Raw genomic sequence first — 55,146 nt, 5'->3', positions numbered from 1 at the left:
CGCGGGCGGTGGAGATCGCCCGCAACTACGGCGTGCCCCTGGTGGTGCGCTCCAGCTGGAGCGAGGCCCCCGGCACCCGACTGACCAGCGGCGCCCCGCGCCTGATCGGCAGTGGCGGCCTGGAACTGGGCAAGCCGGTGGACGGTGCGGAGCTTGACGATCACCAGGCCGTTCTGGCCCTCACCCGCGTTCCCGATCACCCCGGCGTGGCAGCCCTGCTGTTCGAGGCCCTCTCCAAGGCCGGCCTGAACGTCGACCTGATCGTCCAGTCCACCCACCGGGGCGCCACCAACGACATCGCCTTCACCGTGGCCGAGGATCAGCGGGAGGCGGCAACGGCCGTGTGCCAGGCGCTGCTGGCCGATCTCGGGGCCGAGCCATCCGCCCTGACCAGCCAGGGCGGGCTCGCCAAGCTCAGCATCTCCGGGGCTGGAATCCTGGGCCGCCCCGGCGTCGCCGCACGCCTGTTCGACACCCTGGCCCGCTACGGCATCAACCTGCGCCTGATCGCCACCAGCGAGGTGAAAGTGAGCTGTGTGGTGGAGGGCAGCCAGGGGGCCAGGGCCCTGCGGGCCGCCGCCGAGGTGTTCGAGCTGCAGGACCCCCAGCTGCGCCAGAACCCGGTGGCCTGCGACCGGGGGGATCCGGCCGTCCGTGGCGTCGCCCTCGACCAGAACCAGGCCCAGGTGGCCGTGCGCCACGTGCCCGATCGGCCCGGCAGCGCCGCCGCGGTTTGCCGGGCCCTGGCCGATGCCGGCATCAGTCTCGACACGATCGTGCAGTCGGAGCGAACCCACGGCAGCGACGGCGGACCAACCGGAGGCGGCCTGAGCCGCGACATGAGCTTCACCCTGCGCCGCGACGACCTCGGTCGGGCCCGGCGGGCCCTGCAACCCCTGCTGATCCAGTGGCCCGAGGCCGCCTTCGAGGAGGGGATCGCCATCGCCCGGGTCAGCGCGGTGGGGGCCGGCATGCCCTGCACGCCGGGCACCGCCGCCCGCATGTTCCGCGCCCTGGCCGAGGCCGGGGTCAACATCGAGATGATCGCCACCAGTGAAATCCGCACCAGCTGCGTGGTGGGCGAAGCCGACGGCGTCCGGGCACTGCAGGCGGTGCATGCCTGCTTCGGCCTGGGGGCTGCCTGCGTCGGGGCCGCCGGCTAGGTGCACTGGCTGCGTCACCGCCGCTCGCTTGCCCTGGCCGCCGGCCTCGACGCGCTTGGCGTGAGTCTGCTGGCCGTCTGGATAGACAAGGCGCGCAACGGCCAGATCGAGCGCCAGCTGGGACTCCTGGTGCTGATCATGGCGATCTACTGGAGCCTGGGCTGGTTGTTCGGCTCGTACACCCTGCTGAAGCAGGCCCGGCTCCGCTGGGTTCAGCTGGTGGTACGGGTGGGATTGACCAGCCTGGCCACGGTGGTGGCGGGGGCGGTGCTGGGCTGGCTGCTGCGGGCCAGCCCCCAGATCACCTTGTTGCACCGGGGTAGCCTCATCCCCCTGTTCGCCTTGGCGGCCACCTGGAGCGTCGCCGTCCGGCTGGGGATCCGGCGGCTGGCGCGGGCCTCCGGCAACGAGCGATGGCTGGTGCTGGCCCACGCCGAAGAATCGGACAGGATCCTGCTCGAATGGCGGCGCCTTGGTGAGAACGCCCCGCCGACGATCCAGAGCCTGCAGGACGCAGAACCGATGGAGGCAGCCCTGATCGGCCAGGGCGACTCCCCGGGCGGTGTCGCCCTGAGCCCGGGGGTGCTGGGACAACCGGACGTGCAGGGCGGCGTGGAGGCGGTCGTGGCCAATGGTTGGGCGATCACCACCCTGGCCCAGCTGGCCGAGCAGGAGCTGCAGCGCATCCCGCCCCATTGGGTCGGAGACCAGTGGATGCTGTTCTCGGGCCGGATCGAGGGAAGCCGGTTTGGCTTCGAGCAGCAGCTCAAGCGCTACGCCGATGTGCTCATCAGTCTGCTGCTGCTGGTGCTCACGGCGCCGCTGCTGGCACTGGCTGCACTGTTGATCAAGCTCGGCGATCAAGGGCCGATCCTCTACCGCCAGTGCCGAACCGGCCGGCTGGGCCAACCTTTCGATGTGATCAAACTCCGCACGATGGTGGCTGACGCTGAACCGGAGCGGGCCGTTTGGTCGGAGCCCAATGATCAGCGGATCACGGCCATGGGGGGGTGGCTGCGGCGAACCCGCCTTGATGAACTGCCCCAGCTGATCAACGTGCTGCGCGGCGAAATGAGCCTGATCGGGCCGCGGCCGGAGAGGCCGGAACTGGAGGGGGAACTGGTGCGGCGCATCCCCAACTACCGGTTGCGGCACTGGGCAATGCCGGGTCTGAGCGGCTGGGCCCAGGTGAACATGCCCTACACCTCCACGGTGGAAGATGCCGAACTCAAGCTCAGCTACGACCTCTTTTACCTGCGCAACAGCAGCATCTGGCTCGACCTGTTGATCCTGTTCAAGACGATCAAGATCGTGCTGAAAGCGGCCGGCCGGTAAGCGCCAGCTTCAATGGTTGCCTACCAGCTTCTGACGCAGTTTCTTGATGCGATCACGCAGGTTGCCTGCCTCCTCGAATTCGAGGTTCTGGGCTGCTGCCTTCATCTTGTCTTCGAGCTGGAGGATCAGCTCCGGCAGCGCATCGAGCGACACCTCCTGGAGGAAGGCGCGATCATCGACCACCTCCAGGGGATCGTCGTTGAGGCGACGGGTGAACTCCAGGGCCGAGAGGATCGAATTGCCGGCCCGCTTGCCGGCCGGGGAGGGGGTGATGCCGTGTTTCTCGTTGTAAGCGTGCTGAATGACCCGCCGCCGATCCGTTTCGGAGATCGCCCGGGCCATCGAATCGGTGAGGTTGTCAGCGTAGAGCAGGGCCCTGCCACTCACGTGGCGCGCCGCCCGGCCGATCGTCTGGATCAAGGAACGCTCGGCCCGCAGGAAGCCTTCCTTGTCGGCATCGAGAATCGCCACCAGGGATACCTCAGGCAGGTCAAGCCCTTCCCGCAGGAGGTTCACCCCCACCAAGGCATCGAAGACGCCATTGCGCAGGTCCTGGATGATCTCGATCCGCTCGATCGAGTGGATCTCCGAATGGAGATAACGCACCCGCAGCCCATTCTCGGCCAGGTAGTCGGTGAGATCCTCGGCCATCCGTTTGGTGAGGGTCGTGATCAAACTGCGCTCCCCCTTGTCCGCCCGCAGCCGGATTTCTCCGAGCAGATCGTCGACCTGGCCCTCGCTGGGGCGCACCTCCACCACCGGATCGAGCACGCCGGTGGGGCGGATCACCTGTTCGGCCACCTGGCTGCCGCTCTGCTCCAGCTCCCAGCTCCCCGGGGTGGCCGAGACGAAGATCGTCTGGCGGGCCTTGCTCCAGAACTCCTCGGCCTTGAGCGGCCGGTTGTCGGCGGCGCTGGGCAGCCGGAACCCATGGTCGATCAGCACCTGCTTGCGGGCCCGGTCGCCGTTGTACATGGCATGCAGCTGGGAGCAGGTGACATGGCTCTCATCCACCACCAGCAGCCAGTCGTCGGGGAAGTAGTCGATCAGGCACTCCGGGGGGGTGCCCCCAGGCCGGCCGGCCAGGTGGCGGGCGTAGTTCTCGACCCCGTTGCAGTAACCCACCTCCTTGAGCATCTCCAGGTCGTAGGCGGTGCGCTGCTCCAGCCGCTGGGCCTCCAGCAACTTGCCCTGGCTGTGGAGCTCATCGAGCCGCTGCCGCAGCTCGTCCCGGATGGCGGCGATGGCCACCTCCAGCCGATCCTTGGGGGTGACGAAGTGCTTGGCGGGGTAGATGTTCACCGTTTCCAGGCTCTGGAGGATCTCGCCGGTGGTGGGATCCACATAGCGGATCGCCTCCACCTCGTCGCCGAACAGTTCGATCCTCACCAGGCGGTCTTCGTAGGCCGGGCCGATTTCGAGCACGTCGCCCTTGACCCGGAAGCGGCCACGGCCAGGCTCGATGTCATTGCGGGAATACTGGTTGTTGACCAGTTCCCGCAGGGAGGTGCGCAGGTTGAGTGTTTCCCCCACCGAGAACTTGACGGCCGCCTTGAGATACTCGGAAGGGATCCCCAGGCCGTAGATGCAGCTGATCGAGGCCACCACGATCACATCCCGGCGCTCAAACAGGGAGCGGGTGGCCGAGTGCCGGAGCATGTCGATCTCTTCGTTGATCGAGGCGGTCTTGGCGATGTAGGTATCCGAGACCGGCACGTAGGCCTCGGGCTGGTAGTAGTCGTAATAGGAGATGAAATATTCGACGGCGTTGTTCGGGAAGAACTCGCGCAGCTCGTTGCAGAGCTGGGCCGCCAGGGTCTTGTTGTGGGCCAGCACCAGGGCGGGGCGGCCGGTGCGCTCGATCACATTGGCGATCGAGAAGGTCTTGCCGGTGCCGGTGGCCCCCAACAGGGTCTGGAATCGCTCCCCCGCCTCAACCCCTTGGGTAAGGGCGGTGATGGCGGAGGGTTGGTCACCCTTGGGCTCATAGGGCGCCTGAAGCTCAAATCGGGCCATGCCCCTGGGGGATCAGGCGGAGCCTGGAGAAGGGGAAGCTTCAAGTCTAAGAAGCGCTCAGGCCACGGCGCCGCCCACCAGGGCCGCCGCCCGGGTGAAGCCCACGTCAAGACCCAGCAACCGCAGGATCACGGCGCTCAGAACGCTGTACACCAGGGCACCGAGGATGGCGCTGACCAGGCCGTTCTTGAGCCGAAACCCCTGGATCAACCAGGCCGCCAGGGCAAAGAGAATAATGGTGATCAGCCAGTTGAACAGCAGCGACACCGGGCTGATCAAGCCGCCCAATGAGGTGACGGCCCAGACCGGCCCCAGCAGCAGCCTCAGGGGCCAGACCAGGAGAGTGCCCAGCAGACCGATCACCACGGCCGAGAGCAGGGCCGTGGTGAAGTTCGCCATCTCCACCCCGAGGGGCAGGGCAGCCACGATGAGCAGCACCACCGCCCGGATCGGCCACTGCAGCAACCAGACAAGTGCGCCCATGGGTTAGCCAAGGTCATCGTGGAAAGCGTAGGGAGGGAAGTCCAAACCGGCCACCCTCCGCTTCACACCTCCACGGACTGTTACGACCGCCGTCCCGATCGGCCCTCAGCATGGGCGACAGGGGACACCAGGGCCTCTCGCAGACTGCGCACCACGGCCACCATCGCCAGTTCGTCGTCCAGGCGGTTCACCGCGGAACCGACGCCAACGCCACTGGCGCCGGCGGCGATCGCCATCGGAACAGTGATTGTGGAGAGGCCGGAGGCGCAGAGCACAGGCAGCGGAGCATCGACGGACTGGAGGGCCCGGCTGATCGCATGGGCCGCAGCCAGGGTGGGGGCGGCTTTCTCGATCAACCCCAGGGCACCGGCGCTGAACGGACGGGCACTGGTGCCACCCTCGGTCTGGATCAGGTCGGCGCCGGCGGCGACTAAATCGATGGCCAGGTGCTCCTGCTGATCCAGGGGCAGGATGTGGGGCACGGTGACCGAGAGCACCACCTCAGGCAGGAGCTGGCGGGTCTGGAGGGTCAGGGAGAGCACCTCCTCGGCGCCGAACAGGCGGCCCAGGGGGTAAAAGGCATCGAAGTTGCCGATCTCCACGATGGTGGCCCCGGCGGCCACGGCGGCCGGAAACAGCTCGGGATCCACAGCCGACGCGCAGATCGGCAAGCCTGAGACCCTGGCCGCCAGGCGCACCAGTTCGGGTTCGCAGGCGACATCGATCAGGTCGGCTCCCCCACCGGCGGCGGCCCTGCTGATCCGCTCCACCGCGACAGGATCAACGTTGGTGAGCCCGGCGATCACCTTCAACATTCGCCGTGACACCAGCGCCGCGTGAAGGTCGGCGGGCAGGCTGGAAAGACGCGACATCGGCAGCGGAGGCAAGTGGCCGTGATTCTCCCACCCGGAAGTGCCCCGGAGCTCTCCCCTTCCCGCAGCCGGGGTCCAGCCTGGGGGCCGCTGCACATGAGGCTGCATCAGGAGTTGCTGCAGCGGCCCACCCTGCTGCCAAGGGGCGCGCGGCTGCTGCTGGCCGTCTCCGGCGGCCAGGATTCGATGGCCCTGACGCGTTTGCTGCTCGATCTGCGGCGACTGCACATTTGGGAGTTACAGCTCTGGCACGGCAACCATGGCTGGCGGCCTGAAGCCGCCGCCCAGGCCGAGCACCTGAGCACCTGGGCCGCACAGCAGGGCCTCGCGATCCAAGTCGAGCGGGCCGACCCGCCCCCCAGCGGCGAAGCAGCGGGCCGAACCTGGCGCTATTCACGCCTCCAGCACTGGGCCAGCCAGCTGGGGTGCCACCACGTGGTCACCGGCCACACCGCCAGCGATCGGGCCGAAACGGTGCTGCTGAACCTCGCCCGTGGTGCCCATCTGAGGGGGCTGAGCAGCCTGCGCCGCCTCCGCGCCCTCGGCCCAGGCCACACGCTGGTGAGGCCGCTGCTGGGCCTGAGCCGTGCCGAAACGGCAGCGTTCTGCGCCGAATGGGACCTGCCGGTGTGGATGGATTCCAGCAACGACCAGTTGCGTTATGGCCGCAACCGCATCCGCCACCAGGTGGTTCCCGTGCTGGAGGAGCTCCATCCCGGCGCCAGCCGCCGGATCAGCGCCCTGGCCGAACGCCTCGAGCAGGATCCCCTCGAAGAGCTGCTGGGTCTCGCCCTGGCCCTGCTGATCGACCCAGCGGCACCGAGGCGGCTCAGCCGGGAGGCCCTCGGCACCTGCTCCGCGGCCTGTCACGCCCTGCTGGTGCGCCATTGGCTGGAGCGGGAAACGGGCCGGAGGCTGGCCGCAAAGCCGGTGGAGGCGCTCAGCCGGCGCTTGCGCGACTCCCCGCAGCCTGGCAGCCTCGATCTGGGTGGGGGGTGGCGGTTGACCTGGGACAAGCAAGCCCTGCTGCTGGAGCCCGACGACCATCTCCCTCCAGGCCCACTGATCCCAGCACCTGACGGAGGAGATCCCAACGATGCCTGAGCCCGTCGATCCTGAAGCGTTTGACCAGGCCTACAGGGCTGTGGAGCTCTCCTACAGCGAGGGCCGTTTCGATGAGGCCCTGCGGGAAGCCGAGGCCCTCCTGGAGCAGCAGGCCCCGGGGGGCGGCGATCCAAGGACCGAACGGCTGAAGCTGATCCTTGGCCACATCCATCTGCACGGCCTGGGCCAGCCCGGCCGGGCCGTCGCCCTCTACCAGGACGTTCTCGACACCGGTACCACCGCCACCTACATCGAGCTGGCCGAGCAGGGCCTGGCCCTGTGCCAAGACGCTTTCGCCCAGGAGGCAGCCGCTGAGCGGGCCGTCGTGGCCGAGCAAGCCGCCGCTCCAGCCATGCCCTGGCTGCTGGAGTCGGTCGCCGGTCCCGCTGGGCAGGCTGCGGATCTTTCGATCGAAGCGGTCAGGGTCGAGGAGTTGGTGGCGTTCGCGACTCCAGCCGGTTCCGTCGTTCCAATGCCCGTGAAAAACCCCTCGACCGTCGGCCCCGTCGAGGAGGCTGAACTGGCCAAGGGGCTGTTGCGCGTGGTGCTGGGCTGAGGTTCAGCCAGCGGCCGTGGAGCGGCGACGGCGCACCCGGTTGGCCGGCATCTCCGGCTCCTCCGGCACGGCGGCGACGGCCGCTGCGACCGGCGCGGTCACCGCCGCCGTGGCCACGGCCATGGCCCCCTGGGGCGCCTGGGTGGCCGGAGCGGCCTCGGGGCGCGGTCCAACATTGCGGATCACTTCACGGCTGGTTTCCCGGCCAGCCTGACGGCCACCGCGAGCGGCCGGACGGGTGTCGGGCTCGGCATCGGCTCGACCCTTGTAGGCCGGCGTGCCGGCCGGGGCCGGTTGCACCAGGCAGATGATCAGGGGCTCGACCTGCAATTCGCGCCGCAGCCGCCGTTGCAGCCCCACCTCGATTTCGCGCTGGACCCCCACCCAGTCCACGTCCGGGGCTGTGCCACCGGTGTTGCGGCAGAGCTGGCTCCAGCGGTTCTCAAGCACCCAGCCGATTTCACGCTCAGCCCAGATCGAGAGCTTGCGGGCATCGGCGGTGGTGACCACGCCGCGCAAGTTGACCCTGGGCGGGGCCCCCATGACGCCATCGGTGCTGATCACGGTCAGCAGGGTGATAACGCCGTCTTCGGCCAGTTGCTGGCGTTCCTTGAGCACCCGGGCATCGACGATGCCGTTGCGGGAGGCATCTAGCAGCTCGATGCCAGCCTTGACCGGATCCCCCTTGTGGATCGAATCGGGGGTGAGCTCCACCACATCACCGTTGTCAATGATCAGGATGTGGTCGGCCGGCACGCCCATCGACTGGGCTGTCTTGGAGTGGGCCACCAACATGCGGTGCTCACCATGCACCGGAACGAAGTACTTGGGCCGGGTCAGGGCCAGCATCAACTTGTGGTCTTCCTGGGAGCCGTGGCCTGACACGTGGATCCCTTCCCCCTTGCCGTAGACCACCTTGGCCCCGAGCATCATCAACCGATCAATCGTGTTGACCACGGAGATCGTGTTGCCCGGAATCGGGCTGGCCGAGAAGATGATCGTGTCGCTGGATTTCACCTGAACCTGGGGATGCTCGGAGCGGGAAATCCGGCTGAGAGCCGCCAGCTCTTCGCCCTGGCTGCCGGTCATCAGCAACAGGGTCTCACGGTCTGGCAGGTCGCGGATCTGCTTGATCGGCACGAACAGGTCATCCGGACAGCGGATGTAACCGAGCTCCCGCGCCTTGGCGATCACGTTGAGCATGGAACGGCCCAGCAGACCCACCTTGCGGCCGTGCTTGAGCGCCAGCTCCAGGATCATCGAGACCCGATGCACCGAACTGGCAAACGTGGTGACGATGACGCGGCCTTCGGCGCTGGCGAAGTGACGGTCGAGGTTGGGGAACACCGCCCGCTCTGGTGGTGTGGACCCGGGAAGCTCGGCATTGGTGGAATCACTGAACAGGCAGAGCACCCCTTGCTCGCCGTAGTGGGCCATCCGCTGGATGTCGAAGACCTCGCCGTCGACGGGGGTGTGGTCGAACTTGAAATCACCGGTGAACACCACAACCCCGACCGGGGTGGTGATCGCCAAGCTGAAGCTGTCGGCGATCGAGTGGGTGTTGCGGATGAATTCTACCTTGAAGTGCTGCCCCACCTTGACCACATCGCGGGGGCCCACGGTCTGGATCACGGTGCGGTCGGTGACCGCCGCTTCCTCCATCTTTCCCTGCAGCATCGACATGGCCAGGCGGGGGCCGTAAATCACCGGAATGCTGAAATTCTTGAGGTGGTGGGGAATGCCACCGATGTGATCTTCGTGGCCGTGGGTCACGATCATGCCCCGGATGCGCTTCTGGTTCTCGCGCAAATAGCTGGTGTCTGGCAAGACCACATTCACGCCGTGCATGCCATCGCTGGGGAACGCGAGGCCCGCGTCGACGAGCATCAGATCATCGCCGTACTCGAACACGCAGGTGTTCTTGCCGATCTCATGGAGGCCACCCAGGGGGATCACCCGCAGGGTGGGCTTGGTGCCGTTGGTGCTTGTGCTCATGGGTTGTCTCATCCGGGGTGACCCGGGAAGGGGAAAACTGGGTGGGGCTGGTCTGGGATCTCCGCGCCAGGCTGCGCCGGAGGTGAGCCTTGGCGTCAGGTAGGACGCAGGGCAGCCAGGGCTGTGGTCAGGCGGTCGCGCACGTCGCTGTCGGCAGAAACCAGGGGAAGGCGGGGGGCACCCACGGGCCAGCCCTCGATCTCCAGGGCTGCTTTGATGGGAATTGGATTGGTGGTGGCGAACAGGGCGCGGCAGAGGGGCAGCAACCGGTCATGCAGGGCCAGGGCACCGGCGTGGTCGCCGCCGAAGAAGGCCTTGATCATCTGCTGGATCTGGCGGCCAACCAGGTGGCTGGCCACGCTGACCACGCCAACCGCCCCGACCGCGAGCATCGGCAGGGTGAGGGCGTCATCCCCGCTGTAGATGGCCAGGCGGGGGCCGCAAAGCTGGCGCAGCCGGCTGACCTCATCGGTGCTGCCGCTGGCCGCCTTGAAACTCACCACGTTGGGCAAATCCATCAGGCGGGCCGTGGTTTCCGCCGTGAGGCTGCAACTGGTGCGGCCGGGAATGTTGTAGAGCATCACGGGCATCCCAGGAGCCGCTGTGGCAATGGCGCGGAAATGGGCTTCCAGCCCCTCCTGGGGAGGCTTGTTGTAATAAGGCACAACTACCAGTGCTCCATCGGCCCCCTGGTCCTGGGCCTGGCCAATCGCCTCCACCGCTTCGGCGGTGCAGTTGCTGCCGGTGCCGGCGATCACCCTGGCCCGCTCCCCGACCGCGGCTTTCACGGTGGCGAGCAACTCATGCTGTTCCTGCCAGCTCAGGGTGGGGGATTCACCGGTGGTGCCGCACACCACCAGGCCATCGGACCCGTGGCCCACCAGGTGAGCCGCCAGCCGGGCAGCCTGCGGAAAATCCACCGATCCGTCGGAAGCGAAGGGGGTGACCATGGCGGTGATCACCCGCCCGAACGGGGTGGGACTGGCACTGATCCCGCTCAAGCGACACCTCCCAGCACTGCTGAGGCCATGGCCGTGGCCGGCAACCCGCTGGGATCGAGGAGCCCTTCGGCGATCTGGATGGCGTTGAGGGCCGCCCCCTTGCGGATCTGATCGCCGCAGAGCCAGAGCTCCAGGGCCCGCGGGTCGCTGATGTCCTGGCGGATGCGGCCGATCGCCACGGGGTCGCGGCCGGTCACGTCGGTGGGCATCGGGAAGCGGTTGGTGGCGAAGTCCTCGATCAGCTCGACCCCGGCCGCCGCGGCCAGCACCGCCCGGGCCTCCTCGACCGGAAAGGGTTCCCTGAAAGCGATGTTCACCGCTTCGGAGTGGGCCCGCAGCACCGGCACCCGCACACAGGTGGCCGTGAGCCGCAAATCGGGCAATCCGAGGATTTTGCGGGTTTCATTCACCATCTTGAGCTCCTCCTCGCAATAGCCATTTGGCATCAGGGGGGAGTTGTGCAGAAACAGATTGAAGGCCAGGGAATGGGGCAGCACCGTGCTGATCGGAACCCCGCCATCGAGCACGGTGCGGCTGAGTTGGCGCAACTCCTCCATCGCCCGGGCCCCGGCCCCACTGACCGACTGATACGTGCTCACCACCACACGCTCGATCGGACGGCGGGCCTGCAGGGGGGCCAGCGCCAGGGTGAGCAGGATCGTGGTGCAATTTGGGTTGGCGATGATGCCCTGGTGGGCGAAGGCGGCCTGGGGATTCACCTCCGGCACCACCAGGGGAACGGCCGGATCGAGGCGGAAGGCACTGGAGTTGTCGATCACCACCGCCCCTGCCGCGACCGCCACGGGAGCCCACTGCTTCGAAATGGAGCCGCCAGCGGATGCCAGGACCAGATCCACATCGGCCAGGGCTTCGGCCGTCACCGCCTGCACCTTGTACGCCTCGCCCTGCCAGGCGATGGACTGACCGGCGGAGCGTGGCGAGGCCAGCAGCCGTAGCTTCCCGACCGGGAACCGGCGCTCGGCCAGCAGGCCCAGCAGTTCTTGGCCGACGGCACCGGTGGCGCCAAGAATGGCGACGGTCAGGGGCCTCAGGGGCAGAAACGTGGAGGGTGCGGCGGGGGACAAGGGCAGGGAAGGGCGAGGGATGGAGAACACTGGAGAGGGGCTGAACTCCTGAACCAATCTCCGTAAGGAGGCGACGATGAACTGTTGACCGAGCGATCGAAGAAAACGCTCCTTTGATCTGGAGCAGCTTCACAACGAGGAAATGTCCAATCCTCGGGTGAATCGCATCACACCGAAGGCTTGACGACAATCAAAAACTGATGGGCCGGGTCTATGGAGCAGGATCGATCGAAGGGGTGAAGAAAAATTTGCTAAAGATTTCAATGGTCCGGTCGGAGAAAAGCCACCGGGCTCTGATGTGATTTAGAAGCGTGCAGGCCCCGCAGGACCACGACCTTCCTTTGTTCTTAAACAATCATACGCCCAGTCAGGCCCTGGGCGCCTCCACCACCGTGGCTGGGCAGGGTGAGCCGGAGGCGGCATGGGTTTCTAGGATCGGCGGCTGCCCTGCAACACCGGTCCGGCCGGTCCGCCCATGAGCTCCGCCCTGAAGGTCAAGACCAGTCCCCGTCCCGGCAGCCGGCTGGCTCTGGAGGTGGAGATCCCCGGCGGTCGGTCCCAGGCCAGCTACGAAGCCGCCGTGACCAAGCTGAGCCGCAGTGTGCGCCTGCCGGGCTTTCGCCAGGGCAAGGTGCCCCGTCCGGTCCTCCTTCAGCAGATCGGCCCCTTGCGGATCCGGGCCACCGCCCTGGAGGATCTCGTCGACAGTGTGTGGCGCGACGCGCTGAAGCAGGAACAGATCGCCGCCCTCAGCAATCCGGAGCTAAGCGAAGGATTCGACGTCTTGCTGGCGCGGTTCAGCCCCGGGGAGGAACTCACCTTGACCCTCGAGTTGGACATCCAGCCCACCCCAAGCCTCAAAACAACGAAAGGACTGGTGGCTGAAGCGGAACCGATCCACTACGACCCCGACCGGGTGGACGAACTGATTGAACAGTCCCGCAGGCAGTTGGCGGCCATGGTCCCCGTGGAGAATCGCCCTGCCGCCAGCGGCGATCAGGCGCTGGTGAGCTTTACCGGCTCCTACCAGGACAGCGGTGAACCGATCGTCGGTGGCAGCGCCGACGATCTGGAGGTGGAACTTGAAGAGGGGCGGATGATCCCTGGCTTCATCGAAGGAATCCTCGGGATGGGCCTTGGGGAGACCCGCACGATCCCCTGTCAGTTCCCCGACGACTACCCCCAGGAGGATGCGCGCGGCAGGGAAGCCAGTTTCGTGCTCACCCTCAAGGACCTCAAGGCCCGCGAACTGCCCGAGCTGGATGACGCCTTCGCCCAGCAGGCCAGCGAGCTCCCGACCCTCGCCGAGATGCGGGCCGACCTGGAGCAGCGCCTGCGCGACGACACCGAGCGCCGCGCCCGCAACGGTCGCCACGATGCCCTGCTGACCGCCCTGGTCCAGGAGCTGGAGGTGGAGCTGCCCGAAACCCTGATTCAGCAGGAGATCCGTGCCCTGGTCGAGCAGACCGCCAGCCAGGTGGCCCAACAGGGGATGGACATCAAGAGCCTGTTCACCCCGGAGCTGGTCCGCAGCCTGATGGACAGCTCTCGGCCGGAGGCGGAGCAGCGGCTCAAGCGCGGTCTCGCCCTCCAGGCCCTGGCCACCAAGGAGCAGATCACGGTGGAGGAAGGGGAGATCGAGGCGAAGCTGAAGGAGGTGGGCAGCGGCCAGAGCAAGGGCGAAAGCATCGATCCGGCCCGCTTGCGCGGGGCTGTGGCGGAGGATCTGCTTCGAAACAAGTTGCTGGCCTGGCTTGAAGAGAACAGCACCGTCACCGAGAAGGCGCCAGCGGAGGGGACGGAGCCGGCCATAGATTGAAGCCACCCCCGGTTCCTCCGTGCCCGCCGCGTGATCGACGCCCTTCGTCCCCATCCGATCCAAAACCGCTGGCAGGGCAGCCGTCCTGCCGCCATCCGCGACAGCGCTCCCCGGGCCGCCCCTGGTCTGGTGCCCACGGTGGTCGAGCAGTCGGGGCGGGGGGATCGGGCCTTTGACATCTACTCCCGGCTGCTGCGGGAGCGGATCATCTTTCTGGGCACCGGCATCGACGACGCCGTGGCCGATTCCTTGGTGGCCCAGTTGCTCTTCCTGGAAGCCGAAGACCCGGAGAAGGACATTCAGATCTACATCAACTCCCCCGGTGGCTCAGTGACCTCGGGGCTGGCCATCTACGACACGATGCAGCAGGTGGCCCCGGACGTGGTCACCATATGCTATGGCCTGGCGGCCAGTATGGGGGCCTTCCTGCTCTCCGGAGGCACCAAGGGCAAGCGCCTGGCCCTGCCGAGTGCGCGGATCATGATCCACCAGCCGCTGGGTGGCGCCCAGGGCCAGGCTGTGGACATTGAGATCCAGGCCCGGGAGATCCTCTACCTCAAAGACACCCTGAACGGGTTGATGGCGGAACACACAGGCCAGCCGCTGGCCAGGATTGCCGAGGACACCGACCGCGATTACTTTTTGTCTCCACCGGAAGCCGTGGCCTACGGGCTGATCGATCGGGTGTTTGAAGACTCCACACCCCTCTGATGGCCAAGTTCGACGCCCATCTGAAGTGCTCGTTCTGCGGCAAGTCCCAGGAACAGGTGCGGAAGCTGATCGCCGGACCCGGCGTCTACATCTGCGACGAGTGCATCGATCTCTGCAACGAGATCCTCGAAGAGGAGCTCGTTGAGGTGCCCGGCGGCGGCCGCCCCCCGGCTGAGGCGGGACGTAAAGTGGCACCGAAGAAAAGCGGCAAGGCGGCCCCCACCCTCGCCACGATCCCCAAACCGCACCAGATCAAGGCCTTTCTCGACCAGCAGGTGGTGGGCCAGGAAGAGGCCAAGAAGGTTCTCGCCGTCGCCGTTTACAACCATTACAAGCGGCTGGCCTGGCATGGAGATGGCCATGGCGAAACCGATCGCACCGCCACTCGGCTGCACAAGTCGAACATTCTGCTGATCGGCCCCACCGGCTGCGGCAAGACCCTGCTCGCCCAGACCCTGGCCGAACTGCTTGATGTGCCTTTTGCCGTGGCCGACGCCACCACCCTCACCGAGGCGGGCTATGTGGGGGAGGACGTGGAGAACATCCTGCTGCGGCTGCTGCAGAAGGCCGACCTCGACGTGGAGCAGGCCCAGCGGGGCATCATTTACATCGACGAAATCGACAAGATCGCCCGCAAGAGCGAGAACCCCTCGATCACCCGCGATGTGTCGGGCGAAGGGGTGCAGCAAGCCCTGCTCAAGATGCTGGAGGGCACCGTGGCCAACGTGCCCCCCCAGGGCGGGCGCAAGCATCCCTATCAGGACTGCATCCAGATCGACACCAGCCAGATCCTGTTCATCTGCGGGGGGGCTTTCGTCGGCCTCGATGGCGTGGTGCAGCGGCGCCTGGGCCGTAACGCGATCGGCTTCCTGCCCAACGACGGCCGCAGCCGCAGCCGCAACCACAAGGAGCATCAAGCCGCCCATATCCTGCGCCATCTCGAACCGGAGGATCTGGTGCGCTACGGCCTGATTCCTGAATTCATCGGCCGTCTGCCGGTCAGCGCCCTGCTGGAACCGCTCGATGCCCGGGCCCTCAAGGCCATCCTCACCGAGCCGCGGGATGCCCTCGTCAAGCAGTTCCAGACGCTGCTCAGCATGGACAGCGTTCAGCTGGAGTTCGAGCCGGAAGCCATCGAGGCGATCGCCCAGGAGGCCCATCGGCGCCGCACCGGTGCCCGGGCCCTGCGCGGCATCGTCGAGGAACTGATGCTCGATCTGATGTATGACCTGCCCACCAGCACCGCCGTGACCACCTTCAGAGTCACCAGGGAGCTGGTGGAGCTGCGCAGCAAGGCCAAGGTGCTGCCCTACCCCGGCGTGATCCAGCAACAGGAGTCGGCCTGAGGCCGGAAGAACGCCGCCATGGCAACCGCTGATCACCTGCAGGTGCCCCGCCAGCACGGCCTCTTCGATCACCACGGCATCGATCTGGGCGACGGAACGGTGGCCCACTACCTCGAAGGCCGCCAGATCCTGCGCAGTCCGCTTGACGCCTTCAGCCGCGGTGAGCCCGTGTCGGTGGTGCCCTACGACCCGGCCAGCATCTCGCCGCCCGGGGTGACGCTGCGGCGGGCGATGGGCCGGCTCGGCGAGCAGCGCTACAACCTCGTGTTCAACAACTGCGAGCACTTCGCGATCTGGTGCAAGACCGGTCACCACCGCAGCACCCAGGTGGAGGACTGGCTCCGCACCGGCAGCCTTGGGGCCCTGGCCGTCGGCCAGTTCGTCCCGGCGGCCCTGCTGGTGGCCGTTCGGTTGCTGCTGCGCCAGGGTTTGACCCTCGACCATGGCCGTGACCTGGCCCTGCGCAGCCTGGAGCAGCTCGACGGGCTGCGGCTGCGCCTGCAGCAACGGCTTGAGCAGGAACTGGAGCAGGCGGAGCAATGGTGGGCCGGAGATAAGGGCCCCGACCAGTTGGGCAAGCTGCGGCTCCAGGCCCAGAGCCTGGCCGATCAGCTCGCCACGGTGGAAGAGCTGGAGGGGAGGCTGGAGCGGCTGCTCAGCGAGGGGAAGCCGGCGGCGGGCGACCCGTCCCCATGACCGAGGCTCCGGCCTACCAGGCTCTGCACCTCAAGTACCGCCCCCAACGGTTCGACCAGCTGGTGGGGCAGGAGGCGATCGCCGCCACCTTGAGCAATGCCCTGCTCCAGGCCCGCATCGCCCCCGCCTATCTGTTCAGCGGCCCGCGGGGGACGGGCAAGACATCGAGCGCGCGCATCATGGCCCGTTCGCTGAATTGCGTCGGCAGCGATGGGCCCACCCCCCATCCCTGCGGCGTCTGCGAGCTGTGCACCTCGATCGCGGCCGGCAACGCCCTTGATGTGATCGAGATCGACGCCGCCTCCAACACCGGCGTCGACAACATCCGCGAGCTGATCGAACGGTCCCGCTTCGCGCCGGTGCAGGCGCGCTGGAAGGTTTACGTGATCGACGAGTGCCACATGCTCTCGACCGCCGCCTTCAACGCCCTGCTCAAGACCCTGGAGGAACCGCCGCCACGGGTGGTGTTCGTGCTGGCCACCACCGATCCGCAGCGGGTGCTGCCCACAATCCTGTCGCGGTGCCAGCGCTTCGACTTTCGTCGCATTCCCCAGGCCGCCATCGAAGACCATCTGCGCACCATCGCCGAGCAGGAGCGGATCGGCATCAGCCCGGAGGCCCTGCAGGTGGTGGCGCAGCGGGCCCAGGGCGGGCTTCGGGACGCGGAGAGCCTGCTCGATCAACTCAGCCTGCTGCCGGCACCGATCGAAGCGGCGGCGATCTGGGACCTGCTGGGAGCCGTGCCGGAGCAGGAGCTGCTCCACCTCGCCGCCGCCCTCGCCGCCGCCGAACCCGTCGGGGTGATCGAAGCCTGCCGAGAACTGCTGGAACGGGGGCGGGAACCCTCGGCGGTGCTTCAGGGGCTGGCCTCCTTGTTGCGCGACCTGGTGCTCGCCGCAGCCGCCCCCGGGCGGCTCGAGCTCAGCGGCCTCTCGCCCCAGTTCCGCCCCCAACTTCCGGAGCTGGCCGAACGGCTCGGCAGCGGACGGCTGCTGCGCTGGCAAAACCAGCTGCGCGGCAGCGAACAGCAGTTGCGTCAGAGCATCCAGCCGCGGCTCTGGCTGGAGGTGCTCCTGCTCGGGCTGCTGGAGGAACCAGCCCCCAGGGCCCGGCAGGCTCCGATCCCGGAAGGGCTGACTCCCGTTGATGCGGCGGCCAACGCCGTGATGGGCCCCGTGGCGCTGTCACCGCCATCCCCCTTGGGTGCCCCGGTCGCCCGGACCCCGGCCGCACCGCCCCCTGCCCCCACCCCTGCAGCGAGCGGCGAGGCAGGCGACCACGAGCCAGCCATCCAGAACCTGGCGGAGCTGTGGCAGCAAATCCTCTCCAGCCTCACCCTGCCCTCCACCCGCATGCTGCTGTCCCAGCAAGCCTCGCTGGTGCGGCTGGACGACCAACGGGCCGTGGTGCGGGTCAGCGGAAACTGGATGCCGATGGTGCAGAGCCGGCTGCCCCTGCTGGAGCAGGCCCTCCAGAATGCCCTGGGACGTCCGCGTCAACTGGTGCTGGAATGCCAGCAGTCCAGCCCACCTGTCAGCACACCAACCAGCCCGCCCGCCCGCCAGCAGAACACCGCCGTTCCACCCACCCAGCCTGCCGCTCGACCCGGACCGGTTCGGATCGAAGCCAGCCCCCCACCTCCACAGACTTGCCCACCGCCCCCCTTGCCGCGGGAGCCCCTGGCCGAGAGGGCCCAACGGTTAGCAGAGTTCTTCAACGGGGAGGTCGTCGATCTGGAGGAACCGCCGGTGGATCAACCGGCGTCCGGCGGCTAGGTCGCCTGGGTGGAGAGATCGGAATCCGCTGGCAGACCGTCGTCGTCGTGGTCCTGATGGTCTTCGGGGTGGCCGCCGAGGTGGAGCGTCTTGGCCCAGACCAACCGCTTCGGCAACACCACCATTCGAACCGCCACCAAGGGAATTACCACGAGCCAGTGGGCGAAGTAGACCATCGCAAGCAGGACGGTGAAGGGGTTCGGCTTCGGCAGGGGAGGCCCCTGCGATGGCCGGCGGCAACCGATCACCAGGGCCCCGGCGGTGAGCCCCATCGCCACGAGGGACAGGGGCCAGATCGCCGGCTGGGTTCCGCTCAGCAACGCCGCGAACAGATCGATGGCCGAGATCAGCGGCAAGGCGTACTGAAGGAAGAAGAACACCCCGAGATCGAGCCGCTGGCGACGGGAGAGGCGCGAGGACAGCAAGCCGGGCCCGTAATCGAAGAAACGCTGCAGACCCCCCTCGGCCCAGCGCTGCCGTTGCTTCCACAGGGATGGCAGGGTGAGCACGGCTTCCTCCTCCACCGGCGGATCCCAGAGAACCCCCACCGCATGGCCCGCCAGGAGGAGGCGGAAGCTGAGGTCCAGGTCGTCGGTCACGGTGGCCTCGTTGAAACCACCACAGGCTTCGAGAACATCACGGCGCAAGAGCTGTCCATTCCCCCGCAGCTCGCCGATGCCGCCTGCCCGAAGGCGCCCCTCCTGGATGCCGGCATCCAGGGCCATTTCCATCGCCTGGGCCCGGGTGAGCAGGTTGCGATCCGTGTTCACCACGGCCTTGCGCAATTGAACCGCGGACCAACCGCCGGATTCCGCATAGGCCACGAGATGCTCCAGCAGATCGGCCTGCAGCCCGGCGTCGGCGTCGAGCACCAGCATCCAGCGGCCCTGGAGTCGCTCCAGAACGGCGTTCAGCGCACCGGACTTGCCGCCACCCGCCTCCCTGCCGCGCCTGATCACGGTCAAGTGGGGCGTGCGGCCCTCAAGATCAGCCAGCAACTCGGGGGTGCGGTCCTCGCTGCCATCGTCAACCACCCACAAGCGGAGCTGATCAGCGGGATAGCTCAGCTGGCCGACACGCTCGACCAGACGGCCGATCACGGCCTCCTCGTCGCGGGCGGCCACCACCACATCCACCGAGGGGCAGGGGCAACCCCCTCCAGGCTTCTCGAAATCCAGGCCAGGCCAGGGGGCGGATGGATCCTGGTTTGCAGTCGGCCCGCTCAAGAGCTTGAGGAACACGGTGCGCACCACATAGGTGGCGATGAGCAGGCTGAGGCTGATCGCCGGCAGGAGGTTCCGGGGAGGCTCGAGCCAGTGGGGCGCCACGCCGGCCCAGCCGCAGAGGAAGACAAACGCCGCCGCCTTGCCGCGCCGACGACCTGGGCCCGTGTCGGCTTGGGTCACACCAGCCACAACGCGCCCGGCCGGTTCACGGCAACCCCCGCACAACACCTGCTTCCAGCCTCCTTCCCCTCAAGACACCTCCCTCAAGTCAGTTCATCCCAGGGCCTGGGGCGTGGATGGATGGCTGGACGGATGCCCAGGACATCGTCATCGCCAACGGACTCTAAAGGGGCCCTCCAAGGGAATGTATGGGCTGCAGATCCGTACCGGGGTAGTAGTGCCCGAGGATCCTGCCGAGGCTCCAACCACGGGCTGCCAGGTCGATCGCTCCGGCCTGGGAGAGGCCGGCCCCGTGGCCAAAGCCCCCACCGACGATTCGCCAGGCTCCGGGGCGATCGGGCACCAGCAGGAAGAGGGTGCTGGGAAGCTGTCGAAAGGTGCGCCGGATCGCGTCGAGCCGAAGCACCCGCTCGCCGCCACTGCCCTCGACCGCCAGGGCCAGAACCCGTCCACTCGGTCCCCGCTCCAGCACCTTGAGACCAACGGGAGTGCCCACACCCGCTCCGGTGCGGGCGAGATCCTCGCGGATCTGCTCAGCCGTAAGCAAGCGCTGCCAGCGAAAACGGGGGTGGTCCGCCCCGTAGGCCGCGCCTCCCTGGTTCAGGAGTTGCGGCAGGATCGCGGCCGGCAAGGGGACGGTGAAACGCTGGGCAAAGGCGGCGGGTCCATCCGGCCTGGCCTGGAGATAGGGCAGGGCGGAACCACTCCAGACCTCTTCGAACCCCGCCGAGACCCCCCCGTTCGTCGCGTGATACACCGCGTGAATCGGCATGCCCTTCCAGCTGAGCACCTGGCCCGTGGTGGCCTGGATCGCCCGTGCCACGGCTCCGCCCGCCAGGCGGGGGTCCCCATAGACCTGGCACTGGGTATCGGCACAGAGGTGGTAGCCATCGATCGCGAAGCGATGGCGGTTGCGCAAGGCCCAGGTGCGCGCCAGCACGGCCTGGGCGGCCAGGGCCGCCGGAGGGGAGGCGGCGCCGATCTCATGGGGCACCACCCCGAGCAGGTAACGCTCCAGGGGCACCTGCTCGATCAGGCTCCAGCCGCCGTAGGCGTCCGGCTGCAGGCGAAACGGCCCCGGGAACACCCCGCCCTGCCAGCGCAAGCCCCCCGGGGCCGTGATCAGCATGGGGCCCTCCAGCAGCGTCGCGGTCCTCGATCCCCCACCGGCCGCCGCCGGGGCCTCCAGCGCGAGGCCGCTGGTCACCAGCCGCTCGTCCGTGCGGGCCTGGAAGCCCTGCGGGGCTTTCGAACTGGCGACAGCCCACACTTCCCAGTCCTTGGGATAGCCGATCTGGGCCTCGACCCCCAGCGCCCGCCAGGCCATGGCCGCCTGCTCGGCGCTTTCGAAGCTGGCGAACGGCCCCAGCACGCTCCTTCCCAACAGCAACGGCTTCGCCAGGGGAACCTCTCGCCAGCGCAGCCGCAGGCTGGTGCCGCTGCGCCGCTGTCCCGCCGCATCCACCAGGCTCAGGGAACCCGTCGCGGCCTGCAGAACAAGTGGAGCAGCCTGGTCAGCCCCTCCCGCCGTGGGCCCCAGCCGTGAGGCCAGAGCGACCCAGAGCACCGGATCCTTGGCGTTGAGCGGGGGGGGCGGTTGGGTGGGCCAGTGGATGGCCGCGGGAGCGGACACGGCCCGGCAGCCCGGCGCGATCAACAGCGAAACGCTGAGTGCGAGCAGCGCCGGAGCGAGGCGACCGGCCGTTCGGGGGCGGGGCATGGGCAGGCGATGCATCAGCGCGAAGGGTGGAAACGGGGAGGGAAAGAGTGACAAGACAGGCCGGGTGGTTGGCGGAAGGCACGTCCACGTCGTACTTTGATTGTTTGCGTCCGAGTGGACGAGATGCCGAAGCTCAAAACCCGCCGAGCTGCCGCAAAGCGTTTCAAGCTGAGTGGCAGTGGCAAGTTCATGCGGCGTCGCGCCTTCCTCAACCACCTGCTCGATCACAAGAGCCCGAAGCGCAAGCGCTACCTCGGCACGATGGCGGTTGTTGATGAGCGCGATGTTGAGAACGTCAGGGGGATGCTTCCCTACGCCCACTGAGCCTGCCCACTGAGCAGCCCCAGGCCATACCCACCTCCCCCAGATCTGATCCATGTCTCGCGTCAAGAGGGGCAACGTTGCCCGCAAACGCCGCATCAAGATTCTCCGACTGGCCCGCGGCTTCCAGGGCAGCGGCAGCAAGTTGTTCCGCACCGCCAACCAGCGGGTCATGAAGGCCCTGTGCAACGCCTACAGGGATCGCCGTCGTCGCAAGCGCGATTTCCGCCGGCTCTGGATTGCCCGAATCAACGCCGCGGCCCGCCTCAATGGCCTGAGCTACAGCCGCCTGATCGGCGGGCTCAAAAAAGCGGACATCCAGCTCAATCGCAAGATGCTGGCCCAGTTGGCCGTCACCGATCCGGTCAGCTTCAGCAGCGTGGTTGGCGCCGCCCATCCCTGAACCCAACTTCTAACGGGGAGGCCCGATGGACATTCTCCTGCCCCAGGCCTACTTGATCGGACTGATCGTGCTGCTGGGTGGCGCCGCCGTGGTCATCGGCTTTCAGTTGGTCCGGGTGCGGCGGGATGAAGCCGCCCTCTCCCGGCTGGAAGGCCAGGGCAAGGGGGGCAGCCAACAGGATCCAGCCACCCTCTATGAACTGGCCTCGGTGCAGCTGCGCAAGCGGCTCTACCCCCAGGCGGTGGAGTCCCTGCAGCTCGCCCTGAAGCGCTCGACCGGGGAACCCCAGGAAGCCCAGGCCCTGATGCAGAACGCCCTGGGCTTTTCCCTTGCCGCCCAGAACAACTACGCCACGGCGATTCGGCACTACAAGGCCGCTCTCCAGGCCAAACCGGACTATCCCGTTGCCCTTAACAACCTCGGCTACGCCTTGGAGCGCCAGAGCAAACCCGACGAGGCCCGTGAGGCCTATCAGCAGGCCCTCAGCCTCGACCCTGGCAACAAGACAAGCCTGAAGCGGCTCAAGCTTCTCGAACGCCGCAACCCAAAGGATCCTGAGGATCGGCCCACCAGTGGCAAGGGCATTAAGCGAGAGCCCACCAAGAAGGCGGCCTGAGCCGCCAGCCTTCCTCTACAGGGCGCGATTACCAGAGGCCGCGAATCGGCGCCGGTTCCTTGGCACTCGGCTGAGCCTTGGTCTCGGCCATCGGAGCCAGCACCAGCCGTCCGCCGAGGTTGGTCAGCCGGGGCGCGTTCCAGCCGCTCAGGGACAACCCCTGCAGCCCCAGAAAGTCGCCGCCCGGCTCGAGGCCGGTGCTGAGGTCGGCGATCAGGGGAAGGAGTTCGAACTGGTCGGATTTGGCATTGAGATTGCCCTGCACCGGGGTGGTCACCGCTCCGATCGTCATCTCGCCACGCAGATCAACGACCTGACCGATCGCCTGGAGTGCCTCGAGACGCAGCTCCACCGGTACTGGCGTTCTGGAGCCGAAGGCCTGATACGTGCCGGTCCACCGCCGCGGCAGCTGGTCGGCCAGCAGCTGGGCACGGGCATTGGGATCGAAGGTCTCCACCGGACCGAAATCCGTCTGGAACGATTCAACCGTGGCGGGATTGGGCATTCGGAACGGCACCATGCCCCCGAGGGGAACCGGTGTGGCTGCCAACAGCAGAGGAAGCGCGAAGGGCACGGCTGGGTCCATCCTTTGGGCCAGGGTAAGCCGCTCTGGAGTCGTAAGCTGCACATCCAATGCCTGGAAAGCGCCGTGGCCGCAGCTGAACCGGCAGACGGGGAGGCGATGGTGATCGGTGGACGGCGCTTCGGCAGCCGGCTGATGACCGGCACCGGCAAGTATCCCGATCTGGCCACCATGTGCGCCAGCCTCGCGGCGAGTCGCTGCGAGATCGTCACCGTGGCGGTGCGGCGGGTGCAGGCAGCCGCAGCGGGCCATGGGGGGTTGATCGAAGCGATCGACTGGAGCGCGATCTGGATGCTGCCCAACACCGCTGGTTGCGCCACCGCCGAAGAGGCGATCCGGGTGGCACGGCTGGGCCGGGAGCTTGCCAAGCTGGCCGGCCAGGAGGACAACACCTTCGTGAAGCTGGAGGTGATCCCGGACAGCCGCCATCTGCTGCCCGATCCCTTCGGCACCCTCGAGGCGGCCGAGCAACTGGTGGCCGAAGGCTTCACCGTTTTGCCCTACATCAATGCCGATCCGCTGCTGGCCAAACGACTGGAGGAGGCGGGGTGCGCCACGGTGATGCCACTGGGATCGCCGATCGGCTCCGGCCAGGGCATCCGCAACGCCGCCAACATCGCCCTGATCATCGAGAACGCCCGGGTCCCCGTGGTGGTGGATGCCGGCATCGGCGTGCCCAGCGAAGCCGCCCAGGCCATGGAGATGGGGGCCGATGCCCTGCTGATCAACAGCGCCATCGCCCTGGCCGGTGATCCCGTCGCCATGGCACACGCCATGGCCCTGGCCACCGAGGCGGGGCGGATCGCCTGGCGGGCCGGTCGCTTGCCGGTCCGCCAGGAGGCCAGCGCCAGCTCACCCCGCCAGGGACGGGTGGGTCAGGTCATCCCCAGGCCTTCGTGAACTTCCTGCTCGGCCTGCCAGAGATCGCGGTTTCGGCCGATAGCGTAGCGAGCTTTCGTTGTTGCTTCAGCCATGTCGGTCACCCGGGAAGACGGCGGCAGGTTGAATGCTTTTGCCAAGGAACCTCCGATCCGGGTGGTCGAATCCGGCGGTTCCATGGGCCGGACCACCCTGCTGCTGCTGCTCGGCGGGGCGGCCCTGGTGCTCGGCATGGTGGCGGTGGCGGTACGGATCAGCTGAAGGGCCTGGAGCAGGCTGGAGGCGCAGGATGCCTGTAGTAGCTTGCCTAAAGGGAGCATCCGCTCGTTCGGCAGGAGTTCAGACGTGAAGGTTCTCGTTCTCGGCGGCGACGGCTTCTGCGGTTGGCCGTGCGCGGTGAATCTGGCTGATGGTGGCCATGAGGTGGTGATCGTCGACAACTTCAGTCGCCGCAAGATCGACATCGATCTGGGCGTGGAATCCCTCACGCCCATCGCCAACCTGCCTGACAGGCTGCGGGCCTGGCAGGAAACAGGCGGCAACCAGATCCGTTTCGTCCATCTCGACATCGCCCAGCAGTACGAGCGTCTGCTGGAACTGCTTCGCCTTGAGCAGCCGGGGGCGGTGGTGCATTTTGCAGAGCAACGGGCGGCTCCCTACTCGATGAAAAGCAGCGCCACCAAGCGCTACACCGTCGACAACAACGTCAACGGCACCCACAACCTGCTCTGCGCCATCGTCGAGAGCGGCCTCGACATCCACATCGTTCACCTCGGCACGATGGGGGTCTATGGCTATGGCTCCCACCGCGGCGCCACCATACCCGAGGGATACCTCACCGTGGAGGTCCCCCAGGCCGATGGCACCCGCTTTCGCGAGAAGATCCTCCACCCCACCGATCCCGGGAGCGTCTACCACATGACCAAGACGCTCGACCAATTGCTTTTCTTTTATTACAACAAGAACGACAGCATTCGCGTCACCGACCTTCACCAGGGGATCGTCTGGGGCACCAACACGGCGCTCACCGATCGCGATCCCCGGCTGGTGAACCGGTTCGATTACGACGGCGATTACGGTACGGTGCTCAACCGCTTTCTGATGCAGGCCGCGATCGGCTATCCGCTCACTGTGCATGGAACCGGCGGCCAGACCCGTGCCTTCATCCACATCCGCGATTCGGTGAAGTGCGTTGAGCTGGCCGTCGCCAATCCCCCCAGCCCCGGTGAGAAGGTCCGCATCTACAACCAGATGACCGAAAGCCACAAAGTGAAGGACCTGGCCGAGAAGGTGGCCGCTGTCACCGGAGCGAAGGTGAGCCATCTGCCCAACCCCCGCAAGGAAGCGATCGAGAACGATCTGATCGTCGACAACCGCTGCCTGATCGAACTGGGGCTCAAGCCCACCACCCTCGAGGATGGATTGCTGGCCGAAGTGGTGGATGTGGCCCGCCGCTGGGCCGACCGCTGCGATCGCGCCCGCATCCCCTGCATCTCTGCATGGACATCCTCCCAGGCGCTGGCCGTCAAGGCGACGGCCTGAAACACGGCTCGTCTCCCAGCTCACTCCCCCTGGACATGCGGCCCCCCTTGAAGATCGTTTTTTTCACGGAAACCTTCCTGCCCAAGGTCGACGGGATCGTGACCCGCCTCACCAAGACGGTGCAGCACCTGGTGGCCGCCGGCGATGAGGTGCTGGTGTTCTGCCCGGAAGGGGCCCCCCAGATCTTCATGGGGGCCCGGGTGATCGGTGTGCCAGCAGTTCCCTTGCCGCTCTACCCCGAGCTGAAGTTGGCCCTGCCGCGGCCCTCCGTGGCCGAAGCCCTGGAGGCCTTTGCCCCTGACCTGGTCCATGTGGTGAATCCAGCGGTGCTCGGCCTGGGCGGAATCTGGCTGGCCAAATCCCGTCAGATTCCCCTGGTGGCCAGTTACCACACCCACTTGCCGAAGTACCTGGAGCACTACGGCATGGGCATGCTTGAGCCCCTGCTCTGGGAACTGCTCAAAGCCGCCCACAACCAGGCCGATCTGAATCTCTGCACCTCCAGCGCCATGGTGGAGGAACTCAGCCAGCGGGGCATCCAGCACACCGCCCTGTGGCAGCGCGGTGTGGACACCGAACTCTTCCGTCCCGAACTGCGCCAGCCGGCGATGCGCCGCCGGTTGATGGGGGGTCGAGATGGCCGCGAACGTCTGCTGCTTTACGTCGGCAGGCTCTCAGCCGAGAAACAGATTGAGCGGATCCGCCCAGTGCTTGAGGCCATGCCCCAGGCCCACCTTGCCCTGGTGGGAGACGGTCCCCATCGGCAGCAGCTGGAGCAGGTCTTCGCAGGGAGTGCCACCACCTTCGTGGGCTACCTGGCCGGCGAAGAGCTGGCCAGCGCCTTTGCCAGTGCTGATGCCTTCCTGTTCCCCTCCAGCACCGAAACCCTGGGTCTGGTGCTGCTGGAGGCGATGGCGGCGGGCTGCCCGGTGGTGGGAGCCAACCGTGGCGGCATCCCTGACATCGTCACCGACGGGGTGAACGGTTGTCTGTACGACCCCGACGAACCCACCAGCCTGACGGCGGCGACCGAACGGCTGCTGGCCAGCCCGCAGCGGCTTGAGCAGTTAAGTCAGGCCGCCCGCCAGGAAGCTGAGCGCTGGGGCTGGGCCAGTGCCACCGAGCAACTGCGTTCCTTCTACAGCCAGGTGGCCAGGCCCAGACTTCAATTGGTCGGCTGAGCGCCTTTGAACCAGGTCGTCATCAGGGCCTTGACCATCGGGGCGGCCACCGTGCCGCCATATCCGCCACTGTTTTCCCCGAAGGCGATGATCACCAGATTGGGCTTGGCTGCCGGGGCGTAGCCGCCGAACCAGGCGTGGTCCTGACGGGGAGGATCCTCGGCCGTTCCGGTTTTGCCGGCCACCGGCGGCAAGCCGGGAATGTTCAGCAATGTGGCGGTGCCCTGGGTGACGACCTCCCGCAGGCCCTGGCGCAGGACCGTCAGGGTGGACGGCTTCAGGCCCAGCCACTGACGGGAGACGGGCCCGTCCACCAGGTGGGGCGTCACCAGCCAGCCCCCATTGGCAATCGCCGCGTAGAGCCGCGCCATCTGCAACGGCGTCACGGCGACGGCGCCCTGGCCGATCGCCGAAGTGATCGTGTCGACGGAGGTCCAGTCTTCCTTGAGGGTGCGCCGTTTCCAGGCCGGATCCCCCAGCAGGCCAGGACTCTCTTCCTCGTTGAGTTCGATGCCCGTGGCGCTGCCGAAGCCGAACCGGCGCGCCGACTTGAACAGCTCCGTCGCCCCGACCTTCAGACCGAGCCGATAGAAGAAGCTGTTGCTGCTCACGGCCAGGGCCTTGGGAAAGCCGATGCTGCCGAAACTGCCATGGTCGGCGTAGCACTGACCGTCGTAGCAGAAGGAGCTGGAGGTCGGAATCGTGGAACCGGGCTCGTAGCGGCCCGACTCCAGGCCGGCCAGGGTGCTGATCACCTTGAAGGTGCTGGCCGGTGGAAAGGCCTGCAGCGCCCTGTCGAGCATCGGCGCCTCAGGACGGCTGAGCTCGTTCCACTGGGCCGTGGTTGGGCCAGCCGAAAACACATTGGGATCGAAGTTGGGACGGCTGGCCATGGCGAGGATGGCGCCGGTCTGGGGGTCCATCGCCACGATCGCCCCCTTGCGCACCCCATCGAGGGCCCGCTCCGCGGCGCGCTGCAGATCGAGGTCCAGGGTGAGGCGCAGATCCTTGCCGGCCCGGGCCTTCTTGTCCCCCAGGACCCGCTGCACCTCTCCCGCCGCATTCACCTCCAGCTGCTGGCCGCCCCATTCGCCGCGCAGATGGTTCTCGAACACGCGCTCGAGGCCGCTGCGGCCGATGCGGTCCTGGACCCGATAGCCAACGATCTCGAGGCGCTTGTATTCCTCCTCATTGATACTTGTGGTGTAGCCGAGCACATGGGCCGCCAGGCGGCCAAGCGGATAGGCGCGCAGATAATCCACGTCCACATCGACGCCGTCGAAGGCCGCCGCCTGTTCCTTGAACCGAAGCACCTGAATGCTGCTGAGCGGACCGGACAGGGCGATGCGGTAGCCGTCGCCCTGTCCGCCGCTTCGCCGTTTTTCATCCAGCCGGCTGACCGGAACGCCCAGCACCTCGGCAAGCCGACCGCGCATCTGCTGCCAGCGCTGGTCCGTCACCACCAGGGGGCGGAGGTAGAGGTTGTAGGTGAGGCGGTTGGTGGCCAGCACCTCACCATGGCGATCCAGTAGCCGGCCCCGCATTGGGTGGCGGGGAACCAGGCGAACCCGGTTCTGATCCGCCAGCACCCTGTTCTCCGTGCCGTGCACCAGCTGAAGCCAGGCCAGCCGCGCGCCCATCGCGGCGGCCACCAGCAGGACAAGACCCAGCAACCAGGCAGGCTGGTGGCGCATGCCAGCCTGACGGGGCTGACCGGGCAGCAGACCGATCCCCATCGTGATCAGGCCTCGAGCCGTCGCTCCAGCTGGGCCAGGCGTTCGGCGATCCGAATCAGCACGCCATGGAGGGCTTCCCGCTCGGCTGCAGCATCCTCCCCGCCACCCGTGGCCGCCACCGCCTCGCTGCGTGGGATGTCGCGCACCTCCACCTTCATCACCGGATTGCCCAGGCCGGGCTGGATCTGATCCAGGCTTTCCCGCATCGCCCGGGCTGCAGGGTCCCCCTCCTGCCTGAGCTGGCCCAGGGGGTCATCCGAGTCGGTGAACGCTTCGACCACCTGGCGGGGACCGCCACGGCGGGCCCGCTCAACCACGGCCATCCCGACCGGAAGGATGTCCTGCATCAAGGAGAGCCTGAGGGCGTCGAGGGGATCAGCGGCCATGGCAGAAGAAACAGAGCGCGGCGAGGTGGGTCACCTCCCACCGGCAGGGTGCCCAGTCTGCCTGGCACCAGCCTCCGCCGTCTCAGAAGGTGCGCTGCACTCCGGGCTCGATGATGCCCGGGCGGCAGAACTGGCGGGACCCCAGCCACGCCCCCGCCAGCACCGCCAACACCAGCAGGGTGGTGAGGGGGAGAAGCGCCTGGCGCGTGACGTCGAGACTGAGCCATTCGCCCCAGCCGCGCAACCAGCGCTCCCGATCGAACCGCCGCCGCTCCTTCTGCTCGCTCTTGAGCCGTCGCCCCAGGGCCTTTTCCACCCAGCGCTCGAAGGAGCGCTTCTTGGTGACGGCCATCTTGCGCTCCACCTCGAGCAGGTGGCCCGAGCTCAGATCGGGGTTGAAGGTGCTGATCAGCTCCAGGCTCTTGAGGAACATCTCCACGGCCCCATCCTTGATTTGACGTTCCTGGTCCGATAGCTCGTCCCACAGCAGCTCGGGGTAGAAGCGGGTGCGGTTGGCCTGGATCTGCTCCTCCTGGAGCTGACCGGGCTCCCTGAGCCAGCGATCGGTGTTGGCATCGAAGCGCCGCCAGTAGAGAAACGGATTGAGGAAAATGGTCTTGGCGCCGAGCTGGATGCTGTCCTGCTGAAGACGGCGCTGCAGCTGGGGATCCGGCTGGGTGGCGACGGTCACGGGAATCAGGCTGGTGCCCGATGGTATCGAAGCTGCTGGGGCTCTACCAGCCCGGTTGGACCCTGACCATCATTCCCACTCGATCGTGCCCGGGGGCTTGCTGGTGATGTCAAGCACCACCCGGTTCACCCCCTTCACCTCGTTGACGATCCGGTTCGAGATTCTCTCCAGCAGGTCGTAGGGCAGCCGAGACCAATCGGCGGTCATGCCGTCTTCGCTGGAGACGCAGCGCAGCACAATTGGATAGGCATAGGTGCGTTTGTCTCCCATCACCCCCACGCTCCGCACCGGCAGCAGCACGGCAAAAGCCTGCCAGATCTCGTGATAAAGGCCCGCGTCCTGGACTTCCTCGCGCACGATCAGATCGGCGTCCCGCAGAATGTTGAGTTTTTCGGCACTCACTTCGCCTAAAATGCGAATTGCCAGGCCAGGTCCTGGGAAAGGGTGACGGCGGACGATCTCCTCGGGCAGGCCGAGGTTGCGGCCCACCTTGCGCACCTCGTCTTTGAAGAGACGGCGCAAGGGTTCCACCAGCTTGAACTGAAGATCCTTGGGAAGGCCGCCGACGTTGTGGTGGCTCTTGATCTTCACCGCCACCCGCTCACCGGTGTTGGGGTCGACGCCCGTTCCGGCCGATTCGATCACATCGGGATAGAGCGTTCCCTGGGCGAGAAAATCGAAGGGCCCGAGACGCTTGCTCTCCTCCTCGAACACCCGGATGAATTCGGTGCCGATGATCTTGCGCTTGTCTTCGGGATCGGTGATGCCGTTGAGCTTGCCCAGAAAGCGATCCCTGGCGTTGATGTATTCAACGCGAATGTGGAACTTGCGATCAAAGAAGTCCGTGAGAAATTCGGGTTCCCCCTTTCGCATGAATCCCTGATCGATGAACATGCAGGTGAGCTTGTCGCCAATCGCCTTGTGAAGCAGAAATGCCAGGGTGGAGGAATCGACGCCACCGGAAAGGGCCAATAGCACCCGTTTATCGCCCACCCTGGCCTGAACATCTGCGACCGCCTCATCAATGAAGGCTTCCGTGGTCCAGTCGGGCTTGCAGCCACAGATCTGGTAAACGAAGTTGCGAATCAACGCCATGCCGCCCAGGGAATGGACCACCTCCGGGTGGAACTGAACGCCGTAGAAGTGGCGCCGGTGATCGGCGACCGCTGCTTCGGGGGTGTTGGCGGTGTGGGCCAGCCTCTCGAACCCCTGGGGCAATGCCGCGACCGAATCGCCGTGGCTCATCCACATCGTGGAGCCCTCCTCCACATCGGAGAGCAGATCAAGGGGATCGTCCACGAACAACGGGGCCTTGCCGTATTCGCCGCGCCCAGCCGCCTCCACCACTCCGCCCAACTGCTGCACCATCAGCTGCATGCCGTAGCAGACTCCCAGAATGGGAATTCCCAGATCCCAAAGTCCGGGATCACAGATCGGCGCCCCTTCGGTGTAAACGGAGCTGGGACCGCCGCTGAGGATGATTCCCTTCGGCGCGATGCTGCGCAGATCATCGGCGCTGGTGCTGTAGCCCATTACCAGGGAGTACACCTCGGTTTCCCGCACGCGGCGGGCGATCAACTCGGAGTACTGGGAGCCGAAGTCAAGGATGACGATGGCGGGATGGCGCTTGGATTCAGGCTGCTCAGAGGATTGCGAAGCTTGCGACATACGACCGTTTCGGCGGTCAGGCCCTTTCGATTCACCCTAAAGGGTGCCGGAAAGCCTGGAGCAGCGCCCGCCCCTCAGCCCCGCAGGCGCGCAAGCGGCGGGCACGATCGAACAGCACGGCGCCGATCCTCAGCGGCCACGACCCGTAGCGGGCCAGGTAGGCCAGGCTGCGGCTCTCGATCGTGTCCGCCAGGCGCTGCTCCACCCGCGCCGCCAGGACGGGATCGTGGACGGCCAAAGCGGCCAGGGCCGCCTCCACCGTGGAGGCCCCATGCAGCCGCTCGAGCGGTTCACCGGTGAGGCCCTCCAGGGCCGCGAGGGTGGTGAGCACCTCCGCCCTGCCATCGGCCAGATGGTGGTGGGTATGAAAGATGCCGCCGGCCAGCTTGATCAATTTGCCGTGATAGCCGAACAGGATCAGGCGTTGAACCCCTGCCTCGGCGGCCGCCACCAGTACCGGGCCCAGCCAGTTGCCGGCCTTGAGCAACAGCTCCGCCGGCAGCCCCAGCTGGGGGGCCAGATCCAGACCGTTCTCGCCGATCACCACCACCAGATTGCCGCCGAAATCGGCTTGGGCGGCCCTGTGACGGAGATCCTCCAGGCAGGCCTCCAGCTGGTCGGGCGCTGCGCTGCGCTGCACGATGGCCTGGGTGCCGATCAGGGCCAGGCCATCCACCACCCCAAAGGCGGCGTTGCTGGTGCGCTCGGCCAGGCGCCGGCCCTGGGGAAAGATGATCCGCAAACGCAGCCCCTGGCCATTGGGCCAGAGGGGGCGAAGGTTGGTTTCGAGCAGCTCGCGGGCGTAGCTGGAGTGGCAGAGGTCGGCGCTGGTGGCATGGATTCCCACCCCCTCGCCTGCCTCGAGCCGCAGCCAGGCTCCGTCAGCGTCGGGTGGCGGTTCTGAACCGGGTTGCCACCGGCTTGCCAGCACCCAGACCGCCAGGTCACGGGTGAGATCCAGCCCCTCGCCGGGCTGGCAGCGACTGACCCCCAGGGCCTCGGTGGCGCCGAGGCGGGCGGCTGCTTCCACCGGCACGGGTTGTCGGCCGGGTGGATCCAGCAGCTCCAGCAGCGGTGCTGGATCGGTGGGTTGAATCGACTCCTCGGCTCCCTGAACCAGCGCCACCACCGCCGCGCGCGCCGCCGCCACCACCCAGACCGGCAGGGTGAATGCTGTGGAGGTGGTCATCTCGGCACCGCTCCAAGGTGGGGCTGTGGCCCCTTTTTTATGCTGGGCGATCGCGCCGCCGCGCCTCCACCCTCCGCCCCCCCTCCATGCAGGACAAGCTGACCCTGATGATCCCCGGTCCGACCCCGGTACCGGAGACCGTCCTGCTGGCGATGAGCCGCCATCCGATCGGCCACCGCAGCGCCGAGTTTCAGGCGATCGTCAAGCGCACCACCGCCCAGCTCCAGTGGCTGCATCAGACCGAAGCTGACGTGCTGGTGCTCACCGGCAGCGGCACCGCCGCGATGGAGGCCGGAATCATCAACGTTCTCAGCCATGGAGACAAGGTGCTCTGCGGAGACAACGGCAAATTCGGCGAGCGCTGGGTGAAGGTGGCCAGGGCCTACGGACTCGACGTGGAGGTGATCCAGGCGGAATGGGGCCAACCCCTGGATCCTGAAGCGTTCCGCGCCAGCCTCGAAGCTGACACCGACAAGCGCATTCGAGCTGTGATCCTCACCCATTCGGAGACCTCCACGGGGGTGATCAACGACCTGGAGACCATCGCTCGCCATGTCCACGCCCATGGCCAGGCCCTGATCGTGGCCGATTGCGTCACCAGCCTCGGCGCCTGCGACGTGCCGATGGACGACTGGGGCCTCGATGTGGTGGGGTCCGGCTCCCAGAAGGGTTACATGATGCCGCCGGGTCTCAGTTTCGTGGCGATGAGCAAGCGGGCCTGGCAGGCCCAGGAGCGCTCCGACCTGCCGAAGTTCTATCTGAATCTGGCCACCTACCGGAAAGCGGCCGCCAAGGACAGCAACCCCTTCACCCCTCCGGTGAATCTGTACTTCGCCCTGGAGGCGGCGCTGGAGATGATGCAGAAGGAAGGGCTGGAGTCGATCTTCGCGCGCCACGCCCGCCACCGTCGCGCCGCCCAGGCGGGCATGAAAGCGATCGGCCTGGCGCTCTATGCCGCCGAAGGCCACGGAAGCCCGTCGATCACGGCGGTGGCGCCGGAGGGGATCGACGCGGAAGTGCTGCGCAAAGCCGTCAAGGAGCGTTTCGACATCCTTCTGGCTGGAGGCCAGGATCACCTGAAGGGCAAGGTCTTTCGCATCGGTCACCTCGGTTTCGTCTGCGACCGTGATGTCCTCACCGCCGTGGCGGCGATCGAGGCCACCCTGCAGGCCCTCGGCCTCTCGAAGGGAGTCGTCGGCGCCGGGGTGGCTGCAGCCGGCGCCGAACTGGCCCGCGGCTGACCAGCCCCCGGGCAGATTGTTTGCTAGTTTGTGCTGGCGCGGGTGTAATTCAGTGGTAGAATGTCAGCTTCCCAAGCTGAACGTCGCCGGTTCGAGTCCGGTCACCCGCTTGTAGCACGAATCAAGGCCACGGTTTTTCTGAATTCCTGATTCTGAATTCCTACAGAGGGCTTAGGGCCCGGAGCGATTCTGAATGAGGCATCATCGTGATCAGGACGTCGCGATCAAGAAACAGTAATCACCTGGTCCGCTTGATCAGGAACGGGGCTTGATCAGTTGCAGCACCTGGGGACCAGTGGTACTCAAGCGACGCTCACAATCCAAGGCCTTGAGAATGGCCCGGGCGGCCTGAACCAGATCCCCGATCGCCGCAGCAGCGGCAGACTCCGACTCCAGGCGGCTGAGCTGAAGCAGTAGAAAAGCTCGCTGATCTTTCTGCAGGGAGTTGGTGTGTTGCAGACTTGGCTTGGCTTGAAATTGAATGGAAACCACCACGAAGATTCACAAAAGCTATTCAGCCAGTGAGAGTTTACCTCTGGGCCGATTCAGGTGCCAGGCTCTTCACCCTCACCGCCGAGGGCGGAAATCTGGGAGCGGAGCTGATCAACCTTGATACGATCGCCCCTGGCCACGGCGACGGCAAGGGCGAATTCAAGTTTTTCGAGCTGGTGACCACCCTCGATGAAGCCGGACGTGACCTTGCGCACGGAACTCAACACGTAACCTTCGGCGCCGATCGGACGGGGCAGAGGGCAGGCGGGATAAGTGTTCGCCATGGTTGCATTTCTTTTTATTCTGTCATCCCTCTCGGGTGCGATGCGACACAGCAAGGTCAGGCCGCGTTGGGGAAGTCTTCCCTGATGGCCTGGGGCTCCAGGAATTCAGAGGCTCCTGGCAACGAAGGCTCCTCGAGGAGCAGACGGCAATCGCGAAGCAGCACCTCCACGTGGGCCAGGGCTTCGAGTTCGGCCGGCTCCGGTGACTGGCGTTGCTCGATGGCTGTCTCCAGCGCCCCCAGTCGCTGTTCCATTCGAACCAACCGATGGGAGAGGGCCGTGACCGTTTGGGCGAGGTCTTCGGCCGTGCGCGTAATCCGGAAGGAAACCGATTCAGGTGCCATCTCAGCGGAGCGGTAAGGCTGATGACAGCACAGATCGACCGCAGACTCAAGCCTTCTCCCAAACTGGCTGGATCCACCTGGCGCCTCTGGCCATGACGTCAACAGTCGGTTTGGGGATCTACCTGCTGGGGGGCCTGGTCGGGGGGCTGCTGGCTCTGCGCACGGGGATCCCCGCCGCACCCCTGGCCGGTGCCCTGCTGGGGGCGGGCCTGATCAGCATGAGCGGCCGACTCGAAGCCGCCCAGTGGCCCTCGGGCACCCGCACGCTGCTAGAGATCGCCATCGGCACGGTGATCGGCACCGCCTTGACCAACTCGGCGTTGCTGGAACTGCGCCAACTCTGGCGGCCCGCCATCGTGATCACCCTGACCCTGGTGGCCACGGGCCTGGTGGTCGGGCTCTTGTGCAGTCGCTGGCTGGGAGTCGATCCGGTGATCATGCTGCTGGGGGCGGCACCGGGCGGCATCAGCGGCATGAGCCTGGTCGGCGCCGAGTTCGGGGTTGGGGCCGCCGTGGCCGCCCTCCATGCGGTGCGGTTGATCACCGTCCTGCTGGTCCTGCCGCTCACCGTTCGCCTGGTGGTCTCGGCAACAGGTGGTCATGCCTCGAGCTGAGTCCCACCGGCCTTGACCTCGACAGCCTCAAAGCGACCGATACGTTGGGGCCATGGCCGCTGGTTCACCCGACATCTCCATGCACCCCCGTCGCCCCCTCTCCCTCCAGCCGCTGCTTCGCCTCGGCGCGACCCTGGCGCCCGCCCTGGTCGCCCTTGCCCTGCCCCTGCCCCTGCTCAGTCAGACCACCCCCCAGCCAACGATGGCCAGCGTGTCCGACAAAGGAGCGCAGGTGTACTGCTTCATGCGGACATCGGGCAACAACCATGAGGTGAGCTGGTCCGCCGCCTATGCCTTGATCAAGCGGCAGAGCGACAGCCTTTTCAAAACTTCACCGGAGCACGCTGCCGTGATGATCACCGAGGCCGTGGTCCGCAACCCAAGTGCCTATCCCGATTGCGGCCGCTATCTGGGAGCGCTTTACGGCTCTGAAAAGCCCCCTCTGGCACCGACGTCCAGCTCGGGACCCGTTCCGATCCAGAGCGGGGGGACCACCCGTAGCGATCGCTACAACTACTGAGTCCCCTCCGCCCCCGGCGAAGGCTCCGACGACCAGCGATCGATCAGGCCCTGCACCATCGCGGGCAGGGAGTCCCGTTGAAGGGTGGTCCGTCGGCCCTCCAGCAAGAGGGCGACACGCTCGGCCTTGCTGGCGATCAAGCCGTCGACCAGCTGGTCGGCCACCCCAAGCTGCAACCAGTGACTCGTCAGGGGCCCGCCCATGCCGATCCGATGGCAGCGATCCTCCGCCTGTTCGGCATCGCCCGGAGTCCAGGGGCGCTCCAGCAGCACCACATGGGCGGCGCGGTTCAGGTTGAACCCCAGCCCCCCCGTGCCGAAGGTGGCGATCAGCAGCGGGGTCTGCCCATCCTGAAACCGGTTCACCTGTCCTTGCCGTTCGGCCGACTTCAATCGGCCTGTGAGCAGGCCCCCCCCCAGGCGTTCGTGCATCCGTTCCGCGGCGGCCACGAAGGCGGTGAACACCACCACGGCCCGGCGCTTCTGGAGCAACCCTCCCACCAGCTCCACAGCGGTGGGCAACTTGTACTGGGCTCCGATCTGGCGCAGGGCCGTCAGCATCGCCAGGGCCTCGGCACCGGGGCGGACTTCCCCCCGAATCGCCCGGCGGCGGTAGTCGTCCACCTTGCCCTGCAGCAGGTGCTGGAAGCCCCTGCCCTGGCTGGGCGAAAGCTCCACGGGATGGAGTTCCCGTCGTTTCGGGGGTAGATCGAGGCAATCTTGTTTGCGCCGATGGAGCATCAGGGGACGGGTCAGATCCTGCAGTTCATCGAGCCGCTCGGCACCCCTGGCCTGCCAACGCTGCTGTCCGTTCACCTGGCGACAATGGCCCTGGCAGTAACGCTGCTCGAAGTCCTGCTGATCACGGCCGAGTGGATGGCCGATCGCCACCAGCAACGGAAACAGCTGGGACGGACGGCCGTTCTTCATCGGTGTGCCGGTGAGCAGCCAGATGGTCCGCAGCCGCGGATGCCGTGCCAAACGGAGCAGGGCCTGGGTGCGGGCGGCCGAAAGGTTCTGGGCGTAATGGGCTTCATCCACGATCAGCACCGTTCCGGCCGGGGGCAGACCACGGGGCAGACGGCCCCAGCTGACCAGCTCCAACTCGAGCCCGAGCGCCATCGCCTCCTGGCGCCAATGGGCATGCAGACCCGCCGGTGCCACCACCGCGACGCGGCAGGCGGCCAGGCGCACCATCGCCCGGGCCGCCACCAGGGCGGTGAGGGTCTTGCCCAGGCCCATGGCATGGGCAAGCAGCCCACCGCGCCGGGCCAGCAACCAGCGGGCAGCCAGCCGCTGATGGGGAAAGAGCTGGCGACCATCCGGCAAAAGCTGCTCCAGCTGGGCAGCCGCCACCAGGGCCCGGTGGGGAGGCAAGGGAGGCAGGGGTTGCTCCAGCCAGGTCATCCACTGGGCGAGTTCGGGATCGACCGAAAACCTCCCGGCCAGCAGGTTGCGCAGGGCCAGGGACGCCTCCAGGGGGAACTCCCAGCAGCGTCGGCGTGCCCGCCAGAGCCCCTGGGGACGAACGGCACGCAACTGGGCCTGGGTGACCGGATCGAAGGGGAAGATCACCTCGATCAAACCGCTGGCACCCAGGCCAAGCCGGCAGATCGGCTCCTGGCCCCGGACGACGGCCAGGCTGGCGTAGACCGAAGCAGAAGAGCCGCAGGCCAGAAAGGATCACCGCACCAAGGGTCGAATCTAGGCTGATCCCTCGCACTGCTCTGGCTGTGCCAAACCGGTAAAAAGCAGTGTTCGACACATTGACAGCCGAGCAGTTGGGGGCAAACTGGCCTCAATTGAATCAAGAGGATGCACGCCAGAGATGCGGTCTTTCTTGAAGAACTCTGCCCCAAACTTCGGGTCCGTCATTGGCGACAATCCCTCCACAAATACACCCATCACCGTTGTATTTACTGTGGTGATCGCTCGGAATCCATCGACCACCTGATGCCCCGCTGCCGGGGCGGTCTGAGCGTCACGGCTAATTGCGTGCCGGCCTGCCTGGCCTGCAACGGCCACAAGAGTGATGCCGACACCTTTGATTGGTACCGGCGCCAGCGTTTCTACGACCCCCGGCGGGCCATGGCGATTCGGGCCTGGATGGATGGGGATCTGCGGCTGGCCGTGCGCCTGCTGCAATGGGCCACGCCGGAGAACGTCATCAACGCCAGCCCGGCCCCGACAGCGCAGGGCCCTGGCGGCCTGATGTTGCAGGCGGCCTGATCCGTGGCCTGGGTCACCAGACCCGGCAGGCGGCTGGGCTGTTGTGGCGCAGGCAGATTTCACCCTGGTCCTCTGGGCGCTCAGGTGCGATCACGGCGGCGGCCACCAGCAGGAGGCCAACGACCAGAGCGGCGGGCGCCCCCAGCCTGGATCGACGCCCAGCCTGGGGGCGCCGACGCCCAGCCCGCGCAGCGGCCGGTCGCTCCAGACCTAGAGATGGAGAGCAACAGGAGACGGACATCGATCAAGGAATGACTCTGGTACAGGTGTACCCATGACGGCAGCGCTTGTCAACTCCCCGGCGCCAAAGCTGCTGGTGCTGGGGGGGGGCTACAGCGGTCTTCGCTTCGCCAGGGCCGCCCTGGCCCAGGGCATGGCCGTAACCCTCAGCCATCGCCTGGCCTCCCCGCACGGCTCCGGGCAAACCGAGGGCGGCGTGGGCACCGGGCTCCGCTGGCTGCCCTTTGATTCCGAGCGGGGGGTGCGGCCGGAGGCGGGGCCCCTTGCCGGCACAAGCCATGTTCTGGTGACGATCCCTCCCGATGCTGGGGGGCTTGATCCAGTGCTGAGCAACCTGGCCCCCCTGCTGGGCCAACTCCCCCTCCAATGGGTGGGCTATCTCTCCACCACCGGCGTTTACGGAGACCGGGGCGGGGGCTGGGTCGATGAGTCTGCAGCTGTCCAGACCAGCCTGCCGCGTTCCAAGGCCAGGCTGACCTGCGAGCAGCTCTGGCTGCAAACCGGCTGGCCGGTGCAGGTGTTCCGCCTGCCGGCGATCTACGGACCCGGCCGGTCCCCCTTCCAAAACCTGCGGGAGGGCAGGAGCCGGCTGATCCACAAGCCCGGCCAGATGTTCAGCCGCATCCATGTCGACGACATCGTCGGCGCCCTGCTGCATTGCCTGCGGCTGGCCCCGAACCAACGTCCGACCCTGGTGAACCTGGCCGATGACCGGCCCTGCCCGTCAACCGAGAGCCTGGGCCATGCCGCCCATCTTCTGGGCTGCAAGCTTCCGGCGGTGGAGCGTTTCGCGGACGTCGCGGCCGGTCTGAGCCCGATGGCCCGAAGCTTCTGGGCCGAAAACCGACGGACCAGCAACCGCAGGCTCTGCCAGGAACTGGGCTACCGCCTGCGCTACCCCAGCTTCCGCGAGGGCTACCGTGCCTGCCTGGCGGAGGAAAGCACCAGCGGAAAAGGCATCATGGGCTGACGGCGGTGGCCGGGGGTGGACAGACCGGCGTGGCGTCCGGCTGCAGGCTGTTCAGGGTCGGCAGTTTGGTTTCCGCCATGAAGCGGCACCAGTCGATGGTGATCCAGCCCCGCTGCAGGCCGGTGCCAAGACCGAACAACATCGAACCAATCAGCAACCAACGGATCATGGGCCCAGCGCTCCCCAGACTTCAGGGTAGGCAGCGACGCATCGCCCTCTGCCTGGGAGATCCCGCCGGCATCGGTGCGGAGGTGAGCCTCAAGGCCCTCGCCGCGCTGAAGGGGGTGGGGATCGAGGTGGTTCTGGTCGGTTGTCGCCACTGGCTGGAGCGCAGCCATGCCGCCCTGCGGGAGCTGAGCCCGGTGCCGCTGGCCGATCCCTCCGACCACCCCATCCTTGATCTGCCCCTCGATGGGGAGCTGGAACTCGGTCGGGGCAACGCCGCCAGCGGAGCCGCCAGTTTCGCCTGGCTGACGGCGGCGACGGAGCTCGTGCGAAACGGCCAATGCCATGCCCTCACCACCGCGCCGATCGCCAAACAGGCCTGGCATGCGGCCGGCCACCCCTATCCAGGCCAGACGGAGCGGCTGGCGGAGCTGGGCGGCGGCCATGAAACCTCGATGCTGTTCACCGCCAGGGCCCCGCGGGGGAACTGGCGGCTCAACACCCTGCTGGCCACCACCCACATCCCCCTGAGCGAGGTGCCCCAGCGGCTCTGTCCCGCCCTCGTGGAACGCAAACTCGAGGTGCTGCTCAGCTTCTGCCGACGCTTTGAGACCAGGCCCCAGCTGGTGGTGGCCGGGCTGAACCCCCATGCCGGTGAAACCGGTCTGCTGGGGAGGGAGGAGCAGGACTGGCTGATCCCGACCCTGGAGGGCTGGCGCCGCCACCATCCCGACGTGGAGCTGCTGGGCCCCCTGCCCCCGGACACCTGCTGGCTGGGGGCGGCCGCGGCCTGGCGCGGCGAAGCCAAGGGACCCAGCGGCTACCTGGCCCTGTATCACGATCAGGGGCTGATTCCGGTCAAGCTGCTGGCCTTCGACGAAGCGGTGAACACCAGCCTCGGGCTGCCCTTCCTGCGCACCTCACCGGATCACGGCACCGGTTTCGACATTGCCGGCCAGGGGATCGCCAGGGCCCGAAGCATGGCGGCGGCGCTGGAGACGGCCTGGGAGCTGGGTTGAGCCGGCGGATCCGACTCAGGCCGGCTTGACCCGGACCAGCACCTGGCCGTACTCCACCGGCGTGCCGTTCTCCACCAGGATCTCGACCACTTCGCCGCTCACCTCGGCCTCCAGTTCGTTCATCAGTTTCATCGCCTCGAGGATGCAGACCGGCTGGCCGACGGCGATGCGGCTGCCGAGTTCGACGAACGGCGGATCATCAGGGGTGGCAGCCCGGTAGAAGGTGCCCACCATCGGCGCCGTGATGTCGACCAGATCGGCGCGGACGGCGGCGGTGGGAGGGGGCGTTGAGGGGGACGGAGCTCCGGACGGGGTTGGAGCTGGGGCTGGCACCGCCTGGATGGCAGCAGCGGCTGGAGCCGGCGGCGGCGCGGCGACCGGCAGGTTGCGCCTCACCTCCAACCGGAAGTCGTCGCCTTCGAGCTTGAACTCCTGGATGTCGCTCTGCTCGAGAACGGCGAGCAGCCGGTGGAGCTGGTCATGGTCGAGCTGCATGGCGCCTCAGGACTCCCTACCCAGGTACGAGTCGGTGCGGGTGTCGATCTTGATCTTCTCGCCGATCGTGATAAACAGGGGCACCATCACCTGGGCACCCGTTTCCACGATGGCCGGCTTGGTGCCGCCGGTGGCGGTGTCGCCCTTGACCCCAGGGTCCGTCTGGGTGACCTCCAGCACGACGGAGTTGGGCAGCTCCACTTCGAGGGGCGAGCCGTTCCAGGAGACCACATTCACCTCCATGCCCTCCTTGAGATACTTGCGACCTTCGCCGATCTGCTTGGCCGACAGGCGGGTTTCCTCGAAACTTGCCATGTCCATGAAGACATACTCCTCAATCTCCATATAGGTGTGCTGCAGGGTTGATTTCTCGAGCACGGCCTGGGCCACGGTTTCTCCGGCGCGGAACGTTTTGTCGACAACGCTGCCGCTCTGGACCCCCTTGAGCTTGGTCCGCACGAACGCCGACCCCTTGCCTGGCTTGACATGAAGAAACTCCACAACACGCCAGACCTGGCCATCCAGCTCGATCGTGGTTCCGGTACGAAAATCGTTGCTGGAGATCATTCCGGCGGCACCTTTGAGCGGGATTGTACGGCTGCCGTCCCACCGCCAGACCGTCGGCTGAATCCCCGCTGGCCAGCCGTGCCAAAGTCCGTGGATCGGCTGGATCAGCCATGCCAACACTCCTCACCCGTCCGCATCGAGGTCTTGATCCCGCCCGCTGGATCGGCCGCGGGCTTTCTTTCGTTCTCGCCGCCCTGGTCGGTTCGATCGTGGGCTTCGGCGGCGCGGCAACAGCCAGGGCCGCCCTGCCTCCCGGCAATGCGGTCAGCGATCCGTCCGCCCTGCTGCGCAATGCCCTGCCGATCCCGCCCGGCGACCTGCAGGATCTGCAGCATCGGCTGGAAGCCACCAGTGACGAACTGCGGGCCAAACGCTGGAGCGCCCTGACCAGCACAGTGCGCCGCAGCCAGTCGCTGCTGACCAGCCGCCGCGGTGCCCTGCTCAACGCGTTCACCGCCGCCGACCAGGCGGAAGCCGAGACCCTCCTCGACCAGCTGGAGCTCCAGCTTCGGGACCTCTCCACCGCCAGCGAGACCCAGAACCGCGACGCCTTCCTCGAGGCCCGCCGCGTTGCCCTTGGCACCATCGGCACCGCCGAAGCGCTTCTTGTCGGGCCGTTTCCCTTCGAGATCCCCACTGAATTCGCCGCCCTGCCGCGGCTGCTGGGCCGGGCAACGGTTCGGCTCACCACAACCAAGGGGGATCTGACCGCCGTGGTGGACGGCTACAACGCCCCGATCACCGCCGGGGCCTTCGTGGACCTAGTCCAGCGCGGTTTCTACGACGGCCTGCCCTTCAACCGCGCCGAGGACTTCTATGTGCTCCAGACCGGAGATCCCCCCGGGCCTGCCGATGGCTTCATCGATCCAGTCAGCCAGACGCAACGCAGGGTCCCCCTGGAAATCCGGGTGCCTGGAGAAGAGCAACCCTTCTACAACCAGACCTTCGAAGATCTCGGGATGTTCAAGGCCACGGCGGTGCTTCCCTTCGCCACCAAGGGAACCCTCGGCTGGGCCCATTCCGACGGGGCCCTCGACGATGGCTCGTCCCAGTTCTTCCTCTTCCTCTTCGAAGCGGAACTCACCCCGGCCGGCCTCAACCTGATCGATGGTCGCTACGCCGCCTTCGGCTACGTGGTGGATGGATTCGAAGTACTTGAGGAGCTCACCGCCGAGGACGGCATCGTCAAGGCCACCGTGCTGGAGGGGGCCGAGAACCTGCGGCCCCATGGCTGAGCCAGCCTGGCCAGGCGGTGGCTGAGCCGGTGGATCCCAGCCTGGCCGAGCTGGGCGAGTGGGGCCTGCTGGAGCGGATCGCCGCCTTTGCGCCACCGGGCCAGCTCGATGACGATGCCGCCCTGCTGGCGGAGCGCGCCGGGGCGGTGCTGGTGATCAACACCGATGTGCTGGTGGAGGGGGTTCACTTCAGCGACGCCACGATCGCCCCCGTCGATCTGGGCTGGCGTGCCGCCGCCGCCAACCTGTCCGATCTTGCGGCGATGGGCTGCCGGGAGGTGGTCGGGCTGACCGTTGGACTGGTGGCCCCCCCCTCCACCCGCTGGAGCTGGGTGGAGGGGGTTTACCAGGGGCTGGCCCAGGCCCTGGATCGGCATGGAGGTCAACTGCTGGGCGGCGACTGCAGCGGCGGCCTGCAGCGCCTGCTGGCCATCACGGCCCTGGGGCGGCTGGGGCCCGCCGGAGCCATCCGGCGTTGCGACGGGCGGCCGGGTGATCGGCTGGTGTGCACCGGCCCCCATGGACTGAGTCGGCTGGGCCTGGCCCTGCTGCGTCAGGAGCCCATGCCGCCCTCACTGCCGCTGGAACTGCAACAGCAGGCTGTGACTGCCCACCGGCGCCCGGTGCCTCGGCACGATGCCGTGGCAACCCTGGAGCAGACCAGGCCAGCCGGGCTGAGCTGGAGGGTGGGAGGCACCGACAGCAGCGATGGGCTGGCCGCCGCCGTGGCCGCCATCGCCCGTGCCAGCCGGTGCGACGCCCTGCTGGATCGCCATGGCCTGCCAATGGCCCGGGGGATGGACCGCCTGGCCCAGGCTGAAGCCTGGTGCCTGGGGGGAGGTGAGGATTTTGAACTCGTCCTGGCACTGGATCCAGGCTGGGCGGCCGGGTTTCTGGAGGCGCTGCCAGGAGCCACGGCGATTGGCTGGTTGGAACAAGGCCTTGATCCAGCCCCTGAGGGAAATGCCCATGACGATCAAAGGATCCACTGGTCAAACGGTGAACCGTTCGACAATGAATCGATAGGATTCACTCACTTCCAAGGATCCATCGATGACCGGCCGTGAAAAAGTTCACGACCGGATGGTGATCACTGCCAGTGGCGAGCCACCACTTCGGCCAGGTCGACAACCCGCTGGCTGTAGCCCCATTCGTTGTCATACCAGGAGATCACTTTCACCATGTTGTCTCCCATCACCAAGGTGAGATCGGCATCCACGATGGCCGACTCATCGGTGCCGGCGTGGTCGGAGGACACCAAGGGGAGATCGCAGTACTTGATGATGCCCTTCATGCCATTCTCCGCGGCCTGCTTGAGCACGGCATTGACCTCTTCCTTGCTGGTGGCGCGGCTCACCTCAATGACGAGATCCACCACGGACACATTGGGGGTCGGCACCCGCATGGCGATTCCGTTGAGCTTGCCCTCCATCGGCGGATAGACCAGCGCGACGGCCTTGGCGGCCCCGGTGGAGGTTGGAACGATGTTGATGGCGGCGGCCCGGGCCCGGCGCAGGTCGCGGTGGCTGGCATCGAGGATGCGCTGATCCCCCGTGTAGCTGTGGGTTGTCGTCATCGTGCCCTTGACGATGCCGAAAGTCTGGTCGAGGACCTTGACGACGGGCGCCATGCAGTTGGTGGTGCAGCTGGCGTTGCTGATGATGTCGAAGGCGTCATGGGTGTACGCACCCTCGTTGACGCCCACCACGAACGTGCCGATGCCGGGCCCTTTGCCGGGGGCCGTGATCAGGACTTTGCTGGCGCCGGCCTGCAGGTGCTTACCCGCCCCGTCCTTGTCGATGAAGACACCGGTGGCCTCGATGACAAGATCCACACCCCATTCCTTCCAGGGGAGGTTGAGGGGATTGCGATCCGAGAAACACTTGATGGAGCGACCGTTGACAATCAAGGCGTCATCGGCATAGCTCACCTCGGCATTGCGAATCTTGCCGAGCATCGAGTCGTACTCGAGAAGATGGGCGTTGGTGTGGGGGTCGGAGGTGTCATTCAGGCCCACGATCTCGATACCCGTGTCGACCCCTCGGCTGAGCCAGCAGCGCATGAAGTTGCGACCGATCCGGCCAAATCCATTGATCGCAACACGCAGGGTCATGGCAGAAACGGGAAAACCGCGTCAGAATAGGATTTGGCTGTCGATCATACAGAAATGCCCCTCGGCCACCTTTCGGGCCTGCCGGGCTGGGCAGTGGGGGAATCACCGATTAAGTTTCAGGGCGCCGTGGTGACGCCCTTGGGACTGCTGCTCGATCGCCTGCAACCTCTGCATTTCATCGGGGTCGGTGGAATCGGCATGTCCGCCCTGGCTGTGATTCTGGCGGATCGCGGCTTCCAGGTCAGTGGTTCCGACAGCCGGGACAGCAGCGTTGTTCAGGATCTGCGCAACCGTGGCGTGAAGGTCTACGGGGTCCAGGGTGCCACCACGATCGAAGCCCTTTGCACGGATCAGTCTCCACTGCCCCAGGTGGTGATCAGCAGCGCGGTGCCCAACGGCAACCTTGAACTGGAAGCGGCCCGCCGGGCAGGACTGCCGGTGTTTCACCGCTCGGATGTCCTGGCGGCCCTGATCAACGGCCAGCCTTCAATCGCCGTGGCCGGCAGTCACGGAAAAACCACCACCAGCACCCTGATCGCCACCCTGCTCGCCGCCACCGGCAACGATCCGACAGCCGTGATCGGCGGGGTCGTGCCGGCTTTCCGCAGCAACGCAAGGGCGGGCCAGGGCAGGCTTCTGGTCGCCGAGGCGGACGAATCTGATGGTTCCCTGGTGAAGTTCAGGCCCACCCTGGGCCTGATCACCAATCTCGAACTCGACCACACCGACCACTATCCGAACCTCGAGGCCCTGATCCACACCCTCGGTACCTTCGCCGCCGGCTGCGAGACGGTCCTGGCCAACGGGGATTGCCCCGTGTTGCGCGAGCATTTCCAACCCGCCGCCTGGTGGTCGATCGAAGCGGCCGAGGGGGTCGGATTCGCGGCCCTTCCCTTGGATATGCAAGGCGATGGGACCCTCGCCGACTTCTACGAGGACGGTGTCTGCGTGGGCAGCTTCTGTCTTCCGGTTCCCGGCCGCCACAACCTCAGCAATGCCACCGCTGCCCTGGCCGCCTGCCGGTTGCAAGGCATTCCCTTTGCTGTGCTCACGGCCGCCATCCAGTCCCTCAAGGCCCCCGGCCGTCGCTTCGACTTCCGCGGAAGCATCGACGGGCGGCTGATCGTCGATGACTACGCCCACCATCCCAGCGAAGTGGACGCCACCCTGCGGATGGGCCGGCTGATGGTGGAGACCGGCCGCAGCCCCCTGCCCACCGCCCCCAAGCGGGTGATGGCCGTGTTCCAGCCCCATCGCTACAGCCGCACCGCCGAGTTCCTCCACCCGTTCGCCACCGCCCTGGCCCAGGCCGACATGGTCTTGCTCGCACCGTTGTACGCCGCCGGGGAAACCCCGATTCCGGGCATCTCCTCCGAACGCCTGGCCAGCGAGATCCGCCAGGTTCGGCCCGAGCTGACCGTGCATGTGGCGGCGAACCTCGACCAGCTGGCGGGGCAGGTCTGCCGCCACTGCCAGGCGGGTGACCTGGTGCTGGTGATGGGCGCCGGGGATGTGAACGGGCTCTGGGAACGGCTGCAGTCTCGACCGGAGCTGGATGCGCCGGCATCCCTGGTCGCATGAGCCCGGCCGGGCCAGCCGGATTGCGTCAGCGGGTGCCCCTCGACGCTTACACCACCTGGAAAGTGGGTGGACCGGCCGAATGGTTCGCCGAACCGGCCCAGACCGATGAACTGGTCGCCCTGGCCCGTTGGTCGAGTCGGATGAACCTGCCGCTGCATCTGATCGGAGCGGGCTCGAACCTGCTGGTCAGCGACAATGGGCTGGAGGGCCTGGTCCTCTGCAACCGCCGTCTGCAGGGCAGCCGCCTGGACGCCGGCTGCGGATCGGTGGAGGCCCAGGCCGGCGAGCCCCTGCCCAGCCTGGCCAGGCGGGCGGCGCGGGCCGGGCTCAGCGGCCTGGAATGGGCGGTGGGAATTCCTGGCACGGCAGGAGGTGCCGCCGTCATGAACGCCGGAGCCCAGGGGAGCTGCCTGGCCGAGTGGCTCGAATCGGTCACCGTGCTCGAGCCGAGCGGGGCGAACGAACCCTTCACCTTGACGGCGGCCGACCTGGACTTCGCCTACCGCCACAGCCGGCTGCAGCAGGAGCCGCTGCTCGTCCTCTCCGTGCGGTTCCGGCTCAGCGCCGGCCACGATCCAGCCGAGATCGGCCGGCGCACCACCGCCAACCTTCAGAGCCGAACCACGAGCCAGCCCTACCACCAACCCAGCGGCGGCAGCGTCTTTCGCAACCCCGAGCCGAGCAAGGCGGGGCAACTGATCGAGGCCCTCGGCCTCAAGGGCCTGGCCATCGGCGGGGCGATGGTGTCACCGGTGCATGCCAATTTCATCGTCAATACCGGCGACGCCCGCGCCGAGCAGATCGATGCCTTGATTCAGCAGGTCCAGGCCAGGGTGCGCGGCGCCCATCAAATCGATCTGCACCCCGAAGTCAAACGTCTGGGGCGCTTCGCCGCGGTGCCATGGGCGTGTGGATGACCAGGCCCTAGCCTTCGTGCCACACGCATTCCTGGCATGGCCGGCTTCGGACTTCCCAACTTCGGTCAACTGACCGAAGCCTTCCGCAAGGCCCAGCAGATTCAGCAGGATGCCCAGAAGCTCCAGGATGAACTGGACGCCATGGAACTGGAGGGAAGCAGCGCCGACGGCCGCGCCAGCGTCTGGCTATCCGGCAACCAGCAGCCCCTGCGGGTGCGGCTTGCGCCGGAGTTGGTCACGGAAGGCGCCGAGGCCACCGAAGCCGCCACCTTCGAGGCCCTCCAAGCGGCCTATGACCGCTCCACGGCCACCATGAAGGAACGCATGGAGGAACTCACCGGCGGCCTGAACCTGCCGGGTCTGGGGGGCTGAGGTCACGCGCTGACTCCCCGTGGGGGGGGGTCCTTGTCCTGGCCTTGCTGGCGCAGGCTTTGCCTGGAGGTCTGCCGCAACCGGGACATCCACGAACGCCGCTCCGTTGGTGCGGCCCCAGGGAGCAGCAGCTCCTGGAGACACTGGTCATACAAGGGGTATCGGTCCCAGTCGGTGCCGACCGCACAGCCGGGATCACCGGCGTGCAGGCAATTGGTGTAGCGGCAGAACCCCGCTTCCAGTCGACGGACCACCTCCGGGAAGAGGGCCGCCAGCCGGGTGGGATCGGCGGGAAGGTCCGGCCGGTTGAAGCCGGGCGTGTCGGCCAGCAGGGCTCCGGGCGCCAGGGGAAACAGCTCGACGTGGCGGGTGGTGTGGCGGCCGCGGCGCAGCTTGCCGGACACCGTTCCCACCCGCAGGGCCAGGGCGGGAGCCAGGGCATTGAGCAGGCTGCTCTTGCCCACCCCGGAGGGGCCGCAGAGCACGGCAAGACCGGGGCTGGAAAGCCGCTGGCGGATCTCCAGCAGACCTTCACCCGTGGTCAGGCTGAGCGGGTGGGGCTGGTAGCCCCAAGACTCGAGCCGCCGCATCCAGGTCTGCACGGCCTCGCTCCCCAGCAGGTCGGCCTTGGAGAGCACCAGTTCGACCGACTGGGCCGTGGCCTCGGCCGTGAGCAGGAACCGGGTGAGCTGGAGCGGGTCGAGGTCGGGCTCGGCAACCGCCACCATCACCACCACCCGGTCGCAGTTGGCCACGGCCGGGCGGCCCAGCCAGCTGTGGCGGGGTTCCACGGCCTTGATGGCGCCCCGGCAGGCGGGCCAGTCGAGGCCATCGAGCGCGACCCGATCTCCCACACACACCTGTTGGCCCCTCTTGCCCAGGCGGGTGCGGCGAACGCAGAGCAGGCGCCCAATCCCGCCCGGACCGGGCTGATCCAGCTGCACCTGGCAGAAGTTGGCCTGCAGGGCCACCACCAGGCCGGACACGATTGGATCGACAGCCACAGGATCAACAGCCGCGGGATCGGCCGCCACGCCTAGGCGCCGCCGCGGCGGATCATCAACCGCACCGCAGCAGACGTGGGGCCAGGGCCTGCGGCCTCGATCGGGAGGGGGGAAGAATCGACCCGGTGCCCTTCGGCCCGCAGGCCCTCGGTCACCATCCGCTCCGGTTCGCCGGCATCAAGATACACCAGCAGCCAGGCGCCGGGGGCGATGGTTTCCAGCTTCAGGCGGCTGCGAATGAAATTGACGGGGCAGGGGGTGCCACGCAGATCGAGCCGCTGCTGGGGGTCTGGCTCCTGCTGGAATCCGGGCCTGTCCACCGCCATGGCGCTCGATTGCAAGGGGACTTAACCGAACAGGCCACCGAACAGGCCGCTTTTGTGGGGGTGGCCCTTCTCGGAGTGGTGCCCGGCCAATTGCTCAAGCAGCTCCCGTTCATGGTTGCTGATCTTGGTGGGCAGCTGCACCTTGACCGTGAGCAGATGGTTGCCCCGGGCCACTGGATTGCCCAGCTTCGGCACCCCCTTGCCGGTCAGGGTGAGCACGGCGCTGGGCTGGGTGCCGGCCGGAATCTCTACCGATTCGGGGCCATCGACGGTGTCGACCTCGATCTTGTCACCAAGAATCGCCTGAAGGTAATTCACCGCCACATCGGAGTGGATATGGATGCCATCCCGGCGCAACTTCTCATGGGCCTGCACGAACAGATACACGTACAAGTCTCCGGCTGGACCCCCGCGCTGACCGGCATTTCCCTCACCACTGACGCGCAGCCGGGTGCCCGAATCGACGCCCGCCGGGATGGTGATGCGCAGCTTCTTGCGCACCTGCTGCACACCCTGGCTGCCGCAATCGCCGCAGGGATCTGCAATCACCTGGCCGGTGCCTTCGCAGGTCGGGCAGGGGGCCACCTGGGTGAAGCTGCCGAAGGGGGTCCGGGTGGCGCGGCGCACTTGTCCGGCTCCGCCGCAGGTGCCACAGGTGGTGGGGCCGCTGCCGGCCTTGGCTCCGGATCCCTGACAGGTGGCGCAGGTTTCGAGATGGCGGATCTGCACGTCGCGCTCCTGGCCGAACACGCCTTCGTTGAAGCTGATGTTCAGATCCAGCCGCAGATCGTCCCCCTGGCGGGGCCCCCGGCGTCGGGGGGCGCTGCCAGCCGCGCCACCGCCAAAGCCACTGAAGAAGGTTTCAAACAGGTCAGCAAAGCCACCCACATCGCCCATGTCCGGGGCGCCGCCCCCGGAGACGCCGGCCTCGCCGAACTGGTCGTAGCGGGCACGGGTCTGGGGGTCGCTGAGAATCTCGTAGGCCCGGCCGATCTCCTTGAAGCGCTCCTCCGCCGCCGGGTCCTTGTTCACATCCGGGTGGTACTGGCGGGCGAGCCGCCGGTAGGAACGCTTCAGGGTCTCGGCGTCGGTATCCCGGCGCACGCCCAGCAGGTCGTAGTAATCGGCCATCAGAGCCCTTCCTCGCCGGCGTTCTCGCCATCCCTGGCTTGGCCTGGATCCGTGGAGACGCCAGGGCCGGGCCCCATGGACACCTTCACCAGGGCATGGCGCAGGACGCGGCCATCGAGCTGGTAGCCCCGCTGGAGTTCTTCGAGCACCAGATCTTCGGCGAACAGGTCACTGGGTTCACGCAACACCGCTTCGTGCAGCTTTGGATCGAAGGGTTCCCCCTCCACCCGCATCGGTGCCACCCCCAGCTGTTTGAACACCTTGACCAGTTGCTCATAGAGGGCCTGGTAGCTGCGGTGCAGCGCCTGGGCTTCCTCGCTCTGGGGATCGAGCTGTTGCCGGGCCCGATCGAAGTTGTCGACCACCGGCAGGATTTCACTGAGGGTGGAGCAGGTGATCTGCAGGCGCAGGTCGTCCTGATCACGGCTCTGGCGCTTGCGGAAGTTGTCGAAATCGGCCGCGATGCGCATGTACTGGCTACGGACGGTGTCGTGCTCGGCGCGCAGGCTGGCCAGCTCAGTCTCCAGCTGCCGCACCCGACCGGCGGGATCGGCGGCCGGATCAATCGAGGACTCCTGCTCCTGCTCGGCGGCGGCGAGCCCATCGGAAGCCTGGTTCGACGCCTCAGCCCCAGCGGGAGCAGGAGCTTCGAGAGGCTGGGGGCTGCCATCCTGGAGGACATCCGCCTGGGTGAACGGTTCCTGTTGAACCGGTGAGGCTTCTCCACTCATGCTGACTTGACCGCGAATCGCTCTTAGACATGTTGGACGTCGGAGCGCACCTCCCACAAGCGGCGGAAGCCCGCACCTCCTGAACACCCCCTGCGCCCATGACGCGTTCCCTCTCCCGGCCCGTGCCGGAATTCCCCCAATCCGAGACCAGCAATGGATCGAGCGGGAACTGAACTGCTCCTGGGGGAGCGGATGCTGAGATCCAACGAGCTGCACCAGGCGGATCCGTTGGCGATGGAGGCCTGCTCCTCGATCGATGCCGCCGGCTGGCAGTCCTTCGGCTGCCTGCCGCTCCGTCAGTTCGGCGAACGCCTCGTGGTGGCGATTCCAGCAGACTGGGGGCCCGACCAGCGCCAGGCTCTGAGCAGCGCCGTGGCCCAGGCTGGCCTCGAGACGGATCTGCGCCCTGCCCTGAAACAGGAGATCGAGGCGGTGCTGGCCAGCCGCCGGCTCGAAGGGCATCGGACCAGCCCCCCACCCGGTGATCCGGCAAGCGTGAACCCTGGCCCGGTTGGAGCACTGCCGCCGCCACCGGCCCGGCTCTCCCTGCTCGAGGATCTGAGCCTCGACGACCAGCTGGACGCCGCGCCGGAGGAGCAGGACGCCGCCATGAACCTGGAGGAGAACCTTTCCGCCTCCAGCGCCTCGCCGGTGGTGAGCCTGGTGAACCGGATCCTGATCCAGGCCCTCGACACCGACTCCAGTGACATCCACGTGGAGCCCCAGGAAGACGGCCTCCAGATCCGCTTCCGTCAGGACGGGGTGCTGCATCCCCTTGAGCAGTTGCCGAAGTCGCTGATTCCGGCGATCACCTCCCGGCTCAAGATCATGGCCGACTTGGACATCGCCGAGCGGCGGATGCCCCAGGACGGCCGCATTCGCAGGAAATTCAAGGGTCGCACCATCGAGCTGCGGGTCAGCACCCTGCCCGGTCGCTGGGGCGAAAAGGTGGTGATGCGGCTGCTCGACAGCAGCTCGGCCCAGCTCAGCCTGGACTCCCTGATCACGGATGCCGCCGCCCTGGCGAGCGTGCGGGCCCTGGGCTCCAAACCCTTCGGAATGATTCTGGTGACAGGGCCCACCGGATCCGGGAAATCCACCACCCTCTATGCCCTGCTCGCCGAGCGCAACGAGCCCGGCATCAACATCTCGACGGTGGAGGATCCGATTGAATACACCCTGAATGGAATCACCCAGACCCAGGTCAACCGGGACAAGGGTTACAACTTCAGCACGGCCCTGCGGGCGTTCATGCGCCAGGACCCCGATGTGCTGCTGGTGGGGGAAACCCGCGATGGCGAAACCGCAAAAACCGCGATCGAAGCAGCCCTCACCGGTCACCTGGTGCTGACCACCCTCCATTGCAACGACGCCCCGAGTGCGATCGCTCGCCTGCAGGAAATGGGTGTCGAGCCTTTCATGGTCAGTGCCTCCCTGCTGGGGATCGTCTCCCAGCGACTTCTGCGGCGGATCTGCATGCAGTGCCGAATCAGCTACCACCCCAGCGAAGAGGAACTGGGGCACTTCGGCCTGCTGGCCAGTCAGGAGGAATTGATCACCTTTTACCGGGCCAATCATTCCCTTAATGGCAATCATCCAACCTGCCCGGCTTGCCAGGGGAGAGGCTACAAGGGGCGAATCGGCGTGTATGAAGTCTTGCGTGTCAACGACACCCTGGCCACAGCGATTGCTCAGAGCGCAAGCACGGATGTGATTCGGAAGTGCGCCTTGGACGAGGGCATGAAAACCCTGCTAGGATATGGCCTAGACTTGGTTCGCGAGGGATACACAACGCTGGAGGAAGTTGAGCGCATGCTTCTGACCGACACCGAACTGGAGTCGGAGCGACGCATTCGCGCCCTCACCACGCTCACCTGCCAAGGCTGTGGCGCAGGGCTGAAGGGCGAGTGGTTGGAATGCCCCTACTGCCTCACTCCAAGGGGCTGATTCCAGCAGCCCATCCCCAGGCAATCCGTGGTCTCACCGGATCCGTTCATCTTTACCATCCCAATTCATCGCCACGTCACCATGGAGGTTCAGATTGAGGAGTTGATGGAGCAACTGGTGCGCGACAAGGGCAGTGACCTCCATCTCAGTGCCGGCCAGCCCCCATTCGGCCGCTTCAACGGGGAGCTCAAACCGATGCACGAGCAGAGCCTCACGGAGGAAGCCTGCAACCGGATGATCTTCTCGATCCTCAACAACGGACAACGCAAACAACTGGAGCAGACCTGGGAACTGGACTGCTCCTATGGCCTGCGGGAACTGGCTAGATTCCGCGTGAACGTCTACAGCCAGAAAGGCACCTACGCCGCCTGCCTGCGTGCGTTGAGCAGCAACATTCCCACCCCGGAGGATCTCAGTCTTCCCCAGGTTGTTGTTGAGATCACAAACCGACCCTCAGGCTTGGTACTGATCACGGGCCCAACCGGCTCCGGCAAGAGCACCACCCTCGCCTCGATGCTGGACCACATCAACCGGAACAGCGCCAAGCACATCATCACGATCGAGGATCCGATCGAATTCACCTACAAAAGTGATCGCAGCCTGATTCATCAACGGCAACTCAACGAGGACACGAAAAGCTTTGGCAATGCCCTTAGGGCGGCCCTGCGGGAAGATCCCGATGTGATCCTCGTCGGCGAATTACGGGACCTCGAGACAATTCAGCTGGCCATCACCGCCGCCGAGACCGGCCACCTCGTCTTCGCCACCCTGCACACCAGTTCGGCCTCCCAAACCGTCGACCGCATGGTGGATGTGTTCCCTGCGGCTCAGCAGACCCAGGTGCGGGTGCAGCTCAGCAGCAGCCTGGCGGCGATCTTCGCCCAGACCCTCTGCAGGCGCAGCCACCCGGGCCACCATTCCTTCGGTCGCGTGATGGCCCAGGAAATCATGGTCAACACCCCAGCCCTGGCCAACCTGATCCGGGAAGGAAAAACGGCCCAGATCTACTCCCAGATCCAAACAGGCGGACAGTTGGGGATGCAGACCATGGAAAAGGCGCTCGCCAACCTGGTAGCCAACGGCGACATTGAGCTGGACGAAGCCCGCTCCCGCTCGACCAGGCCGGACGAGTTGAACCGCCTGCTCCTCAGGGGCACCTGATCCCGACCAGCCATGGCTTCCTTTCTGGCAACCTTCACCACCTCAGCCGGGAAAACCAAGGAGTTGCTGATCACGGCGGTGGATGTGGTCAGCGCCAAGCGGGATCTGCGCCGCCGCGGCATCCTGCCCACATCCGTTGTCCCCCTGGCCGCGACCCGCTCCAGCCAGGCCACTCAGGGAGGTGACCCGGCGAAGGTTGGGAGCCTGTTCAGCCGCGACCTTGGTGCTTTCTTTGAGGCCAGGCCGAACATTCGGGACAAGGCGGTTTTCGCCAACAAACTTTCGGCGCTGATCGATTCGGGGGTGCCGATCGTGCGCAGCCTCACCCTGATGGCTGGCCAGCAAAAGAAGCCGATGTTCCGTCGGGCCCTGGAGGCGATTGGCCGGGACATCAGCGAAGGGGACAGCCTTGGCAAAGCCATGCGCAAGTGGCCGAAGGTGTTCGATCGGCTCAGTGTGGCGATGGTCGAAGCCGGGGAACTCGGTGGGGTCCTCGATGAAACTCTCAAGCGGCTGGCCCTGCTGCTGGAGCAGAACGCCAAGTTGCAAAATCAGGTGAAGGGGGCGCTTGGCTACCCGGTTGCCGTTCTGGTGATCGCCGTTCTGGTGTTCCTGGGCATGACCATCTTCCTGATTCCCACCTTCGCCACCATCTTCGAGCAGCTCGGGGCCGACCTGCCCCCGTTCACCCAATTGATGGTCAACATCAGTGCACTGCTGCGTTCGCCCTTTTCGATCTATCTGGTCGGGGTGCTGGTGATTACCGCCTGGTTCTTCCGGGGTTTCTACAAAACCCCCGTCGGCCGCCGCAGGGTGGATGGCGTGATGCTGAAAATCACCCTGTTAGGCGACCTGATCCAGAAAACGGCCACAGCCCAGTTCTGCCGCACCTTCAGCGCCCTGAGCAAGGCCGGCGTTCCCATCCTGAAGGCCCTTGAGATCGTCAAGGAAACTGCCGGCAATGCGGTGATTGCCGATGCCATCCAGGCTTCGCGCACCGAGCTGCAGAACGGCATTCCCCTAAGGAAGCTCTGGACAACACGTCCGCATAGCCAGTCGCGGTCCACCAATTGTTCGGATTGGACTATTTCAGCAGAGATCAGGCTGGAATGAGCCTGATCTCACCATGTTTGGGGACTGGCCCGCTTCCATTGAGGGCCGTTTTAGCCCT

At 66.6% G+C, this 55,146-nt stretch carries 58 protein-coding genes and 1 tRNA gene (1 of these 59 only partly in view); 32 read left to right on the top strand and 27 right to left on the bottom strand.

The features are described from left to right. Positions 1-1,163, top strand: the 3' portion of a protein-coding gene (locus tag KBY66_RS07380; protein ID WP_255088647.1) for an aspartate kinase. 649 nt of this gene lie to the left of the window's left edge; 1,163 of the gene's 1,812 nt are visible here — the last part of the coding sequence; the start codon falls outside the window, past its left edge; the stop codon is at positions 1,161-1,163. Continuing rightward, the gene (locus tag KBY66_RS07375; RefSeq protein WP_255088646.1) at positions 1,164-2,498 is read left to right on the top strand and encodes a sugar transferase; all 1,335 of its coding nucleotides are present in this window, start codon (positions 1,164-1,166) and stop codon (positions 2,496-2,498) included. A 9-nt stretch (positions 2,499-2,507) separates the two neighbouring features. Here KBY66_RS07375 and uvrB read toward each other — a convergent pair whose 3' ends face one another. The 3 genes from uvrB to KBY66_RS07360 all read right to left on the bottom strand — a co-directional run bounded on the left by uvrB (position 2,508) and on the right by KBY66_RS07360 (position 5,869). Then, positions 2,508-4,514 (bottom strand): excinuclease ABC subunit UvrB, encoded by a 2,007-nt coding sequence (gene uvrB, locus KBY66_RS07370; protein WP_255088645.1) that lies wholly within the window; start codon positions 4,512-4,514, stop codon positions 2,508-2,510. A 57-nt stretch (positions 4,515-4,571) separates the two neighbouring features. Continuing rightward, on the bottom strand, positions 4,572-4,997 hold the full coding sequence (locus KBY66_RS07365; protein WP_255088644.1) for a phage holin family protein: 426 nt from the start codon (positions 4,995-4,997) through the stop codon (positions 4,572-4,574). Between the two features lie 80 nt (positions 4,998-5,077). Continuing rightward, positions 5,078-5,869 carry a DUF561 domain-containing protein gene (locus KBY66_RS07360; protein ID WP_255088643.1) on the bottom strand — a complete coding sequence of 264 codons (792 nt, stop codon included), beginning with the start codon at positions 5,867-5,869 and terminating at the stop codon, positions 5,078-5,080. A 15-nt stretch (positions 5,870-5,884) separates the two neighbouring features. On the opposite strand from KBY66_RS07360, the gene tilS reads away from it, so the two are divergent. Beyond that, complete coding sequence (gene tilS / locus KBY66_RS07355) at positions 5,885-6,973, top strand: tRNA lysidine(34) synthetase TilS (RefSeq protein ID WP_255088641.1); 1,089 nt, start codon at positions 5,885-5,887, stop codon at positions 6,971-6,973. Then, positions 6,966-7,529 (top strand): hypothetical protein, encoded by a 564-nt coding sequence (locus KBY66_RS07350; protein ID WP_255088639.1) that lies wholly within the window; start codon positions 6,966-6,968, stop codon positions 7,527-7,529. Before tilS ends, KBY66_RS07350 begins: the two co-directional genes overlap by 8 nt. Before the next feature lie 3 nt (positions 7,530-7,532). On the opposite strand, the gene KBY66_RS07345 is transcribed toward KBY66_RS07350, so the two are convergent. From KBY66_RS07345 to KBY66_RS07335, 3 genes are all read right to left on the bottom strand, one after another. Next, positions 7,533-9,524, bottom strand: a complete 1,992-nt coding sequence (locus KBY66_RS07345; RefSeq protein WP_255088638.1) for a ribonuclease J — start codon at positions 9,522-9,524, stop codon at positions 7,533-7,535. 95 nt (positions 9,525-9,619) lie between these two features. After that, positions 9,620-10,525: a 4-hydroxy-tetrahydrodipicolinate synthase gene (dapA, locus tag KBY66_RS07340; protein WP_255088637.1), complete on the bottom strand. Its 906-nt coding sequence runs from the start codon at positions 10,523-10,525 to the stop codon at positions 9,620-9,622. Next, complete coding sequence (locus KBY66_RS07335) at positions 10,522-11,610, bottom strand: aspartate-semialdehyde dehydrogenase (protein ID WP_255088636.1); 1,089 nt, start codon at positions 11,608-11,610, stop codon at positions 10,522-10,524. The genes dapA and KBY66_RS07335 overlap by 4 nt, the downstream gene beginning before the upstream one ends. 475 nt (positions 11,611-12,085) lie before the next feature. Between KBY66_RS07335 and tig the strand changes: the two genes are divergently transcribed. Genes tig through KBY66_RS07310 form a run of 5 tightly spaced genes read left to right on the top strand, consistent with a single transcriptional unit; the run spans position 12,086 to position 17,957 of the window. Further along, complete coding sequence (gene tig / locus KBY66_RS07330) at positions 12,086-13,429, top strand: trigger factor (RefSeq protein ID WP_255088634.1); 1,344 nt, start codon at positions 12,086-12,088, stop codon at positions 13,427-13,429. 30 nt (positions 13,430-13,459) lie between these two features. Then, the gene (gene clpP, locus KBY66_RS07325; protein ID WP_255088633.1) at positions 13,460-14,140 is read left to right on the top strand and encodes an ATP-dependent Clp endopeptidase proteolytic subunit ClpP; all 681 of its coding nucleotides are present in this window, start codon (positions 13,460-13,462) and stop codon (positions 14,138-14,140) included. Beyond that, positions 14,140-15,486 (top strand): ATP-dependent protease ATP-binding subunit ClpX, encoded by a 1,347-nt coding sequence (gene clpX / locus KBY66_RS07320; RefSeq protein WP_255088632.1) that lies wholly within the window; start codon positions 14,140-14,142, stop codon positions 15,484-15,486. The genes clpP and clpX overlap by 1 nt, the downstream gene beginning before the upstream one ends. Before the next feature lie 18 nt (positions 15,487-15,504). After that, a complete protein-coding gene (locus KBY66_RS07315; RefSeq protein ID WP_255088631.1) occupies positions 15,505-16,182 on the top strand; it encodes a lecithin retinol acyltransferase family protein in 678 nt (225 codons plus the stop codon). Continuing rightward, on the top strand, positions 16,179-17,957 hold the full coding sequence (locus KBY66_RS07310) for a DNA polymerase III subunit gamma/tau (RefSeq protein WP_255088629.1): 1,779 nt from the start codon (positions 16,179-16,181) through the stop codon (positions 17,955-17,957). The genes KBY66_RS07315 and KBY66_RS07310 overlap by 4 nt, the downstream gene beginning before the upstream one ends. Here the strand turns inward: KBY66_RS07310 and KBY66_RS07305 are convergent. Then, positions 17,954-19,363 carry a glycosyltransferase gene (locus KBY66_RS07305; protein WP_255088628.1) on the bottom strand — a complete coding sequence of 470 codons (1,410 nt, stop codon included), beginning with the start codon at positions 19,361-19,363 and terminating at the stop codon, positions 17,954-17,956. The genes KBY66_RS07310 and KBY66_RS07305 overlap by 4 nt on opposite strands. A 163-nt stretch (positions 19,364-19,526) precedes the next feature. Next, the gene (locus KBY66_RS07300; protein WP_255088627.1) at positions 19,527-21,083 is read right to left on the bottom strand and encodes a SpoIID/LytB domain-containing protein; all 1,557 of its coding nucleotides are present in this window, start codon (positions 21,081-21,083) and stop codon (positions 19,527-19,529) included. Positions 21,084-21,206: 123 nt separating this feature from the next. Here KBY66_RS07300 and rpmI point away from each other — a divergent pair, with 123 nt between their 5' ends. The 3 genes from rpmI to KBY66_RS07285 are packed head-to-tail and all read left to right on the top strand — an operon-like array spanning position 21,207 to position 22,423. Further along, complete coding sequence (gene rpmI / locus KBY66_RS07295) at positions 21,207-21,407, top strand: 50S ribosomal protein L35 (RefSeq protein WP_255088626.1); 201 nt, start codon at positions 21,207-21,209, stop codon at positions 21,405-21,407. A 52-nt stretch (positions 21,408-21,459) separates the two neighbouring features. Continuing rightward, positions 21,460-21,807 (top strand): 50S ribosomal protein L20, encoded by a 348-nt coding sequence (gene rplT, locus KBY66_RS07290; protein WP_255088625.1) that lies wholly within the window; start codon positions 21,460-21,462, stop codon positions 21,805-21,807. Positions 21,808-21,832: 25 nt separating this feature from the next. Further along, entirely contained in the window at positions 21,833-22,423 is a 591-nt protein-coding gene (locus KBY66_RS07285) for a tetratricopeptide repeat protein (protein WP_255088624.1), read from the top strand. A 28-nt stretch (positions 22,424-22,451) separates the two neighbouring features. On the opposite strand, the gene KBY66_RS07280 is transcribed toward KBY66_RS07285, so the two are convergent. Next, a complete protein-coding gene (locus tag KBY66_RS07280; protein ID WP_315855492.1) occupies positions 22,452-22,973 on the bottom strand; it encodes a hypothetical protein in 522 nt (173 codons plus the stop codon). Between the two features lie 132 nt (positions 22,974-23,105). On the opposite strand from KBY66_RS07280, the gene KBY66_RS07275 reads away from it, so the two are divergent. After that, positions 23,106-23,906, top strand: a complete 801-nt coding sequence (locus KBY66_RS07275; RefSeq protein WP_255088697.1) for a thiazole synthase — start codon at positions 23,106-23,108, stop codon at positions 23,904-23,906. On the opposite strand, the gene KBY66_RS07270 is transcribed toward KBY66_RS07275, so the two are convergent. Continuing rightward, positions 23,882-24,025: a hypothetical protein gene (locus KBY66_RS07270; RefSeq protein WP_255088703.1), complete on the bottom strand. Its 144-nt coding sequence runs from the start codon at positions 24,023-24,025 to the stop codon at positions 23,882-23,884. The two genes, KBY66_RS07275 and KBY66_RS07270, sit on opposite strands and share 25 nt — an antisense overlap. 16 nt (positions 24,026-24,041) lie before the next feature. Between KBY66_RS07270 and KBY66_RS15725 the strand changes: the two genes are divergently transcribed. From KBY66_RS15725 to KBY66_RS07255, 3 genes are all read left to right on the top strand, one after another. Continuing rightward, complete coding sequence (locus KBY66_RS15725; protein WP_315855491.1) at positions 24,042-24,146, top strand: hypothetical protein; 105 nt, start codon at positions 24,042-24,044, stop codon at positions 24,144-24,146. Between the two features lie 84 nt (positions 24,147-24,230). Next, a complete protein-coding gene (locus KBY66_RS07260; protein WP_255088622.1) occupies positions 24,231-25,427 on the top strand; it encodes an NAD-dependent epimerase/dehydratase family protein in 1,197 nt (398 codons plus the stop codon). A 47-nt stretch (positions 25,428-25,474) separates the two neighbouring features. After that, a complete protein-coding gene (locus KBY66_RS07255; protein ID WP_255088621.1) occupies positions 25,475-26,608 on the top strand; it encodes a glycosyltransferase family 4 protein in 1,134 nt (377 codons plus the stop codon). Here KBY66_RS07255 and mrdA read toward each other — a convergent pair. The 5 genes from mrdA to cbiD all read right to left on the bottom strand — a co-directional run bounded on the left by mrdA (position 26,593) and on the right by cbiD (position 32,278). Continuing rightward, entirely contained in the window at positions 26,593-28,344 is a 1,752-nt protein-coding gene (gene mrdA / locus KBY66_RS07250; protein ID WP_255088620.1) for a penicillin-binding protein 2, read from the bottom strand. The genes KBY66_RS07255 and mrdA overlap by 16 nt on opposite strands. A 5-nt stretch (positions 28,345-28,349) precedes the next feature. After that, positions 28,350-28,730, bottom strand: a complete 381-nt coding sequence (locus tag KBY66_RS07245) for a hypothetical protein (RefSeq protein WP_255088616.1) — start codon at positions 28,728-28,730, stop codon at positions 28,350-28,352. An 82-nt stretch (positions 28,731-28,812) separates the two neighbouring features. Further along, entirely contained in the window at positions 28,813-29,421 is a 609-nt protein-coding gene (locus KBY66_RS07240; protein WP_255088615.1) for a hypothetical protein, read from the bottom strand. Between the two features lie 69 nt (positions 29,422-29,490). Then, on the bottom strand, positions 29,491-31,089 hold the full coding sequence (guaA, locus tag KBY66_RS07235) for a glutamine-hydrolyzing GMP synthase (protein WP_255088614.1): 1,599 nt from the start codon (positions 31,087-31,089) through the stop codon (positions 29,491-29,493). Between the two features lie 31 nt (positions 31,090-31,120). Next, the gene (gene cbiD / locus KBY66_RS07230) at positions 31,121-32,278 is read right to left on the bottom strand and encodes a cobalt-precorrin-5B (C(1))-methyltransferase CbiD (RefSeq protein WP_255088613.1); all 1,158 of its coding nucleotides are present in this window, start codon (positions 32,276-32,278) and stop codon (positions 31,121-31,123) included. Positions 32,279-32,364: 86 nt separating this feature from the next. Between cbiD and KBY66_RS07225 the strand changes: the two genes are divergently transcribed. Together KBY66_RS07225 and KBY66_RS07220 are read left to right on the top strand one after the other, a co-directional pair. Then, complete coding sequence (locus tag KBY66_RS07225; RefSeq protein WP_255088612.1) at positions 32,365-33,519, top strand: pyridoxal-phosphate-dependent aminotransferase family protein; 1,155 nt, start codon at positions 32,365-32,367, stop codon at positions 33,517-33,519. Positions 33,520-33,557: 38 nt separating this feature from the next. After that, positions 33,558-33,629: transfer RNA gene (locus KBY66_RS07220), tRNA-Gly, on the top strand. 145 nt (positions 33,630-33,774) lie between these two features. Here KBY66_RS07220 and KBY66_RS07215 read toward each other — a convergent pair. Genes KBY66_RS07215 through KBY66_RS07205 form a run of 3 tightly spaced genes read right to left on the bottom strand, consistent with a single transcriptional unit; the run spans position 33,775 to position 34,639 of the window. Next, positions 33,775-34,011: a hypothetical protein gene (locus tag KBY66_RS07215; RefSeq protein ID WP_255088611.1), complete on the bottom strand. Its 237-nt coding sequence runs from the start codon at positions 34,009-34,011 to the stop codon at positions 33,775-33,777. Between the two features lie 53 nt (positions 34,012-34,064). Further along, entirely contained in the window at positions 34,065-34,295 is a 231-nt protein-coding gene (locus KBY66_RS07210) for a hypothetical protein (protein WP_255088610.1), read from the bottom strand. A 56-nt stretch (positions 34,296-34,351) separates the two neighbouring features. After that, positions 34,352-34,639 carry a hypothetical protein gene (locus KBY66_RS07205; protein WP_255088609.1) on the bottom strand — a complete coding sequence of 96 codons (288 nt, stop codon included), beginning with the start codon at positions 34,637-34,639 and terminating at the stop codon, positions 34,352-34,354. Between KBY66_RS07205 and KBY66_RS07200 the strand changes: the two genes are divergently transcribed. Both KBY66_RS07200 and KBY66_RS07195 read left to right on the top strand, forming a co-directional pair. Continuing rightward, positions 34,633-35,253, top strand: coding sequence for an AbrB family transcriptional regulator (locus KBY66_RS07200; RefSeq protein ID WP_255088608.1), 621 nt, complete (start codon positions 34,633-34,635; stop codon positions 35,251-35,253). The genes KBY66_RS07205 and KBY66_RS07200 overlap by 7 nt on opposite strands. Before the next feature lie 52 nt (positions 35,254-35,305). Then, the gene (locus KBY66_RS07195; RefSeq protein WP_255088607.1) at positions 35,306-35,773 is read left to right on the top strand and encodes a DUF6554 family protein; all 468 of its coding nucleotides are present in this window, start codon (positions 35,306-35,308) and stop codon (positions 35,771-35,773) included. Here KBY66_RS07195 and KBY66_RS07190 read toward each other — a convergent pair. Beyond that, positions 35,767-37,356, bottom strand: a complete 1,590-nt coding sequence (locus tag KBY66_RS07190) for a DEAD/DEAH box helicase (protein ID WP_255088606.1) — start codon at positions 37,354-37,356, stop codon at positions 35,767-35,769. The genes KBY66_RS07195 and KBY66_RS07190 overlap by 7 nt on opposite strands. A gap of 231 nt (positions 37,357-37,587) precedes the next feature. On the opposite strand from KBY66_RS07190, the gene KBY66_RS07185 reads away from it, so the two are divergent. The 3 genes from KBY66_RS07185 to KBY66_RS07175 are packed head-to-tail and all read left to right on the top strand — an operon-like array spanning position 37,588 to position 39,211. Continuing rightward, positions 37,588-38,001, top strand: a complete 414-nt coding sequence (locus KBY66_RS07185) for an HNH endonuclease (RefSeq protein WP_255088605.1) — start codon at positions 37,588-37,590, stop codon at positions 37,999-38,001. A 43-nt stretch (positions 38,002-38,044) separates the two neighbouring features. Further along, positions 38,045-38,215: a hypothetical protein gene (locus tag KBY66_RS07180; RefSeq protein ID WP_255088604.1), complete on the top strand. Its 171-nt coding sequence runs from the start codon at positions 38,045-38,047 to the stop codon at positions 38,213-38,215. Between the two features lie 60 nt (positions 38,216-38,275). Further along, positions 38,276-39,211 (top strand): SDR family NAD(P)-dependent oxidoreductase, encoded by a 936-nt coding sequence (locus KBY66_RS07175; protein ID WP_255088603.1) that lies wholly within the window; start codon positions 38,276-38,278, stop codon positions 39,209-39,211. On the opposite strand, the gene KBY66_RS07170 is transcribed toward KBY66_RS07175, so the two are convergent. Further along, positions 39,201-39,380, bottom strand: coding sequence for a hypothetical protein (locus KBY66_RS07170; protein ID WP_255088602.1), 180 nt, complete (start codon positions 39,378-39,380; stop codon positions 39,201-39,203). The genes KBY66_RS07175 and KBY66_RS07170 overlap by 11 nt on opposite strands. Between KBY66_RS07170 and pdxA the strand changes: the two genes are divergently transcribed. Further along, positions 39,379-40,395: a 4-hydroxythreonine-4-phosphate dehydrogenase PdxA gene (gene pdxA / locus KBY66_RS07165; RefSeq protein ID WP_255088601.1), complete on the top strand. Its 1,017-nt coding sequence runs from the start codon at positions 39,379-39,381 to the stop codon at positions 40,393-40,395. The two genes, KBY66_RS07170 and pdxA, sit on opposite strands and share 2 nt — an antisense overlap. Before the next feature lie 15 nt (positions 40,396-40,410). On the opposite strand, the gene accB is transcribed toward pdxA, so the two are convergent. Then, complete coding sequence (gene accB, locus KBY66_RS07160; RefSeq protein WP_255088600.1) at positions 40,411-40,890, bottom strand: acetyl-CoA carboxylase biotin carboxyl carrier protein; 480 nt, start codon at positions 40,888-40,890, stop codon at positions 40,411-40,413. A 6-nt stretch (positions 40,891-40,896) separates the two neighbouring features. Beyond that, positions 40,897-41,457, bottom strand: coding sequence for an elongation factor P (gene efp / locus KBY66_RS07155; protein ID WP_255088599.1), 561 nt, complete (start codon positions 41,455-41,457; stop codon positions 40,897-40,899). 110 nt (positions 41,458-41,567) lie between these two features. On the opposite strand from efp, the gene KBY66_RS07150 reads away from it, so the two are divergent. Together KBY66_RS07150 and thiL are read left to right on the top strand one after the other, a co-directional pair. Next, positions 41,568-42,692 (top strand): peptidylprolyl isomerase, encoded by a 1,125-nt coding sequence (locus KBY66_RS07150; RefSeq protein ID WP_255088598.1) that lies wholly within the window; start codon positions 41,568-41,570, stop codon positions 42,690-42,692. A 17-nt stretch (positions 42,693-42,709) separates the two neighbouring features. After that, complete coding sequence (gene thiL / locus KBY66_RS07145; RefSeq protein WP_255088597.1) at positions 42,710-43,759, top strand: thiamine-phosphate kinase; 1,050 nt, start codon at positions 42,710-42,712, stop codon at positions 43,757-43,759. Between the two features lie 23 nt (positions 43,760-43,782). Here the strand turns inward: thiL and KBY66_RS07140 are convergent, their stop codons facing one another. After that, positions 43,783-44,805, bottom strand: a complete 1,023-nt coding sequence (locus tag KBY66_RS07140; RefSeq protein ID WP_255088596.1) for a type I glyceraldehyde-3-phosphate dehydrogenase — start codon at positions 44,803-44,805, stop codon at positions 43,783-43,785. Positions 44,806-44,943: 138 nt separating this feature from the next. Here KBY66_RS07140 and murC point away from each other — a divergent pair, with 138 nt between their 5' ends. From murC to KBY66_RS07125, 3 genes are read left to right on the top strand one after another with little or no spacing between them, the layout of a single operon-like run. Then, on the top strand, positions 44,944-46,386 hold the full coding sequence (murC, locus tag KBY66_RS07135; RefSeq protein WP_255088696.1) for a UDP-N-acetylmuramate--L-alanine ligase: 1,443 nt from the start codon (positions 44,944-44,946) through the stop codon (positions 46,384-46,386). After that, positions 46,383-47,303, top strand: a complete 921-nt coding sequence (gene murB, locus KBY66_RS07130; RefSeq protein WP_255088595.1) for a UDP-N-acetylmuramate dehydrogenase — start codon at positions 46,383-46,385, stop codon at positions 47,301-47,303. The genes murC and murB overlap by 4 nt, the downstream gene beginning before the upstream one ends. A gap of 36 nt (positions 47,304-47,339) precedes the next feature. Continuing rightward, on the top strand, positions 47,340-47,675 hold the full coding sequence (locus KBY66_RS07125) for a YbaB/EbfC family nucleoid-associated protein (RefSeq protein ID WP_255088594.1): 336 nt from the start codon (positions 47,340-47,342) through the stop codon (positions 47,673-47,675). A 2-nt stretch (positions 47,676-47,677) separates the two neighbouring features. Here KBY66_RS07125 and rsgA read toward each other — a convergent pair whose 3' ends face one another. Genes rsgA through grpE form a run of 4 tightly spaced genes read right to left on the bottom strand, consistent with a single transcriptional unit; the run spans position 47,678 to position 50,867 of the window. Further along, positions 47,678-48,709 (bottom strand): ribosome small subunit-dependent GTPase A, encoded by a 1,032-nt coding sequence (gene rsgA / locus KBY66_RS07120; protein WP_255088593.1) that lies wholly within the window; start codon positions 48,707-48,709, stop codon positions 47,678-47,680. Between the two features lie 2 nt (positions 48,710-48,711). After that, positions 48,712-49,005, bottom strand: coding sequence for a sulfurtransferase TusA family protein (locus KBY66_RS07115; protein WP_255088592.1), 294 nt, complete (start codon positions 49,003-49,005; stop codon positions 48,712-48,714). Between the two features lie 21 nt (positions 49,006-49,026). Further along, the gene (dnaJ, locus tag KBY66_RS07110) at positions 49,027-50,136 is read right to left on the bottom strand and encodes a molecular chaperone DnaJ (RefSeq protein WP_255088591.1); all 1,110 of its coding nucleotides are present in this window, start codon (positions 50,134-50,136) and stop codon (positions 49,027-49,029) included. After that, the gene (gene grpE, locus KBY66_RS07105) at positions 50,136-50,867 is read right to left on the bottom strand and encodes a nucleotide exchange factor GrpE (protein ID WP_255088590.1); all 732 of its coding nucleotides are present in this window, start codon (positions 50,865-50,867) and stop codon (positions 50,136-50,138) included. Before grpE ends, dnaJ begins: the two co-directional genes overlap by 1 nt. 192 nt (positions 50,868-51,059) lie before the next feature. On the opposite strand from grpE, the gene KBY66_RS07100 reads away from it, so the two are divergent. From KBY66_RS07100 to KBY66_RS07090, 3 genes are all read left to right on the top strand, one after another. After that, positions 51,060-52,814 carry a GspE/PulE family protein gene (locus KBY66_RS07100; protein WP_255088589.1) on the top strand — a complete coding sequence of 585 codons (1,755 nt, stop codon included), beginning with the start codon at positions 51,060-51,062 and terminating at the stop codon, positions 52,812-52,814. Between the two features lie 81 nt (positions 52,815-52,895). Then, positions 52,896-53,975, top strand: coding sequence for a type IV pilus twitching motility protein PilT (locus KBY66_RS07095; protein ID WP_255088588.1), 1,080 nt, complete (start codon positions 52,896-52,898; stop codon positions 53,973-53,975). A 12-nt stretch (positions 53,976-53,987) separates the two neighbouring features. Next, a complete protein-coding gene (locus tag KBY66_RS07090; protein WP_255088586.1) occupies positions 53,988-55,088 on the top strand; it encodes a type II secretion system F family protein in 1,101 nt (366 codons plus the stop codon). Positions 55,089-55,146 lie beyond the last annotated feature (58 nt).

This window comes from Synechococcus sp. Tobar12-5m-g (assembly GCF_024345415.1).
Classification (GTDB): domain Bacteria; phylum Cyanobacteriota; class Cyanobacteriia; order PCC-6307; family Cyanobiaceae; genus Regnicoccus.
This window is presented reverse-complemented; position numbering and strand designations above follow the sequence as displayed.

Bases quoted from the DNA above. Each gene is read 5' to 3' on its own strand.
- uvrB (WP_255088645.1), bottom strand. From the start codon at position 4,514: ATGGCCCGATTTGAGCTTCAGGCGCCCTATGAGCCCAAGGGTGACCAA.
- KBY66_RS07365 (WP_255088644.1), bottom strand. From the start codon at position 4,997: ATGGGCGCACTTGTCTGGTTGCTGCAGTGGCCGATCCGGGCGGTGGTG.
- KBY66_RS07360 (WP_255088643.1), bottom strand. From the start codon at position 5,869: ATGTCGCGTCTTTCCAGCCTGCCCGCCGACCTTCACGCGGCGCTGGTG.
- KBY66_RS07350 (WP_255088639.1), top strand. From the start codon at position 6,966: ATGCCTGAGCCCGTCGATCCTGAAGCGTTTGACCAGGCCTACAGGGCT.
- KBY66_RS07345 (WP_255088638.1), bottom strand. From the start codon at position 9,524: ATGAGCACAAGCACCAACGGCACCAAGCCCACCCTGCGGGTGATCCCC.
- tig (WP_255088634.1), top strand. From the start codon at position 12,086: ATGAGCTCCGCCCTGAAGGTCAAGACCAGTCCCCGTCCCGGCAGCCGG.
- clpX (WP_255088632.1), top strand. From the start codon at position 14,140: ATGGCCAAGTTCGACGCCCATCTGAAGTGCTCGTTCTGCGGCAAGTCC.
- KBY66_RS07315 (WP_255088631.1), top strand. From the start codon at position 15,505: ATGGCAACCGCTGATCACCTGCAGGTGCCCCGCCAGCACGGCCTCTTC.
- KBY66_RS07310 (WP_255088629.1), top strand. From the start codon at position 16,179: ATGACCGAGGCTCCGGCCTACCAGGCTCTGCACCTCAAGTACCGCCCC.
- KBY66_RS07300 (WP_255088627.1), bottom strand. From the start codon at position 21,083: ATGCCCCGCCCCCGAACGGCCGGTCGCCTCGCTCCGGCGCTGCTCGCA.
- rpmI (WP_255088626.1), top strand. From the start codon at position 21,207: ATGCCGAAGCTCAAAACCCGCCGAGCTGCCGCAAAGCGTTTCAAGCTG.
- rplT (WP_255088625.1), top strand. From the start codon at position 21,460: ATGTCTCGCGTCAAGAGGGGCAACGTTGCCCGCAAACGCCGCATCAAG.
- KBY66_RS07285 (WP_255088624.1), top strand. From the start codon at position 21,833: ATGGACATTCTCCTGCCCCAGGCCTACTTGATCGGACTGATCGTGCTG.
- KBY66_RS07275 (WP_255088697.1), top strand. From the start codon at position 23,106: ATGGTGATCGGTGGACGGCGCTTCGGCAGCCGGCTGATGACCGGCACC.
- mrdA (WP_255088620.1), bottom strand. From the start codon at position 28,344: ATGGGGATCGGTCTGCTGCCCGGTCAGCCCCGTCAGGCTGGCATGCGC.
- KBY66_RS07245 (WP_255088616.1), bottom strand. From the start codon at position 28,730: ATGGCCGCTGATCCCCTCGACGCCCTCAGGCTCTCCTTGATGCAGGAC.
- guaA (WP_255088614.1), bottom strand. From the start codon at position 31,089: ATGTCGCAAGCTTCGCAATCCTCTGAGCAGCCTGAATCCAAGCGCCAT.
- cbiD (WP_255088613.1), bottom strand. From the start codon at position 32,278: ATGACCACCTCCACAGCATTCACCCTGCCGGTCTGGGTGGTGGCGGCG.
- KBY66_RS07225 (WP_255088612.1), top strand. From the start codon at position 32,365: ATGCAGGACAAGCTGACCCTGATGATCCCCGGTCCGACCCCGGTACCG.
- KBY66_RS07210 (WP_255088610.1), bottom strand. From the start codon at position 34,295: ATGGCGAACACTTATCCCGCCTGCCCTCTGCCCCGTCCGATCGGCGCC.
- KBY66_RS07205 (WP_255088609.1), bottom strand. From the start codon at position 34,639: ATGGCACCTGAATCGGTTTCCTTCCGGATTACGCGCACGGCCGAAGAC.
- KBY66_RS07195 (WP_255088607.1), top strand. From the start codon at position 35,306: ATGGCCGCTGGTTCACCCGACATCTCCATGCACCCCCGTCGCCCCCTC.
- KBY66_RS07185 (WP_255088605.1), top strand. From the start codon at position 37,588: ATGCACGCCAGAGATGCGGTCTTTCTTGAAGAACTCTGCCCCAAACTT.
- KBY66_RS07175 (WP_255088603.1), top strand. From the start codon at position 38,276: ATGACGGCAGCGCTTGTCAACTCCCCGGCGCCAAAGCTGCTGGTGCTG.
- pdxA (WP_255088601.1), top strand. From the start codon at position 39,379: ATGGGCCCAGCGCTCCCCAGACTTCAGGGTAGGCAGCGACGCATCGCC.
- KBY66_RS07170 (WP_255088602.1), bottom strand. From the start codon at position 39,380: ATGATCCGTTGGTTGCTGATTGGTTCGATGTTGTTCGGTCTTGGCACC.
- accB (WP_255088600.1), bottom strand. From the start codon at position 40,890: ATGCAGCTCGACCATGACCAGCTCCACCGGCTGCTCGCCGTTCTCGAG.
- efp (WP_255088599.1), bottom strand. From the start codon at position 41,457: ATGATCTCCAGCAACGATTTTCGTACCGGAACCACGATCGAGCTGGAT.
- KBY66_RS07150 (WP_255088598.1), top strand. From the start codon at position 41,568: ATGCCAACACTCCTCACCCGTCCGCATCGAGGTCTTGATCCCGCCCGC.
- KBY66_RS07140 (WP_255088596.1), bottom strand. From the start codon at position 44,805: ATGACCCTGCGTGTTGCGATCAATGGATTTGGCCGGATCGGTCGCAAC.
- murB (WP_255088595.1), top strand. From the start codon at position 46,383: ATGAGCCCGGCCGGGCCAGCCGGATTGCGTCAGCGGGTGCCCCTCGAC.
- KBY66_RS07125 (WP_255088594.1), top strand. From the start codon at position 47,340: ATGGCCGGCTTCGGACTTCCCAACTTCGGTCAACTGACCGAAGCCTTC.
- KBY66_RS07115 (WP_255088592.1), bottom strand. From the start codon at position 49,005: ATGGCGGTGGACAGGCCCGGATTCCAGCAGGAGCCAGACCCCCAGCAG.
- dnaJ (WP_255088591.1), bottom strand. From the start codon at position 50,136: ATGGCCGATTACTACGACCTGCTGGGCGTGCGCCGGGATACCGACGCC.
- grpE (WP_255088590.1), bottom strand. From the start codon at position 50,867: ATGAGTGGAGAAGCCTCACCGGTTCAACAGGAACCGTTCACCCAGGCG.
- KBY66_RS07100 (WP_255088589.1), top strand. From the start codon at position 51,060: ATGCTGAGATCCAACGAGCTGCACCAGGCGGATCCGTTGGCGATGGAG.
- KBY66_RS07095 (WP_255088588.1), top strand. From the start codon at position 52,896: ATGGAGGTTCAGATTGAGGAGTTGATGGAGCAACTGGTGCGCGACAAG.
- KBY66_RS07090 (WP_255088586.1), top strand. From the start codon at position 53,988: ATGGCTTCCTTTCTGGCAACCTTCACCACCTCAGCCGGGAAAACCAAG.